The organism is Methylosinus sporium (assembly GCF_003113265.1).
Taxonomy (GTDB): Bacteria; Pseudomonadota; Alphaproteobacteria; order Rhizobiales; family Beijerinckiaceae; genus Methylosinus; species Methylosinus sporium.
Genome location: NZ_PUIV01000033.1, coordinates 1 through 42,428 on the forward strand (window position 1 = coordinate 1; position 42,428 = coordinate 42,428).

Genomic DNA, 42,428 nt, shown 5'->3' on the forward strand with positions numbered 1-42,428 from the left:
GACCCAGGTGCGCGGCCTCACCGCCACGCAGATCGGCGGTCTCTCCGCCGCCTATCTCGACGCCATCGACGCCGGAGACTTCTCCACCTCGCAGATCGCAGGCCTCGACTCGACGGCGGTCGGCAATCTCACCTCGACCCAGATCGGGGCGCTGACTGCGGCCCAGATCGGCGCGGTGTCGGCGAGCGCGATCAATTCGCTGACCACCACCGAGATCGACGCTCTGAGCAGCGCTCAGGCCGCCGGCCTCACCAGGACGCAGCTCGCCGCGCTCAGCACGACGAATTTCACTGCGCTGAACGCGACGACCGGCATTCCGTCGCTGACGACGTCGGCCATCGCCGGCCTGACGACGACGGATATCTCCGCTCTCACCACGACCCAGGGCAACGCCTTCACGACAACCCAGATTCAGGCAATGTCCGTGGCTCAAGCTATCGCGCTCGTGTCTCTCGTCGGCTGACGTCGGGGGGCGCGAGACGCGGTGACCTTCGTCACGCGTCCGCAACGGCGTTTCGGGCGAAATCGCTCGGGCGCCGCCCTCTCGAATGGACGTCGACATGCCTGCCCAGCCGAACGAATCGGAGTCCGCCCTCGCACTGTTCAAAAATGCGGTCGAAAAATCCCTCTCGCGCAAACTGAGCATCGCCGATCTATTCACCGCCGCCGCGCAGCTCAAAGCGGCGGGGCTCGATCGGCGGGCGGTCGAGCTCTACAAGCATTGGATCGCCTTCAACGTCGACGATCCCGTCATCTATGCCGCCTATTTCAACTATGCGACCGCGCTGGCCGACGCGGGCGACCGCTCCGGCGCGATCAATGCGCTGCGTGAAGCGATTCGCATCCAGCCGGATTTCCAGCCGCCTTATATCAATCTCGGCCGGCTGCTCGAAGATTCGGGCCAGGTGGGCGCGGCGGTCGCGCAATGGATGGCGCTGGTCGAGCGCGCCGCGGCCGTCAATGGCGAGTCGGTCGCGCATAAGCTGAGCGCGCTGCAGCAGACGGCGCGCGTGCTTGAGAGCCTCAATAAGGACGAGGCTGCGGAAGATGCGCTGCGGCAGATTCTCGAGATCGATCCCGAGCGGGAGGAAGTGGTCCAGCATTGGATCGCGCTGCGCCAACGCCAGTGCAAATGGCCGGTCGTGCAGCCCTCCGAGCGCGTGACCCGCGCAGATCTCGCCAATGGCATATCGTCGCTGTCCCTCGCCAATCATTGCGACGATCCGATGTTCCAGCTCGCCAAGGCGCATCATTACGAGAAGCGCGCCATCGGCCGGCCGAAGCGCCGGCTGCTCCCGGCCGAGAAAAGACGCGGCAAGGACCGGCTGCGCATCGGCTATGTCTCATCCGATCTGCGCGAGCACGCCGTCGGCTTCGCGATGACGGATGTGCTCGAATCCCATGATCGCGCGCATTTCGAGATCTACGCTTATTATTGCGGCATTGCGCGCAATGATCCGACACGCGAGCGCATCGTCGCCGCCGTCGATCGCTGGACCGACATCAATGGAATGGACGACGAAACCGCCGCGGCGAAGATCGCCGAGGACGAGATCGATGTTCTCGTCGATCTCAACGGCTACACCAAGGATGCGCGCACCAAGGTGTTCTCATTGCGCCCGGCGCCGATCATCGTCAACTGGTTCGGCTTCCCCGGCACGATGGGCAGTCCCTATCATCACTACATCATCGCCGATCCGGTGATCATCCCGGACGAATCGGAAATCTATTATTCCGAGAAGGTGGTGCGGCTGCCCTGCTATCAGCCCAATGACCGCAAGCGCGTCGTCGCGCCGAACCGGCCAACGCGCGCCGAGGCGGGATTGCCGGAGAACGCCTTCGTCTATTGCTCGCTCAATGGAATGCAGAAACTCACCGCGCTCACCTTCGATCGCTGGGCGCGCATATTGACGGCGGTTCCGGGTAGCGTGCTGTGGCTGCTCACCGGCGCGGAGCAGACCAACGCGCGCGTGCGCGAGGAGGCGAAAGCGCGCGGCGTCGCGCCGGAGCGGGTCATTTTCGCCGATAAAATGGCCAATCCGCACCATTTGGCGCGCTATCCGCTCGCCGATCTCTTCCTCGACAATTTCCCCTATGGCGCCCATACGACGGCGGCGGATGCGTTGTGGATGGGCGTGCCGATCGTCACCTTCGCCGGCCGCAGCTTCGCCTCGCGCGTCTGCGCCAGCCTAGTGCGCGCGGCGGGCGTCGGCGAGCTCGCCTGCGCCTCGGCGGAGGATTATGTCGCGCTCGCCATCGAGCTCGGCAAGGACGGGCGCAAGCTCGCCGGGGTCCGAGATCGTCTGGCGAAGGTCCGCGAAACGTCGCTGCTGTTCGACACGCCGCGCCTCGTCGGCGAGCTGGAGACTCTCTATCGCAATATGTGGAGCGATTACGAGCGCGGTGAGCTGCCGCGTCCGGATCTGCGCAATCTCGATATTTATCACGAGATCGGGCTCGATCTCGATCTCGAGAAAATAGAGCTGCTCGGCGACGCCGATTATGCGGCGCTCTATGAGCGCAAGCTCGCGGATTGGGACGCCGCCTATCCGATCGCGCCCGATGCGCGCATGTGGCGGCCGCGCTGAACGCGCGGCCATGCCCATGTCATTCGGTCATTCGGTCATAAGTCATTCGGCGAGCATTCGCTTCAAGAGCTCGATGACCTCGGACAGGCTCTTGTCCTTGGAGGCGAGATCCTCGACCTTGCGCACCGCGTGCAGCACGGTCGTATGGTCGCGTCCGCCGAAGCGCCGGCCGATCTCGGGCAGCGAGCGCAGCGTCAGCACCTTGGACAGATACATGGCGATCTGCCGCGGGCGCACGACATTGGCGGTGCGGCGCGAGGAGAGAATATCGGCGCGCGAAATATTGTAGTGGCTGGCGACGAGTTTTTGAATGTCGTCGATCTTGACGCGCTTGGGCTCGGCGCTGCGCACGAGATCGCGAATGGCGTTCTCCGCCGTTTCGACGCAGAGCGGCGCGCCGTTCAGCGTCGAATGGGCGAGCAGGCGATTGACCGCGCCTTCGAGATCGCGGCCATTGGTGACGATCGTCTTGGCGATATAGGTGACGACCGCCGGCGGCACATGGAAGCTCGGCTGCGCCTCCTGCGCGGCGGCGATGCGCGCCTCCAAAATCTTCATGCGCAATTCTTCGTCGAGCGGGCCGATGTCGACGCAAAGGCCGCCCTTGAAGCGAGACAGCACGCGCTCGTCGAGAGTCTCGAGATCGGAGGGCGGACGATCGGCGGCGACGACGACCTGCTTGCCGGCGTCGATGAGCGAGTTCAGCGTGTGGCAGAACTCCTGCTGAATCGATTTGCCTTGCAGGAATTGCACATCGTCGATGATCAGCACGTCGATGTTGCGCAGCTTCTCCTTGAAGGCGATCGACGAATGCTGCGTCAGCGCGGAGACGAAGCCGCTCATGAACTTCTCGGCGGTGAGATAGAGCACGCGGCGCTTATTGTCATTGGCCGAGCGCGCCACCGCCTGCAGCAGATGCGTCTTGCCGAGTCCGACGGCGGCATGAGTGTAGAGCGGGTTGAACAGCGGATGCTCGCCGGGACGGGCGTCGGCGACGCGACAGGCGGCGGCGTAAGCGAGTTGGTTCGAAGGGCCGACCAGAAAGGTCGAGAACGACAGACGGCGATCGAGCGGGGAGCCGCCGAAGGACTCGCCGTCGGCGCGCGCGACGGCGCGCATCGGCGCTTTGGCGGCCTGAGGCTCGAGGCGTTCGACAATGGCCGCAGCCGGCGCCGGCGACGTCTTCTCGACGGCTGCGCCGGAGGCGATTTCCGCATCACGCGGGCGAGCGCGGCGCGTCGGCGAGCGCACGTCGATGACCACATGGTCGAGCGACGAAAACTCCGCGCACAGCCGCGTGCGGATGCGATCCGCATAATGAGACTGAATCCAGCTCTTCAAGAATTTCGTCGGCACGGTCAGCAGCGCGGCGCCGTCCTTCAAGCTTTCGAGCTCCAGCCGCGCGAACCACGAATTATAGACCGCCTCGCCGAGCTCGGCGCGCAACCGCCCGCGCACGCGCTCCCATTTTTGCCGGTTCTCGATCGATAGCTCGCTGGAATTCGACTGGTCATCATTATTATCGGACATGGCTTTCTTTCGCGCAGAAGACGAGTCGAGGCGCGCCGCCTCGACAGCGTCGTCAGAGTGAAACGGATAGAGCGGTCGGTATTGATCGATATGCGCGATCGACGCTTAGGGGACGCTTACAGCCTGATCGGAGGACCCGCGGAACATTCGCCGAGGTCGAGTGGATTGCATCCATCCTTTCGACCGCGGCCTCGCGCATCATGCCGCTGCGCCGAGTCGTCGCTCGTTCTCGTGTCGGCTCGCCGCCCAAAAGCCATCACATCACCCCTACATCCGCGACGAGCGAAAGCTCGTCGCGGTCCTGATAATCGGATCTGAAGATACGCGGACAGAAACGCACCCAGCGGGAATTTTAGCCGATGCATTCATGGTGTGGTCGACGCATTCCCCAAAATGCGTCGGGCAGTCTATCGCAGAGAAGGTGTCGCTTACGGGCCTACATTCGTTCACTCACCCCTCCGAGCGACGCCGGTCCTCAGCGCCACGCCACGTTTTGAACCTACACGCCCGCTTTTGCGCACGCAACGATGGTCGAGCCGCAGAAGGCGCGGATCGACGCCGCATCGCCGCCGCAGTCACGCGTTTCGCCTGGATAAAGTCATGATTCGCCGCTCAGAAAAATTAATGGCCCGTCGAGGCGCCGACGAGCGTTCCGCGCATGAGCGCGGCGCGCGCTGCGGCAAAGAAGCCGTGTCAACCCCGGCAAGCGCTGACGGCGCAACGAGCCTTTAACGCAATTAACTGTTTTTAAACCATATACGCTGCGCACAAGAAAAGCGTGTGAAAAAAAATCTCACACTACGCAGACTAGCGGAATCGGTTTCTCCGTTCGTCGAACAATTACGCAGAACGCAAAAAAGCCCGGCGGAGCCGGGCTTTCGAAACGTGCTGTCTGGTTAAGAAAAGATCAGGCCGAAAGCGCTTTCACGCGCGCCGTCAGGCGGGACACTTTCCGCGATGCGGTATTCTTGTGAATGACGCCATGCTGCGCGGCGCGCATCACGACCGGCGCGACGCTCTTGAGCACGGCGGCCGCCGTCGCGGCGTCGCCGCTCGCGATCGCCTCCTCGACCTTGCGCACCTGCGTGCGCAGCTGGCTGCGACGCGCGCGGTTGACGGCCGTGCGCCGGGCGATCTTGCGGACGGCCTTCTTGGCCGAGCTTGTGTTGGCCATCTGTGTTCCTTCGACGGTCGAGGCGAAGGGCGGGGTCGCCGCCCAAAAAAGCAAAGCGGCCGCGAAATCGCGGCCAGTTCGCGCGCCTTATACGCGGGCCGGCCGCGCTTCGTCAATGGCCGGTCGGAACGAGCGTTCAGCGATGCTCGAATTTGGGCGAGCGCTTCTCGATGAAGGCCGTCATGCCCTCTTTCTGATCATGGGTCGCGAACAGGGAATAGAACATTCTCCGCTCGAAACGCACGCCCTCCGACAAGGGCGTCTCATAGGCGCGCTCGACCGCCTCCTTGGCCATCAGCACCGCCGGCAGCGACAGAGCGGCGATCGTCTGCGCGCTCTTCAGCGCCTCTTCCAGAAGCTTGTCCGCAGGCGCGATTCGGGCGACGAGGCCGCAGCGTTCGGCCTCCTCCGCGCCCATCAGCCGGCCGGTGAGAACGAGCTCCATCGCCTTGGATTTGCCGATGGAGCGCACCAGCCGCTGGGTGCCGCCGGAGCCGGGAATGACGCCGAGCTTGATCTCGGGCTGGCCGAATTTCGCCGTATCGGCGGCCAGGATGAAGTCGCACATCATGGCGAGCTCGCAGCCGCCGCCGAGCGCATAGCCGGCGACGGCGGCGATGACGGGCTTGCGGGCGCGCGCCACGCCGTCCCAGCGCGCCAGGAAATCGTCGAGATAGGCTTCGGCGACAGTCTTGTCGCGCAGCTCCTTTATGTCGGCGCCGGCGGCGAAGGCCTCGGCCGAGCCGGTCAGCACGACGCAGCCGATCTCGGCGTCCGCCTCGAAATGCGTCAGAGCGTCGGCGATCTCGCCGATCAGCTTCGCATTCAGCGCGTTGAGCGCGCGCGGCCGGTTCAGCCGCAGCAGAGCGACGCGTCCATGGCGCTCGATCTCGATCGTCTCGTAATCCAAGGCCGGCCTCCTGCTTTTCTCGAGCGCAGCGCAGTTCCTATTATGCGCTCGTCAAATTTCGAAGTCGCCTTCATTCGCCTCGATTTCGCCGAGACCCGCGGCGACCGCCTGCCCGTGCAGCTCGTCCAGAGTGATCGTGTCCAGCTTGGCCAGCGCCTGCCGTTCCGCCTCCGCAAAGACGGGATCGACCGCGAGCGTCAGCAGACGCGGCTCCTCGCCGTCCTGCGCCCCCTCCTCCGCGCGCAGAGCCACGCGCACGATCTCGCCGATATAGAGGCGGCGGCGCTCGCGCGCGAGCTCATAGCCGCCGGCCGGGCCGCGTACGCTCTTCAGAATGCCGGCGCGCACCATGGCTTGCAACATGCTCTCGAGATGGCGCGGCGGCAGATCGTGACGCGCCGCCAGCGCCCGCGACGACACCGGCCGCGACCGCGAATGCAGAGCAATGTCGAGCGCCGCCAGCACGGCGAGACGCGCGGGACGCGGCAGCAGGCTCATTCGGCCCCACCCCCGACCGCGTCCGTTCCGGTCGAGCCGAAGCCGCCCTCCCCGCGCGCGGTCTCCGCCAGCGCCTCGGCGCTCTCGACCAGCTCGACGCGCTCATAGCGCGCGACCACGAGCTGAGCGATGCGCATTCCGCGCGAAATCTCGAACGGATGCGCGCCGAAATTCACCAGCAGAACCTTCACCTCGCCGCGATAATCGCAATCGATGGTGCCGGGCGCATTGAGCACGCCGACGCCGAATTCCAGCGCCAGGCCGGAGCGCGGCCGCACTTGCGCCTCGAAACCGGGCGGCAGAGCGATGGTGAGGCCCGTCGGCACCAGATCGCGCGCGCCCGGCTCGAGCACGAGCTTGCCACCCGGCGCGAGCGCGGCGCAGAGATCGAGTCCGGCCGCGCCTTCGCTGGCATGAGCCGGGAGGGGAAGGCCTTCGCCATGCGGAAGGCGGCGGACGGCGATCTTGGTCTTCGCGATCTCGGTCTTGGCGCTCTTGTTCATGGCGTTCCCCCGGCCGCGAGGCTTTCGCAAATATACGCGACGAGCCGCGCCGCGACCTCGTCCTTGCCGAGCCGCGGCCAAGATTGCACGCCCGTGCGCGTGACGAGATGAACCTCATTGCTGTCCGCGCCGAAAACCCCGGCGCCGACGTCATTGGCGACGATGAGATCGCAACCTTTGCGCGCTAGCTTTTCTTGCGCATGGGCGAGCACGTCGCGCGTCTCCGCCGCAAAGCCGACGACCAGCGCCGGCCGCCCCGCGCCCCTTTGCGCGACGCGCGCGAGAATGTCAGGATTCTCGCGCAGCGCGAGCGTCGGCGGCGCGCCCGAGGCGCTTTTCTTGATTTTGTCGGCGGAGGGTTCGACGCGCCAATCGGCGACCGCGGCGGCGCCGATGAAAATATCGGCCGGCAACGCCGCCTCCACCGCCGCGAGCATTTGCTGCGCCGTCTCGACATGGCGCGTGGCGACGCCCTGCGGATCGGCGATCTCGACCGGACCGCTCACCAGAGTGACGCGCGCGCCGCCGCGCGCCGCCGCCGCGGCGATGGCGTGGCCCTGCTTGCCGGAGGAGCGGTTGGAGAGAAAACGCGCCGGATCGATCGGCTCGCGCGTCGGCCCGGAGGTGACGAGCACATGACGTCCGGCGAGCGGCCCCGGCGCAGCGCCGGGAAGCGGCAAGCGCGTGTCCACCCGCAGCGCCGCCTCTATCGCGGCGACAATGGCGAGCGGCTCCGCCATGCGGCCGGGGCCATATTCGCCGCAGGCCATCTCGCCCTCGTCGGGACCGACGAACAGCGCGCCGTCGCCGCGCAAGATCGCGACATTGCGCTGCGTCGCCGGATGCAACCACATGCGCAGATTCATCGCCGGCGCGACCAGCGTCCGCTTATCCGTGGCGAGCAGGAGCGTCGTCGCCAGATCATCGGCGAGCCCCTGCGCCATGCGCGCCAGAAGATGCGCCGTCGCCGGCGCGACGACGACGAGATCGACCTCGCGCGAGAGCCTTATATGGCCCATCTCCTGTTCATCGGTGAGCGAGAAGAGGTCCTCATAGACACGCTCGCCGGTGAGGCTGGCGAAGGAGAGCGGCGTGACGAAGCGCGCCGCCGCCGCGGTGAGGACCGCGCGCACCGCGGCGCCGCGCTCGCGCAGTCGGCGCACCAGATCGAGCGCCTTATAGGCGGCGACGCCGCCGCCGACGACGAGCAGAATGCGCTTGCCCGAAAGGCTCTGTGGATCGGAAAAGACCACGCGACGGCTCCGCTGGCGATGGAAGGGCGGCAGAATACTCTTTTTCGCGCCGGCCCGGAAAGGGCGCGGGCCATCGAAGCCGTATCCGGTCGCGACGCCTTGGTCTATATTCGCGAGCGCCCGCGCGAGGGAAGGGATGTCGGACTATTTGGACAAGGTGAATCGCATTTTGATCTCGGCCGATCTCCTCGGCGAGGTCGTCGACATGCTGCGCGCGCCGCCGGCGGAGGAGGGCTCAGCCTCGGGCTCGCGCTCCGCCCGCCTGTTCGAGCTGCTCGAGCGCCGCGGCCTGTCCGACACGGCCGATGTCGTCGCCGTCGCCATAGATTTGCGCGTCACCGCTCTGCTGCGGCTGCAGAGCCTCGGCGCGCTTCGCGGCTGGACCAGCCCCGGCGACCTCGGCGTCGATCTCGCCCACCCCGATCTGCTTCGGGCCGCCGCCGCGGAGCCGCTGATCGAGACGGCCGACGGCGAGGCGGGGTTCGATGCGGCGAGCTTCCGCCTGCGGCTGCTCGCCGGGGCGGCGGTCTCTGGACGGGCGTGAGCGTTCGCGTTTCCCGCTCATCGCCCATGCCGGACGCGCGGATCGAGGCGCTTCTTCTCCCCGCGAAGACGAAAAGCGATGAAAGCGTCGTCGCCGCCGATGGAAAGATTTTCTCTGACGTCTTCTATCGCATGACCTTCGCGCGCAGCGGCTCAGCCGAAGATTGATGAGCCATGCTCATAACCCCATGCCGATTTTTGTCATAACCAACAGAAAACAAAGCCGTTACCTTGTGCGCGTTCGGTTCGGTCCGGCCGACGCCCTCGGGGCCGACGCCTCACATTGAAGAAGCGCCTATGCGAATGAAGCTTTTTCTCGGACGGCCTCGATTGGCCGTGACAATTCTCGGCGCGACGGCTCTCGCGCTCTACGCATTCGGTCTCGGCGGCGCGAGACCCACACAGACGACAGAAGCGCCCAAGCCGCGCGTGACGGCGTCCAAGCCGACCGTCAAGACGATCGTCGAATGGGACCGATACACCGGGAGATTCAGCGCAGTGGAGAGCGTGCAGCTGCGCGCGCGCGTGAGCGGCTATCTGACCGATATTCATTTCACCGACGGCCAGCTGGTGAAAGAAGGAGACCTGCTGTTCACGATCGATCGCCGTCCCTTCGAATTGGCCGTGTCCGCCGCGGAGGCGGAACGCAGAGTCGCGGAATCGGCGGTCGCGCTCGCGCGTCAGGAGCTCTCGCGCGCGCAATCCTTGCGAAAAATCGGGGTCGCCGAAGAAGTCTACGAGCAGCGGCTGGCCGCTCTTCGACAGGCCGAGGCGCGTCTCGCGGCCGCAGGAGCCGCTCTGGATCGCGCCAAGCTCGATCTCGAATTCACCAATGTCCGGGCGCCCGTCGCCGGTCGCATCGACGCTCATGCCGTCAGTGTCGGAAACCTCGTCAATGGCGGCGATTCGAATGCGACGCTTCTCACCGATATCGTCTCTCTCGATCCGATCCGCATCACATTCGACGTCGATCAGGAGGCCTATCTGCGATACATGCATGGAGGATCGGACGGCGGACGGCCGAGCCTGCGCGACGCTCGAAATTCGGTGCGCATCGCGCTGTCGGGAGATGCGGACTTCACCCGTTCGGGAGAGCTGGATTTCGTCGCCAACCAGATCGATCGCGACAGCGCCACGATCCGGCTGCGCGCCATCGTCGATAATAAGGATCTCTCTCTCGTTCCGGGCCTTTTCGCCAGAATCGAGATCGCAGGAACCGGCGCGCATCGCGCGGTGATGATCCCGGACGAGGCGATCTCCGTCGATCAAGCGTCGCATGTCGTATTCGTCGTGGACCGCGGAAATGCGGAGCGGAGGACGGTCACGCTCGGACCGATCGTCGATGGTCTGCGCGTCGTGCGAAGCGGAGTCGGCCCAGACGATCTCGTCGTGACCTCGGGCTCGCAGAACATACGGGCGGGGCAAGCCGTCGCAATTCTCGAAGCAGCGCCATCGGCCGTCTCGAAACGAGCCGACGCAGGCGGGAGGACCCTCTCACAATGAATCTCGGGCGCTTTTTCATCGATCGTCCCGTCTTCGCGATCGCCTTGTCGATCGCTCTGCTGATCATCGGCGGCGTTTCGGCGAGCCGATTGCCGATCTCGCAATATCCCGAGGTGATTCCGCCGACCGTGACGGTGACGGCGCAATATCCGGGCGCCAGCGCGCAAACCATCGCCGAGACCGTCGCGACGCCGATCGAGCAAGAGGTGAATGGCGTCGACGACATGATCTACATGCAGTCGCAATCGACCAGGGACGGCCGTTTCAGCCTCACCGTCACCTTTCGAACCGGCGCGAATCTCGACAAGGCGCAAGTGCTGGTTCAAAATCGCGTCGCGCTCGCCGAGCCGCGCTTGCCGGACGTCGTGCGCCGGATCGGCGTGAGCGTGAACAAGAATGCGCCCGACTTCCTGCTCGTCGTGCAGATGATCTCGCCGGATCGCAGCCGCGACGCCCTCTATCTGTCGAATTATGCGGCGCAGCAGGTCGTCCCCGTGCTTCGCCGGCTTCCGGGCGTCGGCAGCGCCGAAATCCTCGCCGAGCGCGAATATGCGATGCGCATCTGGCTCGACCCCGACAAAATCGCCGAGCTCGGACTGTCGGTCGGCGATGTCGTCGAAGCGTTGCGGTCTCAGAACGCCCAGGTGGCGAGCGGCGCTCTGGCGCAGCCCCCCATTCCGGGCGACCGGGCCTTTCAGCCTTCGATCTCCGTGCAGGGACGCTTCAAGGAGCCGACGGCCTTCGAGCAGATGATCGTCAAGCGCGGCGTCGACGGGCGCATCGTGCGCGTGAAGGACATAGGGCGAGCCGAGCTCGGCGCCCGCGAATATGGAACCAACGCCTATATCAACGACACGGCGGCGACGGCGATGCTCGTCTACCAGCGGCCGGGAACCAATGCGCTCGAAGCCTCGCAGGATGTGCAGAGCACGATGCGGCGGCTCGGCGCCACGATGCCGTCCGGCGTCGATTATATGATGACCTATAATCCGACCGAATTCTTCGTCCGAACGTCGATCGAAGCGCTCCAGCATACGATCTTCGAGGCCATCGTCCTCGTCGTCCTCGTCGTGCTGCTGTTCCTTCAGAGCGCCCGCTCCACGATCATTCCGCTGCTGGCGATACCGGTGTCGCTGATCGGAACTTTCGCGGTCATGGCGGCCCTCGGCTACACGATAAACACATTGACGCTGTTCGCGCTCGTGCTCGCCGTCGGCATAGTGGTCGACGACGCCATCGTCGTCGTCGAAAATGTCGAGCGCTATCTGCGCGAAGGGCTCTCGGCGAGAGAAGCGGCGCGCAAGACGATGGACGAGGTCGGCGGCGCGCTGATCTCGATCGCGCTCGTGCTCGTCTCGGTCTTCGTTCCGACCATGTTCCTCGACGGAATAACCGGGCAGTTCTTTCGCCAATTCGCTGTCGTCATCGCCGTCGCGACCGTCATTTCGGCCTTCAACTCCCTCACGCTCAGCCCTGCGCTCTCCGGTCTTTTCCTCCGGCGTCACGACGCCGTCCATCGGCCGGAAACGCTTCTCGCGAGAGTGACGACGCCGATCGTCGACGGATTCAATCGCTTCTTCGACGCGCTCTCCGAAAGCTATTCGGCGATCATTCGGCGCGTCGTCGAACGCATGACGATGATGCTGATTCTCTATGGCGCTCTGGTCGTGGCGGCGGTCTTCATATTTTCGATCGTCCCCCGCGGCTTCGTGCCCGTCGCCGACCAGGGCTATCTGATCGCCATAGCCGAGCTTCCCGCCGGCTCCTCCCTGCAGCGCACCGATGCGATCGTGCGCGAGATGGGCGCGCGCGCGCGCGGCATTCCGGGAGTCGGATGGGCGCATATGTTCCCCGGCCGTTCCGTCGCGACGGGAACCCAGAGCTCGAGCGCCGGCGTCGTATTCGTTCAGCTCGAGGCGTTCGACAAGCGCTATGACGGATCGAAATCCGCGGCGGCCGTCAGGGCGGAGCTCGAGAAGCGTTACGCCGACATCACCGGAGCGCAAATCACGATCATCTCGCCTGCGACGATCCGAGGCATCGGATCGTCGGGCGGCTTCTCGCTGCGCGTTCAAGACATGGACAGTCGCGGCTCGGCGCGTCTCGCCGCCGTCACGCTCGATCTGGTGGCGGCGCTCAAAGCCGATGCACGCATTCAATTCGCTTTTTCGCCGTTCCGAGCGTCCGCGCCGGAGTTCTATCTCGATATCGACAGAACCAAGGCGGAGATGCTCGGCGTCCCGACATCGCGCGTCCACGACACTCTGGAGGCCTATCTCGGCAGCGCCTATGTCAATGACTTCAATTTGTCGGGGCGCACCTATCAGGTGATCGCCCAGGCGGAAGGCGCGAGCCGGCTCGACCCGGAGCAGATCGGGTCGCTGAAAGTGAGAAGCGACGCCGGCGCGATGGTCCCGCTGGGCTCGATCGCGAGCTTTCGCGCCAGAAGCGTTCCCGATCGCGTTCCGCGCTACAATCTCTATCCGACCGCCGAAGTGATCGGAGCGGCGCTGCCGACGATAAGCTCGGGAAGCGCCTTGTCGATCGTCGAAGACATCGCGGAGCGAACGCTGCCGAGCGGCTACACGATCGCCTGGACGGAGCTGTCCTATCAGGAGCGACTGGCCGCCGGCGGCGGCGGCCTCTTCGTCCTCAGCGTCATATTCGTCTTCCTCGTGCTCGCCGCTCAATATGAGAGCTGGCTCTTGCCGCTTTCCGTTATTCTGATCGTGCCTATGTGCCTGCTGTCCGCGATCATCGGCGTGATGTCGATGGGGCAGGACAATAATGTCTTCACGCAAGTGGGATTGATCGTGCTCGTCGGTCTCGCCGCCAAGAACGCCATTCTCATCGTGGAGTTCGCGCGGGACCTCGAGGCGCAAGGCCTATCGTCGACCGAGGCGGTGGTTCGCGCGTGCCGCCTGCGGCTGCGACCGATATTGATGACGTCTCTCGCCTTCATCCTCGGCGTCGCGCCGCTCATGATGGCCAAGGGCGCCGGCGCAGAATTGCGCCACGCGATCGGAACCGCCGTCTTTTTCGGGATGTTGGGCGTGACGCTCTTCGGATTGCTGTTCACTCCGGTGTTCTATGTCGCGATCCGCGCGGCGGCGCGCCGTCTCCCGCGGCCGCGCTCGTCTAGCGAAGCAACGACCGTCGCGTGAAGAAGACGGCGCTCTCGCGGCGCCGTCCTCGCCCGGCGACAGATCGCCGGGCGAAACAGCTCGACTGATGGACGACCTCATTGCAATCGCGCAACGCCTCGAAGCGCGCCGAGACCTTCGCTCCGCCGATATTGCAACAGTTCCAACGACCGCGCGATTCTATTGACTTGAAACGCCGGCTCCATGAGCTTGGCGAACGGAACGGGTGATCGCTCTGCGATCTCGCGAAAGCTCCAGAAGCGCGCGCTTGCGAGGCAAACATGATTTGGGCGGAATTTCTCGGCGTCGCGGCCCTGCTCATCGGCTGCGCCGCGCCTCTGCGCGCGCAGGCGAGCTGCTTCGACGATCTCACGGCGCGGCAGGTCTGTCTGGACCGTCCGGCCGAACGCGTCGTCACCATTCCAATGCCTTCCGCCTCCACATTCATCGCCGTGGACGGCGCGGCGCAGCGGCTCGTCGGAATGCATCCCGCCTCGAAGCGCGCGATCGACGAAGGGCTGCTCGGACGCATATTCCCGCAGGCGCGCGCGATCGACGCATCGATCGCGGGAGCGGGTTCCGACGGATTCATGCCCAATGTCGAGACGCTCGCTCGGCTCGACCCGGACATCGTGGTGCAATGGGGCGATCGCGGCGACGACATCGTCGGTCCCTTGCGCAACGCCGGCCTCACGGCGGCGCTGCTGCGCTATGGGACAGAGCCGTTCGCGCGCGGCAATCTCACGCTGATGGGCGACATCGCCGGCAAGCCGGAGCGCGCGAAGGAGCTCATCGCCTGGCGAGACGCGACGATCGCCGATATAGAGAAGGCGGCGCGCGACATCCGCGACGGAAGACGCCTGAAGGTCGTCTTTCTGCAGCGCGCCGCGAGCGGTCTCGCGGCCGCCGGCGCGAACAGCTACAACGACTTCTGCATCCGCTTGGTCGGCGGCGTGAACGCCGCGGCCGAGCTCGTGGGCGCGGGCGCGGTCAATGCGGAGCAGATCGCGCAATGGGATCCGGATGTGATCCTGCTCAATAGCTTCGAGGAGCAGCTCGCGCCCGCGCGCATCTATGACGACGCGATCTTGTCGGCGACGCGCGCCGCGCGCGAGCGGCGTGTCTACAAAATGCCGATCGGCGGCTATCGCTGGGATCCGCCGAGCCAGGAGAGCCCGTTGACCTGGATGTGGCTCGCGGATATCCTTTATCCAGGGGCGTTCCACTTTGATTTGCGCGCCGAGATCGCGCGCGCCTATCGCCTGCTCTACGGATTCTCGCCGTCCGACTCGGACATGGACGAGATATTGCGCATTCGCACGAATGGCGACGCGCGCCATTACGAGCGCTTCGCCACGAGCGCGACGCGATGAGCCTCGCGACCACGACCGACGAGACGCCACAGAGACGCGCGATTCCGCGCTGGGCCGGCGCGCTCGCCATCCTCACGCTGCTTCTCGCGGCTGCGCTGACCGCGCTCTGCGTCGGACGCTTCCAGATCGCGCCGCTGAAGGCCATCGCCATATTGCTGTCTCGCGTCGCGCCCCTATCCGCGGATTGGAGCGTGATGGACGAGCGCATCATTCTTCTCGTGCGCGCGCCGCGCGTGCTGCTCGCCGCGCTCTGCGGAGCGGGGCTAGCGGCCGGCGGCGCCGCGCTTCAGGGCGTATTCCGCAATCCGCTCGTCGCGCCGCAAATTCTCGGCGTGTCGCCGGGCGCGGCCTTCGGCGGCGCGCTCGCCATCTCGCTCGGCCTCGACGGATTCGCGCTCATCGGCGCCGCGTTCGGCTTCGGCGCCTTCGCGCTATTGCTGGTCGGATGCCTCGCGCGCGTCGAGGGACGCAGCGACACTGTGATGCTGGTGCTGACCGGCGTCGTCATCGGCGCCCTATTCGCCGCATTGGTCTCTCTGCTGCAATTCGTCGCCGACCCCAACAGCTCGTTGCCGGCGATCATTTTCTGGCTGATGGGCAGCTTCTCGGCCGCGACCTGGGCGCGCGTCGGCGTCGCAGCGCCCGGCGTGCTCATCGGCATGGCGACTCTGTGGCTGCTGCGCTTTCGCATCGATGTTCTCTCGCTCGGCGAGGAGGAGGCGCGCGCGCTCGGCCTGCCGGTCGAGCGTGACCGCTGGCTCGTCTTCGCCGCGGTCGCGCTGATCGAGGGCGCCGCCGTCGCCGTCGCCGGCGTGGTCGGTTGGGTCGGACTCGTCGTGCCGCACGCCGCACGTCTGCTGGTCGGCGCGGATCAGCGCGCCCTGCTGCCGGTTTCGGCCGCGCTCGGCGCCGCCTATCTGCTCCTCGTCGATAGTCTGGCGCGCAGCGTCACCGCCGCGGAAATTCCGCTCGGCGTCATCACCGCGCTGATGGGCGCCCCAGCCTTCGCCGCCCTGCTCCGCCAAACGCGCCGCAAGGAGCTCGGCGCATGATCGGCCTCGACAAGGCCGGCGTGCGGCGGGGCCCCCGCTGGATATTCAGCGACGTCTCCTTCCGGCTCGAGACGGGCCGCATTCTCGCCGTGCTCGGCCCGAACGGACGCGGCAAGACCACGCTCATCAAGGCGCTCGCAGGCCTCGTTCCGCTTTCTGCGGGACGCCGCATCGCGCCGCCCGTCATCGGCTATGTGTCGCAGTCGATCGGCGCCGACATTCCCTATCGCGCGCTCGATGTCGTGGTGATGGGTCGAGCGCTCGGCCTCGGCCTGTTCGGCGCGCCTGGAGCCACCGATTATCGCGCCGCACACGCGGCGTTGGAGCTCGTCGGCGCCCGCGATTTCGCCGAACGGCCATTCGATCGTCTCTCCGGCGGCGAGCGGCAAATCGTGCTGCTCGCCCGCGCGCTCGCCACCGGCTCGCCCGCACTCGTCCTCGACGAGCCCGCCTCGGCGCTCGATCTCGCCAATCAGGATCGCCTGCTCCGTGTGCTGAAAGACGTGAAGCGCCAGGGACGCCACGCCATATTGTTCTCGACGCATCTGCCGCAACATGCGCTGAGCGTGTCCGACGAGGCGCTGCTCATGCTGAGCGCGTCGGAACATGCGATCGGGCCGACGACGACCGCGCTGAACGAAGGCGATCTGACTCGACTCTATGGCCTGGCGGTGCGGCGCGTCACGCTCGACCTCGACGGGAGCGCGCCCATCGACACCGTCGTGCCGCTCTTCGCTGGAGCCGCGCCATGACCAACGCCGGAGGCGAAATTCTGCTCGTGCTGAGCGGCGACGGGCCGGCGCCCAAATCTTTCGACGCGCCGCTCGCTTCGAGCGCGCTCGCCTGCGTGCGGCAGACGGAGCTCGCCGACGCCCGCCTATCGGCGGCGCGCGGCGTCGTCACGACGATGCATCTCGACCAGATCGAGTTCGCGCGCCGCGCCGAGGCGCTCGAGACTTTCTTCGATCGGGGCGGACGAATGGCCTTCATGGGCCATCTCGCGCGGCCCTTCCTGCCGGAGCTCTCGCCTTTCGTTCCGCTCGGCGCCGGGCGCCGCGACGATTTCGCACTGGTCGCGCTCGGCGATCATTTCGTCTTCGACGGCCTCGACCGCGCGCGGTTGGAGACTCGGCGCGGCGTCGCCGGCTTCTACGGCCGCGGACACGCGCCGATCCCGTCCGGCGGCCGCGCGCTCACCGGGGTCGGCCCGCAGGCGGCGCCGATCAATTGGATCTGGGAGCGGCCCGCGGGCGGCGCGATTCTGATGCACGCGGGCAATGATCTCTGGACCGTCTGCGATGAGCCGAGCGTCAATGCCGCGCTGGCCGAGCGCATCGTCGCCTGGTGCGTGGGAGCGACGGCATGAATCGCATTCTCGCCATTCATCCAGGCGCCGCCTATCACTGCGAAACTCTGGAGGCGCCGCGCTATGCGCATCTCTTCGACGCACTCGCCCGGCCGGAGGAACTCGGCGTCGTCGATCTGACGCGCTTCGACATCGTTCTCGCGCCATGCCGAACGCCCGCGAGCCGGCTCGCGCCGCATCGCGCGCGTCTCAACGCCTATCTGGACGCCGGCGGCGCGATCGTGGCTATGGGCGAGACCGATCAGCATTTGTGGCTGCCATCGATCCGCTTCACCAGCGTTCCGACCAATTATTGGTGGTGGCTCGAGCCCGGCGCGAGCCTCGGCCTGTCGATCGCCGATCCTGCCCATCCGCTGTTCGCGCGCATCGGCGCGAGCGATATCGCCTGGCATTTGCACGGCGTCTTCGCGCCGCCAGAAGGCGCGCGCTCGCTCATCGACGACGCCGAGGGACGCTCTGTTCTCTACGTCGATGCGGCGACGACGAAGGGGCGCATTCTGGCGACGAGCCTCGATCCTTTCTATCACCACGGATCGCATTTCATGCCGGCGGCGACGCGCTTTCTCGATGGCTTCCTGCCCTGGCTGAAAGAGGAGTTCTGAATCGATGACCGATGATACGCTGACGGTGCTCGATCACGGCGAACCGATCGCGATCTCCTTTGCGGATATTCTCAAATATCATGGGCGCAGCTTCATCGGCGGCGCGGCGCATGGCTTCAAGGCGATGCAGCGCGCCTTTCCGCTGCTCTGCGCCGACGGTCGGCCAGAGCGCTACGAGCTGACGATCGCCACCGCCTTTCCGGGCCCCGGCGGCCGCGACGCGATCGAGATGACGACCCGCGCCTTCACCGGCGGACGCTACACGGTGGATCTCGACCTCGGCGGCCCAGACGTCATCGAGAGTCCGCGCGGCCGCTACTTCTTCCGCTTCTCCTATCGCGACGCGAGCGTCGACGTGACATTGCGCGAGGGCGTGGTGCGCGCGGAATTCATCGAGCTCTCCCGCCGCGGCGCCGTGACGCCGCAGGAAAGAGAGCGGCTCGAATGGCTGAAGCAGGACATGGCCGAACGCCTGATGAGCCTGCCTCCGGAAGAGGCCTATGACACGGTGGCGCCCGCAATTTTGTGATCGACTCGGACAAAGCGAGGTCAAAAAAGAAGGCGGGCCCGACGACCCGCCTTCTTTCGTTCGGTCGGTCTCTCTTTTTTAGAATTCATGCGTGAGCTTGATCACGAAATTGCGTCCGGGCTCGAGCAAAGGATTCGTGACGCTGCGGCCATAGGAGACATTGGCGAAAGTCGCAGCATCCACATAAGCCGTGTCGAACACATTCTCGAGGCCGATACTGAGCCGCGTGTCGCCGAGCCGCGGCGAGACCAGCACGCCGAGATCGACGCTCGAATAAAGATTCAGCGTCACATAGCCGGACGTCCTATATTCCTGCGTCGTGTCGATGCGCGTCTTGGCGGCGGCGGCGTTGAGGACCGCCTGCAGCGAATAGCCGGCTCCGGGCGGCGCGATCTGAGCGCCGAAGCGCGCGCGGAACGGCGCGATATAAGGCAGGGGCCGCCCGGTCGTCGTATTCGTGCCTTCGAGCACGGTGAAATTACCGAAAAAGCCGAGCTCCGGCGTCGCCTGCCAGCGTCCTTCGAGCTCCACGCCGTCGATCTCGGCGCGGCCCACATTCTGGCTCTGCGTGTAGGTGGACGCGCCCATATATGTCACCGACTGCGTTTGCAGGAGGTTTTGATAGACGCTGTGGAATCCCGTGATGCTCGCCGTCGCCTCCGCGACATGGAGCCGAAGGCCGCCTTCATAGGTCACGCCGGTCTCCGGCTGCAGATTGGGATTCGGCAATGAGGTGGCCGTCGAATTGAACAGCTCGGCGTTGGTGGGGTGGCGGAAGGCCGTGGAGACATTGCCGACGACGTCGAGAGCGGGCGTGACGCGCAGCACGGCGCCGATGCTGCCCGTCGGCGCCAGCCGATCGGTGTCGCTATTGGCGATATAGGCGGGCAGCAGCGCGGAGGAGGCCAGCGGCGACAGACGCGTGCGTGTGTTGAAGTAATCGAGCCGCCCCCCAGCGGAAATGGTGATCGCTTCGATGGGCGTCCATTCGTGCAGCATGAAAATGCCGCCATTCGTCTGGAACGACTCCGGTACGGATTGCGTGAGCGGCGAATATTTCAGCGCCGTCACCACGCCGTTGGACAGCGTCGCGGTGACAGAAGTTCCGAGACTGCCGGGACGCCGCTCGTAGAAGGCGTCGCCGCCGAATTTCGAGACCACCGAGCCCAGGCGGTCGATCGACCAGGGCGCGACGGCGAGCACGCGTCCGCCGAAAACGATCGGCCCGATCACATGGCTGTCCGAAAATACCGTCTGCCGCGCGCTGGTCGTGTTGATCGTCGCGAGATGCGTGTCGAAATAGTTCACATAGGCGGACGCTTCGACATGGGAAATGAGGCCGCCGGCGAAATCGCCGGAATAAGAGAGACGGCCCATCAGCAGCTCATTGGGGCTCTGCCGCACATTGAGGAACGGATATCCCGGCGCGCCGCCGACGCCGCCGGCGCGCCCGTCGGTCTCGACATAGCCGCGGAAGCTCGCCTCAAAATGCTGATCCGCAGTCGGCGAATAGCCGAGCGTGAAATTGCCGCCGATGCTCCGATAATCGCCGTTGCGCGCTTCCCCCATCGGCGTCTGGTAAGAGAGCCCCTTGCGCCCCGCCAATCCGCCCCGCACGGAGAATCCGTCGCCGGCGCCCTCGACCCATCCATAGCTATTGAGGGAGGTCGCCGCGCTTCCATAGCCGAAGGAGGCGCCGCCGCGTCGGAATTGGAACGGCCCTTCGACATTGCTCGACGTCTGTCTGGTGACGACATTCACGAGGCCGGTGAGCGCGTCGCTGCCATAGAGCACGGAAGCCGGCCCGCGGATCACCTCGACCTGCTCTATCTCCTCCGGCGCGAAATAATTCAGCTGCAGCGTGTTGCGTCCATGCAGGCGATCGCCGTCGACATAGAGCGGCGAGCGCATGGTGTTGGAGCTGAACCCGCGCAGATAGATTTGTCCGCCGATTCCACCGGCGCGGGCGATGGCGACGCCCGGCGCCTGCGCGAGTATCTCCATCAGACCCGTCGGGTTGGTGAGCTCGATCTGCTGCCGATCGACGACGGAGATCGTCTGCGTGATCTGCTTCAGGCTCTGCGCCTCTGCGGGCGCTGGCCCCATAGGACCGACGATCGCCTTTCGCGATTTTCCATCGCCGTCTTTCGCCGGCTGCGCCGAAATATCGATCACGGGCAAAGCCTCCTGCGCCAGAGCCGAGGCGGAGGCAAGCGACAGCAGAGCCGCCGTCACGGCTGTCGAGGACACTCGAATAGAGCGCGACATGAGATCTCCTTGCTCAACTGAATCTGATAGCGACGATTACGTGCCGCAGAGGAGTCGAACAAGTTCAGTGGCGTGTAATCATTCCAGCAAAGGCCCATATCTCCCGTCGATTGGAAATGTTCGCGCATATTTGCGCTTCAGGCGTGTGATCCGAGCGCGCCGCGCGCGACTTCGAGACTCTATGCCGTCAATGCGGCGCCGCCGTCGACGACGATGTCCTGCATGACGATGTGGCTCGCGAGATCCGACGCCAGAAAGGCGATGACATTGGCGATCTCCTGCGGCGTCGCGATCTTGCCGAGCGGAACGCCGAGCTTGAAAGTCTCGGGATTGCCGGCAATGACGCGCTGCTCGGCGTCCGGCGCGCGCCACATGGAGCGCTGCATGGGCGTATCGGTCGAGCCGGGAGAGACGAGATTGCAGCGCACCCCGAAGGGCGCGAGCTCCAGCGCGACGCAATGCGTCAGGCTGGCGAGCGCGGCTTTCGACGCGCAATAGGCCGCCATCGACAGGCGCGGAACATGCGCCGCATTGGAGCCGACCGTCACCACGGCGCCGGAGCGCTGGCGCTTGAATTGAGCGATCGTGTGGCGGAGCAGATGAAAGGCGCCCGAGACATTGACGTCGAAAGAGGCGCGCCAATCCTCGAGGCTCACCTCCTCCGTCGCGCCGAGCCGCAGAATTCCCGCCGCGTTGACGAGCACATCCAGCCGTCCCGATTCGTCCAGCAGATGCGCGCAGGCGCGCTCCGCCTGCGCGTGATCGGCGATATCGACGATGAGCGTGCGAAAGGGATAGCGCGCTTCGGCGAACGCTTTGTCCAGCCCGACGACATTCGCGCCGAGCGCGACGAATGTCGTCGCAGCGCAAAGGCCGATCCCCTGCCCCGCGCCCGTCACCCAGACGCGCTTGCCCGTGAAATCCATCTGCAGACCCAGCGCCGAATTCATCTCGCGCCTCCTTTCCCGACGATGATCGTCACGCCGCGGAGAGCTTGCGCTCGATCAGCGCCCACCAGCCTTCGAGCGTCGGATTGTCGGCGAGGTCGACGAAGCCGACATCGACGCCGAGCTTGCGCCATTCCGTCACCAGCGTCATGACGCGTACCGAATCGAGACCGTAATTGATTAGATTTTCATTGGGATCGAAAATCTCCCCATCGAGGGAAATGAGCGTTCGCACGCGCGCCTCCACCGCTGCGCGCGTCAGCGGCGACGCGGGCGCGCGGATCAACGCATCCGTTCCGACGACGCCGCCGCAGCGGCCGGCGACATATCGCAAGGTCATGTCGTGGTCCTCCGGCGAAAAATCGGCGATGGCGTCGCCGACGACGAAGGTCTCGAAATCGCGCATGAAGGCGTCGAGCGCCGTCGCGAGGCATCCGATATGCCCATAGACGCCGCAGATCACCAGCTGATCGCGGCCCCACTCTCTGATCATCGTTTCGAGCGGCGAACGCTGGAAGGCGCTGTAGCGCCATTTCACGAGCACCGTATCGTCGCTGTCAGGCGACAGCGCCGCGGCTATGTCCTTCAGCTGCGGATGCGCGTTCAGCCCCGGCCCCCACATATCGTTCAGCAGGCCGCGATCCTTCGGGCTCTGGTCGATCGGCTGGGCCGTGTAGACGACCGGAACGCCGCGCGATTTGCAGAAGGCGCGCAGCGCCGCGATATTGGCGACGAGCTGCGCGACGAGCGGACTCTCCTCGCCGAAGAAATGCAGGAAATAATCCTGCATGTCGTGAATGAGCAGCACCGCGCGGTTCGGCGCGAAGGTCCAGCCGACCTTGTTCTTCGGGAAATCCTCGGGCCGCGGCAGGGGATAGGTCGGAAGCCGGGGAATGGCCATTGTCGTTTCCTCTTCGAGTGTCAATGCGCCGGTCTGCTCGCGACGAGATCGCGCAGCGCGCGCTTGTCGATCTTGCCGGCGGCGGTGACCGGCAGCCGCTCGAGAAATTCGAATCGATCCGGCAGCTTGAATTCCGCGACGCCGAGCGCGCGCAAATGCTTGCGCAACGCGAGCGGCCGCACATCGCCGCGCGCCACGACACAGGCGCAGCTCTTCTCGCCCATCAGCGCGTCGGGTGTCGCGACCAGCGCGGCGTCGGCGATTTGGGCGTGGGTCAGCAGCAGATTCTCGAGCTCCTCGGCCGCAAATTTCTCGCCGCCGCGATTGATCTGATCCTTCTTGCGCCCGACGACTTGAATATGTCCCGTCTCGGTCATGCGCACGAGATCGCCGGAGCGATAGAAGCCCTCGGCGTCGAAGGCGCGCGCGTTCTCCTCGGCGGCGCGGTGATAGCCGCGGAACGTATAGGGTCCGCGCGTCAGCAATTCGCCGATCTCGCCGGAGCCGACGGGCGCGCCCTGCGGATCAACGATCTTCACCTCGTCATCCTCGCACATGGGCCGTCCCTGCGTCGTGAAGATCGTCTCCTCGTCATCGTCGAGGCGCGTATAGTTCACCAGCCCTTCGGCCATGCCGAACACTTGCTGCAAGCGGCAGCCGAGCGTCGCGGGAATGCGCCGCGCGACCGTTTCGCCGAGCCGTGCGCCGCCGACCTGCAGCAGGCGCAGGCTCGAAAGCGGCGCCTCGTCGGCCGCGGCCTCCAGCCAGAGCATGGCGATCGGCGGCGCGACGGCGGCGATGTCGACGCCATGGCGGCGGATGAGATCGAAGCAGACGGATGGGCTCGGGTCCGGCGCCAGCACGACCGTTCCGCCCATGTGAAACACGCCGAGCGCGCCCGGCGAGCTGAGCGGAAAATTATGCGGCGCCGGCAACGCGCAGAGATAGCGGCTCTTCTCTGTCAGCCCGCAAATCTCCGCGCTGCGGCGCAGGCTGTAGTAATAATCGTCATGCGTGCGCGGGATGAGCTTTGGCGCTCCCGTGCTGCCGCCCGACAATTGCAGAAAGGCGACCTCTCCCGGCGCGGAGCCGCGCAACTCGCTGGCCGAGACGTCGTAGCGACGCTCAGCGAAAGGCGCGAGGCTTTCCGCATAAGACGTCTCGCCGAGAATCTGCACGACGCGCAGCGCCGGAATGGCGATCTGCAAGGCTTCGACATAAGCGCCATTCGCGAACAGCGGATGGCGCGCGCAAGCGATGAGCAGGGCGGGCCGTATCTGCTCCGCATAGGCCGACAGCTCGAGGCGATTATGGCTGAACAGCGCATTGACTGGCACGACGCCGATTTTCAGCAGAGCGAAGAACACCGCGTAGAATTCGGCGACATTCGGGAGTTGCACGAGCGCCGTGTCGCCGGCGCGCAGGCCCTGGCGCGAGAAGCCTATGGCGAGGCTCGTCGACCATGCGTCGAGCTCTGCGTAGCTGAAGCGGCGCTCGCCGCAGATGATCGCCGTGGCGTCGGGGGCGATCTCCAGCCGCTTCGTGAGGAGAACGGTCAGAGGCTCGCCGCGCCAATAGCCTTTCTCGCGATAGCGGCGCACGAGATCTTCGGGCCAGGGAGTGAAATCGACGCTCATTGCACGATCCCCCGCTCGACGCCGAAAGCGCGCAGCATGGTGGCGAGCTTGGCTTCGGTCTCCGCCCATTCGGCGCGCGGATCGGAGGCCTCGACGATCCCCGCTCCGGCGAACAGGCGCACGACCATCTCGTTCACCGTGCCGCAACGAATGGCGATCGCCCATTCGCCGTCGCCGCTCTCATCGCACCAGCCGACGATTCCGGCGAAGAATCCGCGATCGAAAGGCTCCAGCCGCTCGATCAACATGCGCGCCTGCGCGGTCGGCGACCCGCATATGGCCGGCGTCGGATGCAGCAGGCTCGCGAGCTGCAGAGCGGAGAGACGCCCGTCGGCGAGCTCGCCGGAGATAGCGGTGGAAAGATGCCACATGGTCGGCGTGTTCATCAGCGCCGGCTCGTCCGGAATGCGCAGCTCGGCGCAGAGCGGCTCGAGCAGACGGCGGATTTCGTCGATCACCAGCCTATGCTCGAAATTGTCCTTGCTCGATTGCAGGAGACAACGCCCGACGTGCGCGTCCTCTTCCGGTTCTGCGACGCGCTTCGCCGAGCCCGCCAATGGATTGGAGCGGATGGAGCCGCCGATCTTGCGGATCAGCAACTCGGGGCTCGCGCCGAGCAGAACGCCGCCGTCGGGCAGCGGCGCGTGGAAATGATAGCCGGCGGGATTCTGCCGCCGCAGAATTTCGAGAATCGCGACGGCGTCGACGCGCTCGGCGAATTCGATCTCGAGAATGCGCGACAGCACCGCCTTGCGCGCATGGCCGTCACGAAAATTGGCGACGGCCTGGGCGACGGCCTCCTCGAAACCGCTCTGTCCCGGCACGCTGCGATACCAGAGCGCGGGAACACTGGCCTTCGCCTCTGGCGCGCTCGTCGCCATGCGCGGCGCGCTGATGCGATGCGTCTTCGGCGCGAAAAGGAAGGAGGGCTGACGCGAGTCGAAGGGGATCGCGCCGACGACGATCGGGTTGTCCTGTCCCGCGCGACGCGCTCTCGCCAGCGCAGCGTCGACCGCCGCCTGCAGAACGCTGTCTGCGCCCCCGCCGCCGACGGCGGGCGTGCGTATTCGCTCGAAAACGCCATAGGCCTCTATGGCGAAATGGGGCGAGCTGAACAGAAACGACGGCTTTTCGGCCTGCGTCGAAATCTCTCTAGAAGGTCTCTCTGCGACAATCGCGTCCATCGGAGCGCTCCTTTGTGGACGAATGAAAATCGGTCGAGCGGGACGCGCGCTCCCGGCCGCAGCGGCGGACGCCGTCGCGTTTGGAAAGAAAAGCGGTCCCTCGTTTGGTTCTGGGCGTCGCGCCTCAGCCGGAGGGCGCGAGGCTCTGCTTTTCCTTTTCGATCGCCACGCCTTCGGCGGCGGGTTCCGCCGGCGATCGGCGCAACGCGCCGAAGGCCGCCGCCATCGGTAAGAAGGAGAGAAGAGCGGCGAGGCCGAAGACGCCCACCGCCGGCGTGGGCGGGAGAATCCCGCCGAGCAGGCCGAGCAGGAGGGCGCCGAGCGCGTCGCCGACGATGAATTGCGCGGTCCAGAGTCCGTTGACGCGCCCGCGCAGGCGGTCCGGCGTGTTCTTCTGCACCAGCGTGAATTGCAGCAGCGAGACGATGGAGCCGAGATAGCCGTAGACGACGAGGACGAGCAGCGCCGGAACCAGTCCGCCGACGGCGCCGAGCGCGGCCAGCGCCGCGAAAGCGGCCGCGGCGCAGGCGAGCAGAGCGAGGCCCGGACGCGCGAGGCGCGCGACGAAGCCGCTCGTCGTCGCGCCGAGAGTGGCGCCGAGCGGAACGGCGGAATACATGAGCCCCGCATCGGCCGGGCCGTCCCCATAGGCGCTCGCGAGCGCCGGAAACAACACGCGCGCGCCGCCGGCGAGGCTCGCCAGCGTCCCCACTGCGACCACGGCGCCGACGATGCGATTTTCGAAGAGATAGCGCACGCCCGACAGAAGCGCGCGCGCCGGCGTCTCGGGGCTCGCGCCTTTGGGCGGCAGCGGCGGCAGGCGCATCAGCGGCGCCAGCGTCGCCAGCACGCCGGCAGCGGCGCAGGCGTAGGTCCAGCCGACGCCCGCCAACATGATGAGCAGGCCGCCGAGCGCCGGCGAGGCGACGCCGCCGAGCCGCATGGCGATCATGTTGAGCGCGCCGGCGGCGGCGAGATTTTCGCGCCCGACGATGGCCGGCGTCGCGGCGAGCAGCGCCGTCACGCCCAATGCGCTGAAGAAGCCGTCCCAGGCCGCTAGCGCATAGACGACGGCGAGCGAGGGCGCGGCCGAGAAGCCGTTGAGGGCGAGCGCGACGAAGCCGAGGCCGCAGGTTCCGCGCGCGAACAGGATGAGCTTGCGGCGATCGTGACGATCCGCCAGCACGCCGCCTGCGAGCAGGCCGACGAAAGCCGCGCCGCCGCCGAAAGCGACGACGAATCCGGCAGCCGCGGGTGAGCCTGTCAGCTGCAGCGCCTGCACGGGTACCGCGACGGTGAGCAGGCCGAGCGCGAACAGCGACAGCGTCCGCGCCACGAACACCGCGCGGAAATCGCGATTGTTCCGCAACAGGCTGAAGTCGGTCAGAATGCGAGGTCTGGTCATGTGCGTCCCATCACCGGAGATCGTGGAGAAGAAAGCGCGCGAGAGGTCATCGCGCGCCCCGCGTCGCGTCGATCGCGACGAGAATTTCGTTCAGCGCCGGGCCGAGCTCCCGCAACATGCGTGGCGAAATGATCTCGGTGTGCGGACAATCGAAGGCGACGACATTCAGCGCGCCGACATAGGGCCGCCATGTCTCCGCGACGTCCATGCCCTGCGGCAGCGTACGCCGGGCGACGAAGAGCGTCGCCGCGCCCGCGTAGCGCGGCGTTTTCGCGGAGGCGAGAAGGCGGACGGAGTCCTCGTAATTGGCCATGATATGGCCGAACATCTCCGCCTTCTCACGCGCGAGCGTCGAATCGAGCGCCTCTTGCGAAGCGTCCATGAACAGCGCCTTCTCGCGCTCGATCTCCTCTTCGCCGGCCGCGTCGAGCGGCTTGCTCCAATCCTGAATTTCCGAAGGGTACGTGTCGAGCAGGCCGAGAAAGGCGATCTCCTCGCCCTCTGCCGACAGACGCGCCGCAATGGCCTGCGCCACGACGCCGCCGAGCGAATAGCCGAGCAGCCGATAGGGACCGTGCGGCTGGATTTCACGCAGCGTCGCGAGATGCCGGTCGCAGACCTCCTCCATATTGCGGCAGGAGGCGATAGGTCCCGAAGGCCGCGGCGATTGCAGCGCGATCACCGGCCAATCGCTGCGCAGATAGCGCGTCAGCACGCCGAATTGCCAGGAGAAGCCCGAGGCCGGATGGATGCAGACGAGCGGCGGCCCCTCGCCCGCGCGCAGGCGCAGCGTCTCGGCGAAGCCGGCGCGGCGATCCTCCTCGCGCCGCTCCGCGAATAATTCGCGCGCCAGGCTCTCGACGCTCGGCGCGGCCATCAGCTGGCCGACCGAGACGGAAACCTTCATCTCACGCTGAATATCCGCGGCGAGGCGCATCGCCAGCAGCGAATGGCCGCCGAGCGCGAAGAAATCATCGTCCGCGTCGAGCTGGTCGACGCCGAGCGCGCGGGCGAAGAGGTCGGCGAGCGCGATCTCGACGCCGGGCGTCGGCTTGCGTCCGTGGCGGCGCGGCGCAGCCTCCGGCTCCGGCAGCGCCTTGCGATCGAGCTTGCCGCTGGCGGAGAGCGGAAATTCCGGCAAGCGCACAATAGCCGTCGGCGTCATATGCGCCGGAAGCCTCTGCGCCACAGCACGGCGCAGCGCCTCGACGTCGATCTCGACGCCCGCGACCACATATCCAATGAGCCGCCGTTCATCCGCGCCGACGAGGCCGCCCGCCGCGGAGACTCGCGCGACGACCGCCGCCTGTTCCACGCCGGGCTGCTCGGCGAGGACGCTCTCGATCTCGCCAAGCTCGATGCGCTGGCCACGAATCTTGATCTGATCGTCGCTGCGCCCGAGATAGTCGAGCGCGCCGTCCGGCCGCCGGCGGACGATATCCCCGGTGCGATACATTCGCTCGCCCACGGCCTGCGGATCGGCGACGAAGCGGCTCGCCGTCAGCGACGGCCGCCGCAGATAGCCCTCGGCGAGCTGGACGCCGGTCAGATAGAGATCGCCGGCGACGCCGATCGGCGCCTCCCGCAGCCAGGCGTCGAGCACGCGCACGCCCGTGTTCCAAACGGGCCTGCCGATCGGAACGCCCGTCGTCTCGAGGCCCGCGAGGGCCGCGCCGAAGGCCGGCTGATAGGTCACATCCACGGCGGCCTCGGTCGGCCCATAGAGATTGTGCAGCGGCGCGCCGAACAGCGCCTCGAAATCCTCGGCCAGCTCCCGCGACAGCGCCTCGCCGCTGCAGAAGACGCGGCGCAGGCTCTCCGCCTCGGCGGCGCGCGCGGCGTCGGTCGCCGACACGAAGGCCGCCAGCATGGAGGGAACGAAATGCAGCGTGGTGACGCGATGCGCGCGGATGAGCCGCAGAATCTCCGCCGGATCGCGATGCGCCTCCGGCGGCGCCATGACCAGAGCGGCGCCGGCCATCAGCGGCCAGAAGAATTCCCAGACCGAGACGTCGAAGCTCGACGGCGTCTTCTGCAACACGACATCATCGGCGCCGAGGCCATATTCGTGCTGCATCCACAGCAGCCGGTTGACGATGGCGCGATGCGAGACGACGACGCCCTTCGGCCGGCCCGTCGAGCCGGACGTGTAGATCACATAGGCCGGATCATCGGGCATGGCGGGAGAGACGAAGCCCGCCTCCTCCGCTTCGTCGATTTGCGGCAAGCGGTCGAAGGCGAGCAGCGGCGCCAGCCCCTCGAACCGGCTTGCCGACGCCTCGTCCGTGACGATGAGGCGCGGCGCTCCGTCCTCGACCATGAAGTGGAGACGCTCGTCGGGATAGCTCGTATCGAGCGGCAAATAGGCGGCGCCGGCCTGCTGCGCCGCCATCAGCGCGATGGCGAGCCGCGCCGAGCGCGGCAATGCCACCGCGACGAGATCGCCGCACCCGACCCCGGCCTCGGCGAGCGCGCGCGCCAATCGCGCGACCCGCCGACGGAGCTGCGCATAGCTCAGTTCATGATCGGCGTCGATCAGCGCGGGCGCGTGGGGCGTGCGACGCGCTTGCTGCTCGAGCAAGCCGCAGAGCGTCGTCGCCATCGTCTCGACGCCCGTGTCATTGACAGCGACGATCGTCGCGCGCTCGTCCGGCGTGAGCAGGTCTAGCGACGCGAGAGGCGTTTCCGGCGCGTCGACGAGCTGCTCGAGCAGTCGGACGATGCGGCGGCCGAGACGCTCCGGCGCTGCGACGCCCTCGCGATATTCGAGCCGCAGCTCCAATTCACGACCGGGCAGCGCCATCAGCGTCAGCGGATAATGCGAATAGCTGCGATTGCGCGCGCCGACGAGGCGCAGGCCAGCGAAATCCTGCGCATAGAGACCCGCGTCCTCGGGAAAATTTTCGACGACGAGCAGCGTGTCGAACAGCGTCGAGACGCCGGCGAGGCGCTGGATCTCGCCGAGGCCGAGCCCGTCATGCTCCATGAGGGCGATCTGTCGGCTCTGAAGCTCGGCGAGCTGCGCAGCGAGCGGCAGATCGGGCCGCAGGCGCACACGCACGGGCAGCGTGTTGGTGAAGAGCCCGACATGCGCGTCGAGCCCGGCCTCCGCCTCCGAGCGGCCGGAAACCGGCGCGCCGAAAACGACGTCGCTGCGCCCCGTCATCGCGCCGAGAAAGGCCGCGAATACGCCCTGCAGCAGAGTGGCGAGAGTCGATCCGCGCCGGCGTCCGAACGCCTCCAGCTCCTTCGCCAGACCGGGCCGCAGCACGAGCGGCAATTCGCGCGTCTCGCCGAATGCGGCGGCGGGATCGAACAGCAAGGTCGGCGCGACGCCGGCGAGCGCCTCCCGCCATGCGGCGCGGGCGGGCTCGGGGTCGCGCGCGGCGAGGCGGCGGACGACGCTCGGATAATCGGGAATGATCGGCGCGAGCGTGGCGCCGGCGTAGGCGGCGAGAAGATCGCGCAGCATCACGCCGGAGGACCAGCCGTCGCCGATGAGATGATGGCAGACGAGGAGAAGCGCATGGCGCTCCTCCGCCAGCCGAACCAGCACGGCGCGCGCCAGCATGCGACGGCCGCCACTCTCGGCGAGGAGATCGCGAGCCAGCTCCTCCCGCTCGATTTTCTCGAGCGCGGCGGCTTGCTCCTGCGGACCGACGTCCGCCAGCCGCCACTCGCTCCAGGGCCAGCGGCGCAGCGCCTGTGGCCCCTCGACGAGCGGCAGAATCTGGAACGCCTTGCCCTGCTCGACGTCGAAAATCGCCGCGAGCTGGGGATGGCGACGCAACAGCGCCTCGAGCGCGTCGCGCAGCCGACCGACGTCGAGCGGGCCGCCGAGAGCAAAGCGCGAGACGGCGTTGTAGCGGCTCGCGCTGTCCTCGAGCCGGGCGTGGAACAATAGCCCCTCCTGCAGCGGCAGCGCCGGCAGGACGGCCGCTATCGCCCCATGGCGCGCCCGCAGCGCCTCGACCGTCGCGGCGTCGACGCCGTCGTCGAGGCGCATCGATACGCCTTCCTCGACTCGGCGCAGCACGGCCGCCATTCCGGCGACGCTGCGCCGCTCGAAGACGTCGCGCGGCCGCAGCCTATATCCGCGCTTGCGCAGCGCAGCGCAGAGGCCGATGGCGGAAATGCTGTCGCCGCCGAGAAAGAAGAAATCATCCTGCGCGCCGACCGTCTCGAGGCGCAGGACCTCGACGAATATTTCCGCGAGCAGCGTCTCCAGTCCGGGCGCCGGCGGACGGGCCGTCGGCGCGTCCACGGACGGATCGGGCAGCGCCTTGCGATCGAGCTTCCCGCTCGCGCCGAACGGGAAGGCCTCGAGCACGACGATGGCGACCGGCGTCATATAGGCCGGCAGGCGACACGCCAGAGCGGCGCGCAGCGCCTCAGGATCGAGCACGCCCTCCGGCGAATCCGGCGTCACATAGGCGACGATCTGGCGCGCGTCGACATCCCCGGCCGCGGAGCCGAAGAGGCGAGCGACCGCCGCCGCGCCGCCGACGCCGGGCTGCTCGAGCAGCGCGCTCTCGATCTCGCCCAATTCGATGCGCTGGCCGCGGATTTTGAGCTGATCGTCATTGCGGCCGAGAAAATCGAGAACGCCGCTCGGCAGCCAACGGGCGATGTCGCCGGTGCGATACATTCGTTCGCTGTCGCCTTCCGGATCGGCGACGAAACGGCTCGCCGTGAGCGACGGCCGCCGCCAATAATATTGGGCGAGCTGCGCGCCGGTCAGATAGAGGTCGCCGGCGACGCCGATCGGGACCGGACGCAGCCGCGCGTCCAGCACGCGCAAGCCGCAATTCCAGAGCGGGCGTCCGACCGGCACGCCGACGCCTTCCGCCGCCGCGAGCGCCGCGCCGAAAGCCGGCTGATAAGTGACCTCCACCGTCGCCTCGGTCGGGCCGTAGACATTGTGCAGCGGCGCATGAAACGTGCGCTCGAAAGCTTCGGCGAGCTCGCGCGACAGCGGCTCGCCGATGCAGAAGACGCGCCGCAGCGCGGTCTTTTCCGGCGCCGCGCCCGGCGTCATCCGCACGGCAGATAGGAAAGCCGAGAGCAGCGAGGGCACAAAATTCAGCGTGGTGACGCCATGCTCGCGAATGACGCGCAGCAATTCCGCCGGATCACGATCCACTTCCGGCGGCGCCATCACGAGGCGCGCGCCCGCCGTCAGCGGCCAGAAGAATTCGCCGACCGACACGTCGAAGCTGCACGGCGTCTTATGCAGCACGACATCATCCTCGGTCAGGCGATACTCATGTTGCAGCCAGAGCAGAAAATTGACGACGGCCCCATGCGGCACGACGACGCCCTTGGGCCGTCCCGTCGAGCCGGACGTATAGATGACATAGGCCGCATCCTCCGGCGACGGCGAGGCGACGCGCGCGGGCTGCGGATCCGCTTCCACGCCCGCGAGCGCGTCGAAGATCAGCACGGGGGCCATGGACTCGAAGCGCTCGCGCAGCGCGCTGTTGGTGACGATGAGCCGCGGCTCTGCGTCCTCGACCATGAACGCCAAGCGCTCGTCGGGATAGCTGGCGTCGAGCGGCAGATAGGCGGCGCCCGCTTCGAGCGCCGCCATCAGCGCCAGGCTCAGATGGACGGAGCGCGGAAGCGCCACTGCGACGCGATCGCCGCAGATCACGCCGGCGGCGGCGAGGTCCCGCGCCAGCCGCGCGACTTCACGGCGCATGTCGCGATAGGACAGCGTGTGTCGGCCATCGATCAGGGCGGGCGCTTTCGGCGTGCGTTCGGCTTGCGCGTTCAAGAGGTCGCACAGCGAGACCCGCGGAATGGCGCGCCGCGTGTCATTGGCCGCCGCGATCAGCGCCGCTTCGCTCTTCGTCATGAGGGCGATCTCGCCGATCGGCGCGTCGGGGCTCTCGGCGAGCCGACGCGCGAAGCGCGCTAGCCGCTCCGCGTGCAGCTCCAGCTCTTGCTCCTTGTAGCGCTCGCCATTGGCGACGAGATCGACGATCAGCTCGCGCTCGGCGAGATAGAGGTCGAACTCGATATCCTCGACGGGACCCGACGCGAGCTGATGCGTGATCCCTTCGACCCCCGCGAAATCGAGTCGGTAGTCGAACATTTTGAAATTCAAAAGCGGTCCATAGAGCGGACGTCCCGAGCCGAGGAAGCCGAGATCGCGCCGCAGCTGCTCGGCCTCGTATCGCTGACGCCGACGCACCACATCCAATTCGCGCCCGAGCGCCGCCGCGACATCGAGAAACGACATATTCGCATCGATCGCGATCTGCAGCGGCAGCACATTCACCACCGGCCCCACCGCATGCAACGCCACTGAGCCCATGCGGCGCATGAAATGCGCGCCGACCGCGAGGCGCGCCGCGCCCGTCATGCGGCGCAGATAGACGACGACCGCCGCCATCGCCATCACGCCGACGGAGACGCGCCCGGCTTTCGCCTGCTCGGACAGCAGCGTCGTCGTATGCGCATCCAGCACGATCCGCTCGCGCCGCGGGAGTGTAAAGCTTTTCTCCGCCGATGGGCGGCGCAGCGACAGGGTGACCGAAGGCGGCGGATCGCGCATGTGCTCCGCCCAAAATCGCCGATCGGCGGATTGCGCAGGCGAGCCGTCATAGGCCGCATATTCCTTCACCACCTCGGCGAAGGAGACGAAAGGCGATGGAGACGGCCCGAGCCCACGGCGCAGCGCCGTGTAGATTTCGCTGATGCGTCGCGCGATCGCCGTGAACCCGAAGCCGTCGACCGAGAGATGATGATAGCGCTGAAACCAGAACCAGCGCTCGGCGTCGCCGAGGCGAAACAGAATATGGCGGTAGAGCCGCGCGCCCTCCGCAATCGACGAGGGCGCCTCGAGATCGGCGCGCATCGTTCGCAGCGCGGCTCCGACGGGATCGTTCTCGCCACGAAGATCGACGAGTTCCGGCTCCGGCAGATCGACCGCCTGCACGTCGCCCGGCACGATCTGCGCGGGGCCATCCTCGGTCTCCACGAAGCGCGCATGGACAAGATCGGCCTCCGCGAGGCCGAGACGAACCGCGGCGCTGAAGCAGGCGACATCCAGCCTGCCGTTCAGCTCGACATATTGCGCGACGACATAGGCGTTGGATCCGGCGGAGAGCTGATCCCCCATCCAAATGCCGGGCTGCGCCGCGACGAGCGGAAGCCTCTGCGCAGCCGCGCGCGGCCGCTCTGGAGCGATATCTATGAGCACGATTTCTCGTCCTTTGAAAAAATCGAATGGTCCACACAACAGAAAAGATCGTGCGAAAAGCCGCTACGCCCCGGCCTCCGCGTGCGGGCGCATATCGATCCAATGGTCATCGACATATTGCGTGCATTGCTGGCGCGTCCCCGGACCGAAGACTCGGCGCCATCCTTTCGGATCGGCGGAAAAGTCGGGCCACAGGCTGTATTGCGCGCGGGAGTTGACGAGAACGACGAAGCTCAGCCGCTCATCATCGAAGGGGTTGATTTGCGCGTCATCCATGGACGTCTCCATCTCCTGCGCCGATCGCCGCGGCGCGTTCATTCGAAGAAAGTGGAATTCGAAGGCCTCGGCTCGCCTCTCGCGGTCTACGCGCCGACCAGACGCTGTCGGTCGGTCCGAGTTCCGCGCGGCGCGCAGTGGCGCGCCCCAGAGTCGCAAAGCAGAGCGCGGCGCCGAAAGCGACGATGTCGACGCCCGCGCTCTCGGGATCTACGGCCGCCCAGGGCCCGAGGCCGGGCGCCGCCCATGCGGCCACGCTGGTGACGGGAAGCGCGAGAGCGCCGAGCGCCGCGGCATAGGCCAACTCTGCTCCGGCGCGCGCCGCGCCGCGCAGAAGCGCGAAGGCGAGAGCGCCGAAGAAGACCGCGTGATAAATTCCGCGTCGCCATGCGTCGACATCCTCGACATGGCCGTAGAGCCATTTGGTGGAGACGATGGCGACGGAGAGCGCGCAGACGCATCCGAGGCATACGCCGATCGACGCCGCCGCCATGAGGCGCGAGGCCGTCGTCTGCACGACCTGCTCCCCATGGCGGCGCGCGGTCCGCCGACGCGATTCGATCCACAAGAGATTGCCCGAATAGAACAGGAAAGCGCCGGCCAGACCGAGAAAGAAATAGGCCCAGCGCACGGGCACGCCGCCATAGCTGCCGAAATGCAGCGCGAAGAAAGGCGACACGGCGGCCGTCCAGCCGCTCTGCTTCTCGGGAAGATAATCGACATTGACGATTTCCGCGGTCGCGCCGCGCAGGACGGCGAAGCCGCCGCCGCGCGAGAGAAAGCGCGGGTCCTCTCCGATGACGCGCACCAGCGCGCCGTGTGTGCCGGCGTCGCGATAGTGCAGGCTGGCGGGCGAAAAATTCGGCGATGCCGAAGCGACGGCCGCAACCAATTCCGCGACCTTCTTAATCGGCGCCTTCTGCTCGTCGCGCTTCACTCCGGCGAAGGGGCCGGTCGAGCGCATGATGGTCGGCAGCCTGCCGTCGTAGACGGCATGATCCAACGCGTCGTAGATCGGCTCGTGCAGGCCGAACACGACGGCGGTCAGCGCAATGACGAGATGGAAGGGGAAGCTCGCGACGCCGACGAGATTATGCGCGTCCAGCCACATTCGCTTCAGATTCCCGGTGAAACGCAACGCCAGAAAATCCTTGGCCAGCGAGGGCAGAACCAGAATGAGGCCGGAGACGAGCGCGACGGCGTAGACGGCGCTCACCACGCCCATCACCGTCGTTCCCGTCTCGCGATCGAGAGGAAGGCCGGCGGTGCGATGGATCGTATCCACAAAGGCGCCTAGGCCCGAGACATTGGCGCGCTCGATGCGCGCTTCGCCATCGGCGCCGAGCGTCGCCGACCAGACGACATCGTCGCTGCGGCTCTTGCGCCAGCTCAGACGAGCCGGCTCGTTCGCCGTCGCGAGCCGGAGCGTGAAATCCTTGGCCGCCTCGGGCCGCGCCGCCAATGTCTTCTCGATGAGGCGATCGGCGGCCTCGATCGAAATCGATCCGCCAGCAGGCGGCGACGCCCAATGAGCGAGCGGCTCCGCGAAGATGGTGAGCGCGCCCGCGTAGAAGCAGACGAACAGCAGCATTCCGGTCACGATGCCGGTCCAGGTATGAACGCTCTTGTAGAGCCGCAAAATCTCGCCGCGCATTGCCCGTCCTCAGTGCAGAAGCCGTCGACAGAGATAGAGCCCGCCGAAGGCGAGAAGATTGGCGCCGCCGAGCCATAGAAACGCTACGCGTCCGCTGCGAAACAGAAAGACGAAGCCCGCGACGCCGAGCCAGACCGGCGCGACGAGCCACATGACGAATTGATATTTGTTGCGCGCCTCGAGGCCGCCCGGCCCCGCGACGGCGAAGAGGCCGGCGAGAGCGACCGCCAATGTGAAGCCGAGGACCGAGCCGGCGACGCTCTTGCTCAGCCAATCGCGGCGAAACTCGGCCATGCTTATTTCCTCCCTTTCAGCGCGGCGAGGCTCGGCAATGCGATCAGCAGCGGCATCGACGCCGCGAGCGTCGCGAAGAAGGCGGTCGAGGACTCGAGACGAATCCGCCAGACCATCCAAGCGGCGAAGAGAAAGGCCGCGGCAAAGAAGCCTGCCTTCCGCCGCTGAACGCGCAAAAGCGATTGTCGCGGCGAGGCGAGATAGAGACAGGCCGAGCCGGCGAGGATGAGCGCGAAAGCCGTTGAATGGATGGACGCCGCCGACATTTCGCTCTCCTCAAAAGTCGACAGTCGCGGATAGGAGAACCGTTCGCGGCGAGCTCAAAATGACGATGCCGTCCGCGAAATAGGATCCCGCCCAATAATTGTGATCGAGCAGATTATTCGCATTGGCGCGGAAGGTGACTTTTTTGTCGAGCAGCTGTGTCGAATAGCGCAGGCCCGCGTCGAGACGCGCCCATTCGGGAATTTTCTGCGTGTTGGCGGAGTTGACGAATTGCGCGCTCGTGTAGACGACGCGCCCTTCGAGCGTCAGACCCGGAACGAAAGGCGTATCCCATTCGCCGCCGAGATTGACCTGCCATTTCGGCGTGCCATAGGCGGTCTTGCCGTCGAGCTGGCCATTCGCCGTCTTGGTGAGCACGCCGATCGTATAGGAAGCGCCGCCGAGAATGCGCACACCTTCGACGATCTCGCCGAACACGTTCCACTCTATGCCTTGGTTTCTCTGGCGTCCGTCGGAATTGTAGACATTGCCGCTCTTGATGAGGCTCGGTTTCTCGATCTCATAGAAGCTCAGCGTGTTGGCGATCGTCCCGGCGTCCCATTTGACGCCCGTCTCGATCTGCCGCGATTTGTAGGGCGGAAAAATCTGATTATAGTTCGCCGCCGCCGTGTCGGTGACGCGGTCGCCCTGGGTCAGGCCCTCGATGTAATTGGCGTAGAGCGACATGGGTATCGGCAGAGGTTTGACGATGAGGCCGAAAGCGGGAGTCACCGCGCTTTCGTCGTAATAATTCGTCTCGGCGCCGGTCGTCGTATTGTAACTCTTCGTCTGAACACGCTGCGCGCGCAGGCCGAGAATGAGCTGCGCGCGATCGTCGAAGGCCGAGAGCGTATCGGCGAGGGCGATGCTCGACAGCGTCGTATCTGTCGACTTCGGCGCTTCTCCCGGATCGCGCGCGATGAGCGGCGTGACGGGAAAATAGATGCTCGACACGAAGGCCGAGCTGCGCTGAAAGGCCGAGCCGATCTTCGATTCGAGATTGGCCGCGCTCAAAGACAATCGATGGCCGATGTCGAAAGTTCTGAAATCGGCGCGCAGTCCGCCTTGAAACGAAATCGTGTCGGTATAGCCGCGCAGATTAATGGCGGTTCCGCTGTAGCGTCCGAGCACATTGACATTGGTCGCGACGGTCGAATTCGTCAGCCCGTTGAAGCGCGCGTCGATCGCGCCGGCGCTCGCGAACAGGGTGACATTGTCGGCGAGATCATATTCCACGCGCCCCATGGCGCCGGAATTGTTCATTCGGCCAGAGAGTCCGCGGAAGATATTATTGCTGGAATCCGGCGCGGCGGCGACGCCTGTTCCGGTGAAGCTCGCCATCATCGGCACGCCGCCGCGAGCGATCTCCTGGTTGAAATAGGCGTCGAGAGCAATGCGCAGCTTCTCGCCGCGATAGTCGAGCGCCAGCGCCTCTAGCCCACGTTCGCGCGATTGATAATCGAGCGTCGTGTCGCCGCCGCGATAGGCGCCGTTGAAGCGAATGCCGAAGGCGTTGTCCTGGCCGAAACGCCTGCCGACATCGATATGCGTTCCGAATTGCGAATTCGACGTATAATCCGCGGTGACGCTCGTCACGGGCGTGTCGCCGGCCTGCTTGGTGACGAGATTGATCGATCCGCCGACGGCGCCATAAGGAGCCATGCCGCTCAACAGCGCAGCCGGTCCCTTCAACACTTCGACGCGCTCCAGAAACTCCGTCGGCACGCGTCCGTCCGGCGCGACGCCATAGAGTCCGTTGAGCGCCGTCTCGCTGACCAGAACCGAAAAGCCACGAATGCGGAAATTCTCGCGGACCTGACCGGAGGAAACGGTGAAACGCACGGAAGGATCATTCTCGAGCACATCGGAGAGCGTGCGCGCCTGCTGATTCTCGATGAGCTTCGACGTGTAGCTCGTCACATTGAAGGGCGTGTCGAGAAAATCGCGATTGCCGAGCATGCCGAGACGCGCGCCGCGCGCCGCCTGGCCGCCGGCGTATTCCTTCGGCAGATTGCCGAGCTCGGCTCGCGCAGGCGCTGCAAAAAGCACGGGTGCGGTCGATGGCGCCGCAGCGGCGGCAGGCGAAGGCGCATGTCTCTGCGCGGCCGACGCCGCGGCGCGTGTTCGGGGCCGCGCAACGCGCGCCGCAGCTGCGTTCTGCCGAACGATCGGCCGCGGCTTCTCTTTGGGCGCGTCGACAGCCACGGCCGGCAAGGAAGTCACGCCGGGCTCCGCCTGCGCGGCCGCGTCGGCGCCGAAGAGCAAAAGCGCCGCGGCGCTCAGCAATCTGCCCGCATCGATACGACTTTCCGATCGTGTTTCTACTGGAGAACGACTTGGTGTCGTGGAGCGGGATGGGCTGCGCTTTTGCATGTTTTCCTTCATTCTACACATATAACTACTTTTGTTATCGTATAAACTGCACCACACGAGGTCAATCGCAGCAGCGCCTATGTTGAAATGTTTTCAAATAGCATTTTTGGTAATTTCGGCAATGACTTATATCGGTCTTTCCGGGAATTGTGGAATTGTTTTACTTTCAAACAAGGCCAGCGCTCTCGAGGCAATGACGGAAAGCGGCTCGAAGCCGCGTCTTTTGCGGGAGCCGCGTGGGGCGGCGGCGCGCGGGATGCGGCGCGGGCTTTTCTGGCGTGATCGGGCAGCCGGACATCGCATCATGCCCAAGCCACGCCCGTGTTCGAGGCTCCGGCTCTGGAAGGAAACGAAAGGGCCGAGGTGGCGGTGATCGGCGCCGGTATTACCAGCCTCCCGACCTTTTCGCTGGTCCGAGAGACAAATCTGCCTCTCCCACGCGCGAGCGGCGCGACTTCGATCGAGACAAATGTCCTTTATGCCGTCGCCGCAAAAAAGAGCGCCCCTGAAAGAACCGCCATAGTCGGCCAAGTCGGCTGACGCCGGCGAGCCGCCGTGAAAAATCGGCGGAAGCGGCTGGCCCCGACAATATTACGATATGTCAATTAGTTTCGACATTTCGAACTTTTTTATGTCTGCCGACGCCGATCCGCGTCGACATTCCGGCCGCCGAAAAATTGCATTTGGCCTTCGGGTTGAGGGGCGCTCGATCGTCTATTGAATGAGGACTTCGCGCTCGGCCTCGACGAAGCGAACAGGCCGAGACGATCGCCCTCGATGCACTTTTTCGGAAGGGACGAAATCATGGATATCGATGTCGTCAAAGACTATTACGGCAAGACCTTGCGCAGCTCCGATGATCTGAAGACCATGGCCTGCTGCACGCCCGGCGACATGCCCGCGCGCGTCAAGGCGCTCCTCGCCAATATCCACGACGAGGTCCTCACCAAATATTACGGCTGCGGACTCGTCGTTCCGGATCTGCTCGAAGGCCGGCGCGTTCTCGACCTCGGCTGCGGCGCCGGCCGCGACGTCTATGCGCTTTCGCAGCTCGTCGGCCCCAATGGGGAAGTCGTCGGCGTCGATATGACGCCGGAGCAATTGGAGACGGCGCGCGCGCATGTCGACTGGCATATGGACAAATTCGGCTATGATCGCCCGAACGTCAGCTTTCTCGACGGCCTCATCGAGAAGCTCGACGCGCTCGGCCTCGAGCCGGAGAGCTTCGACGTCATCGTCTCCAATTGCGTCATCAATCTGTCGATCGACAAGCCGGCGGTGCTGAAGGGCGTGTTCGATCTATTGAAGAGCGGCGGAGAATTCTATTTCGCCGATGTCTATGCCGACAGGCGCTTGGACGAGGCCGCCCGCATGGATCCCGTCGTCTATGGCGAATGCCTCGGCGGAGCGCTCTACTGGGGCGATTTCCTCGAGCTTGCGAAGGCCGCCGGATTCGGCGACCCTCGCCTCGTCACGAGCCGTCCGCTCGAGATCACCGATCCCGATGTCGAGGAGAAAATCGGCGCGGCGCGCTTCTACTCCGCCACCTATCGCCTATTCAAAATCGACGATCTCGAACCGGCCTGCGAGGATTATGGGCAGATCGTCGTCTACATGGGCGGGGCCGCGGACGCGCCGCACAGCTTCACGCTCGACAGCCACCACGTAATCGAGAAGGGACGCGCATTCCCGGTCTGCGGGAACACATGGCGAATGTTGAAAGAGAGCCGGCTCGCCCCTCATTTCAAGTTCCTCGGCGATTTCTCCACGCATTTCGGCGTCTTTCCGGGCTGCGGAACGAATTTTCCGTTCGCGAGCGATCGAGACGGGGCGACGAAGGAATGTTGCTGAAGCCGAAGGCCGCAACAGCATCACGGCGAACGGCAGGTCGACGCGTGGCGCCAGTGTGAGAAACAACGGGGCGCAGCGATCGGAATCAGGCGAAAGCGCGGGCGCAAGTCGGTTCGGCGCGGAATGAGCCGGGACGATCTCGCCCCGGCTCACCAATCGAGAGGGACGAAGTCATGGATATCGACGCCGTCAAAACCTACTACGGCAAGACCTTGAGTGGTTCCGGCGATCTCAAGACCACGGCCTGCGCGGCGAATGACATGCCCGCGCGCATCAAGGCGCTGCTCGCGAACATCCACGAGGAGGTTCTGGCCAAATATTACGGCTGCGGACTGGTCGTTCCCGAATTGCTGGAAGGCCGACGCGTTCTCGATCTCGGCTGCGGCTCGGGTCGCGACGTCTATGCGCTGTCGCAGCTCGTCGGCCCCGCCGGCGAGGTCGTCGGCGTCGACATGACGCCCGAGCAGCTGCAAACGGCGCGCGCGCATGCCGACTGGCATATGCACAGGTTCGGCTATGATCGCCCCAATGTCGGCTTCCTCGAAGGATTCATCGAAAAGCTGGACTCGCTCGGCCTCGAGCCGCAGAGCTTCGACGTCATCGTCTCCAATTGCGTCGTCAACCTATCGGTGGACAAGCCGGCGGTGTTGAAAGGGGTGTTCGACCTGTTGAAGCCCGGCGGCGAATTTTATTTCGCGGACATGTATGCCGACAGGCGCATGAGCGAGGCCCTCCGCAAAGATCCGGTCGTCTATGGGGAAGGCCTCGGAGGCGCGCTCTATTGGAGCGACTTTCTCACGCTGGCGAAGGCCGCCGGCTTCGGCGATCCCCGCCTCGTCACGAGCCGGCCGCTCGCGATCACCGATCCCGAGGTGGAGAAGAAAATCGGCGCGGCGCGCTTCTATTCCGCGGCCTATCGGCTGTTCAAGATCGAAGGTCTCGAACCCACCTGCGAGGACTATGGTCAGAGGGTCGTCTATAAGGGCGGCGAGGCGGACGGGCTGCGCAGCTTTATGCTCGATAGCCGCCATCTCTTCGAGCAGGGTCGAGCATACCCCGTCTGCGGCAATACATGGCGCATCTTGAAGCAGAGCCGGCTCGCTGCCTGTTTCGATTTTCTCGGAGACTTCGCGACTCATCTCGGCTCCTTCCAGGGCTGCGGAACCAATATTCCCGTCACGGACGTCGGCGAGCAAAACGTCTCGTGACACCTGCGCTGCGCCGAACTGATACGAGGATATTCGCAAAGCGTTCGCGCCCGAGAAGGCCGAGGCGGCGATCGTGATCGTCGGTCAACGACCAGCAAAGGTGGCGCCGACCGAGGGACTATCCGATTGACGGCCCGAGCAAGAGCCAAGAGCGCGCGGGCGGCGAGGAGACGAAGGTCGCCCGCTGGCGTCTCTATCTCGCGAGGATATCGTCTTGACGCCGCTCGAAGCGAATCCTCGTTCGCGAGCGTGAGTAGTGGAAGCATTGAGGACCAGCACATTGTCCAGACAGAGCTAGGCTCAGGACCTGTTAATTTCGAGTGAGGCGTGATTCAAGGTCTCCGATATGGAGGCTTTGATGGGTGATTTGTTTTTGCTCAGCGAAACGCAGA

The 42,428-nt window shown here is 65.8% G+C and carries 31 protein-coding genes; 13 read left to right on the forward strand and 18 right to left on the reverse strand.

Annotated elements, in window-relative coordinates; translation table 11 throughout:
* On the forward strand, nt 1-463 hold a 463-nt coding region (locus C5689_RS18430), incomplete at its 5' end, for a hypothetical protein (protein WP_158271820.1).
* Nucleotides 464-560: 97 nt separating this feature from the next.
* Nucleotides 561-2,588 carry an O-linked N-acetylglucosamine transferase, SPINDLY family protein gene (locus C5689_RS15755; protein ID WP_174800281.1) on the forward strand — a complete coding sequence of 676 codons (2,028 nt, stop codon included), beginning with the start codon at nt 561-563 and terminating at the stop codon, nt 2,586-2,588.
* A gap of 42 nt (nt 2,589-2,630) precedes the next feature.
* On the opposite strand, the gene dnaA is transcribed toward C5689_RS15755, so the two are convergent.
* From dnaA to coaBC, 6 genes are all read right to left on the reverse strand, one after another.
* Nucleotides 2,631-4,118, reverse strand: a complete 1,488-nt coding sequence (gene dnaA / locus C5689_RS15760) for a chromosomal replication initiator protein DnaA (protein WP_108918211.1) — start codon at nt 4,116-4,118, stop codon at nt 2,631-2,633.
* A gap of 907 nt (nt 4,119-5,025) precedes the next feature.
* Nucleotides 5,026-5,292 (reverse strand): 30S ribosomal protein S20, encoded by a 267-nt coding sequence (gene rpsT, locus C5689_RS15765; protein ID WP_108918235.1) that lies wholly within the window; start codon nt 5,290-5,292, stop codon nt 5,026-5,028.
* Between the two features lie 136 nt (nt 5,293-5,428).
* The gene (locus C5689_RS15770; protein ID WP_108918212.1) at nt 5,429-6,202 is read right to left on the reverse strand and encodes an enoyl-CoA hydratase; all 774 of its coding nucleotides are present in this window, start codon (nt 6,200-6,202) and stop codon (nt 5,429-5,431) included.
* A gap of 51 nt (nt 6,203-6,253) precedes the next feature.
* Complete coding sequence (locus C5689_RS15775; protein ID WP_108918213.1) at nt 6,254-6,700, reverse strand: RrF2 family transcriptional regulator; 447 nt, start codon at nt 6,698-6,700, stop codon at nt 6,254-6,256.
* Complete coding sequence (gene dut, locus C5689_RS15780; protein WP_108918214.1) at nt 6,697-7,203, reverse strand: dUTP diphosphatase; 507 nt, start codon at nt 7,201-7,203, stop codon at nt 6,697-6,699. Before dut ends, C5689_RS15775 begins: the two co-directional genes overlap by 4 nt.
* Nucleotides 7,200-8,456, reverse strand: a complete 1,257-nt coding sequence (gene coaBC / locus C5689_RS15785) for a bifunctional phosphopantothenoylcysteine decarboxylase/phosphopantothenate--cysteine ligase CoaBC (protein WP_108918215.1) — start codon at nt 8,454-8,456, stop codon at nt 7,200-7,202. Before coaBC ends, dut begins: the two co-directional genes overlap by 4 nt.
* Nucleotides 8,457-8,592: 136 nt before the next feature.
* On the opposite strand from coaBC, the gene C5689_RS15790 reads away from it, so the two are divergent.
* The 9 genes from C5689_RS15790 to C5689_RS15830 all read left to right on the forward strand — a co-directional run bounded on the left by C5689_RS15790 (nt 8,593) and on the right by C5689_RS15830 (nt 18,567).
* Nucleotides 8,593-9,000 (forward strand): hypothetical protein, encoded by a 408-nt coding sequence (locus tag C5689_RS15790; protein ID WP_108918216.1) that lies wholly within the window; start codon nt 8,593-8,595, stop codon nt 8,998-9,000.
* Nucleotides 9,001-9,335: 335 nt separating this feature from the next.
* Nucleotides 9,336-10,502, forward strand: coding sequence for an efflux RND transporter periplasmic adaptor subunit (locus C5689_RS15795; RefSeq protein WP_244594750.1), 1,167 nt, complete (start codon nt 9,336-9,338; stop codon nt 10,500-10,502).
* Nucleotides 10,499-13,666, forward strand: coding sequence for an efflux RND transporter permease subunit (locus C5689_RS15800; RefSeq protein WP_108918218.1), 3,168 nt, complete (start codon nt 10,499-10,501; stop codon nt 13,664-13,666). The genes C5689_RS15795 and C5689_RS15800 overlap by 4 nt, the downstream gene beginning before the upstream one ends.
* Before the next feature lie 260 nt (nt 13,667-13,926).
* A complete protein-coding gene (locus tag C5689_RS15805) occupies nt 13,927-15,018 on the forward strand; it encodes an ABC transporter substrate-binding protein (protein WP_108918219.1) in 1,092 nt (363 codons plus the stop codon).
* Nucleotides 15,015-16,070 carry a FecCD family ABC transporter permease gene (locus C5689_RS15810; protein WP_108918220.1) on the forward strand — a complete coding sequence of 352 codons (1,056 nt, stop codon included), beginning with the start codon at nt 15,015-15,017 and terminating at the stop codon, nt 16,068-16,070. Before C5689_RS15805 ends, C5689_RS15810 begins: the two co-directional genes overlap by 4 nt.
* Entirely contained in the window at nt 16,067-16,822 is a 756-nt protein-coding gene (locus C5689_RS15815) for an ABC transporter ATP-binding protein (RefSeq protein ID WP_108918221.1), read from the forward strand. The genes C5689_RS15810 and C5689_RS15815 overlap by 4 nt, the downstream gene beginning before the upstream one ends.
* Nucleotides 16,819-17,436, forward strand: coding sequence for a hypothetical protein (locus C5689_RS15820; RefSeq protein ID WP_108918222.1), 618 nt, complete (start codon nt 16,819-16,821; stop codon nt 17,434-17,436). The genes C5689_RS15815 and C5689_RS15820 overlap by 4 nt, the downstream gene beginning before the upstream one ends.
* The gene (locus tag C5689_RS15825; RefSeq protein ID WP_108918223.1) at nt 17,433-18,038 is read left to right on the forward strand and encodes a hypothetical protein; all 606 of its coding nucleotides are present in this window, start codon (nt 17,433-17,435) and stop codon (nt 18,036-18,038) included. Before C5689_RS15820 ends, C5689_RS15825 begins: the two co-directional genes overlap by 4 nt.
* A 4-nt stretch (nt 18,039-18,042) precedes the next feature.
* Nucleotides 18,043-18,567 carry a hypothetical protein gene (locus C5689_RS15830; protein WP_108918224.1) on the forward strand — a complete coding sequence of 175 codons (525 nt, stop codon included), beginning with the start codon at nt 18,043-18,045 and terminating at the stop codon, nt 18,565-18,567.
* Between the two features lie 78 nt (nt 18,568-18,645).
* Here the strand turns inward: C5689_RS15830 and C5689_RS15835 are convergent, their stop codons facing one another.
* The 12 genes from C5689_RS15835 to C5689_RS15890 form a co-directional block, all read right to left on the reverse strand.
* Nucleotides 18,646-20,835 carry a TonB-dependent receptor gene (locus C5689_RS15835; RefSeq protein WP_108918225.1) on the reverse strand — a complete coding sequence of 730 codons (2,190 nt, stop codon included), beginning with the start codon at nt 20,833-20,835 and terminating at the stop codon, nt 18,646-18,648.
* Nucleotides 20,836-21,014: 179 nt separating this feature from the next.
* Nucleotides 21,015-21,785 carry a 2,3-dihydro-2,3-dihydroxybenzoate dehydrogenase gene (dhbA, locus tag C5689_RS15840; protein WP_244594747.1) on the reverse strand — a complete coding sequence of 257 codons (771 nt, stop codon included), beginning with the start codon at nt 21,783-21,785 and terminating at the stop codon, nt 21,015-21,017.
* Nucleotides 21,786-21,813: 28 nt separating this feature from the next.
* Nucleotides 21,814-22,683: an isochorismatase family protein gene (locus tag C5689_RS15845; protein WP_108918226.1), complete on the reverse strand. Its 870-nt coding sequence runs from the start codon at nt 22,681-22,683 to the stop codon at nt 21,814-21,816.
* A gap of 20 nt (nt 22,684-22,703) precedes the next feature.
* A complete protein-coding gene (locus C5689_RS15850; protein ID WP_108918227.1) occupies nt 22,704-24,320 on the reverse strand; it encodes a (2,3-dihydroxybenzoyl)adenylate synthase in 1,617 nt (538 codons plus the stop codon).
* Entirely contained in the window at nt 24,317-25,504 is a 1,188-nt protein-coding gene (locus tag C5689_RS15855) for an isochorismate synthase (RefSeq protein WP_108918228.1), read from the reverse strand. Before C5689_RS15855 ends, C5689_RS15850 begins: the two co-directional genes overlap by 4 nt.
* 124 nt (nt 25,505-25,628) lie before the next feature.
* On the reverse strand, nt 25,629-26,909 hold the full coding sequence (entS, locus tag C5689_RS15860) for an enterobactin transporter EntS (protein WP_108918229.1): 1,281 nt from the start codon (nt 26,907-26,909) through the stop codon (nt 25,629-25,631).
* A gap of 46 nt (nt 26,910-26,955) precedes the next feature.
* Nucleotides 26,956-34,116, reverse strand: a complete 7,161-nt coding sequence (locus C5689_RS15865) for a non-ribosomal peptide synthetase (RefSeq protein WP_244594748.1) — start codon at nt 34,114-34,116, stop codon at nt 26,956-26,958.
* 63 nt (nt 34,117-34,179) lie between these two features.
* Nucleotides 34,180-34,392, reverse strand: coding sequence for an MbtH family protein (locus tag C5689_RS15870; RefSeq protein WP_108918238.1), 213 nt, complete (start codon nt 34,390-34,392; stop codon nt 34,180-34,182).
* Entirely contained in the window at nt 34,385-36,046 is a 1,662-nt protein-coding gene (locus C5689_RS15875) for a PepSY-associated TM helix domain-containing protein (RefSeq protein ID WP_108918230.1), read from the reverse strand. Before C5689_RS15875 ends, C5689_RS15870 begins: the two co-directional genes overlap by 8 nt.
* Nucleotides 36,047-36,055: 9 nt before the next feature.
* Nucleotides 36,056-36,340 carry a hypothetical protein gene (locus tag C5689_RS15880; RefSeq protein WP_108918231.1) on the reverse strand — a complete coding sequence of 95 codons (285 nt, stop codon included), beginning with the start codon at nt 36,338-36,340 and terminating at the stop codon, nt 36,056-36,058.
* A gap of 2 nt (nt 36,341-36,342) precedes the next feature.
* The gene (locus C5689_RS15885) at nt 36,343-36,606 is read right to left on the reverse strand and encodes a hypothetical protein (RefSeq protein WP_108918232.1); all 264 of its coding nucleotides are present in this window, start codon (nt 36,604-36,606) and stop codon (nt 36,343-36,345) included.
* A gap of 10 nt (nt 36,607-36,616) precedes the next feature.
* Complete coding sequence (locus C5689_RS15890; RefSeq protein ID WP_244594749.1) at nt 36,617-38,653, reverse strand: TonB-dependent receptor; 2,037 nt, start codon at nt 38,651-38,653, stop codon at nt 36,617-36,619.
* Nucleotides 38,654-39,781: 1,128 nt separating this feature from the next.
* On the opposite strand from C5689_RS15890, the gene C5689_RS15900 reads away from it, so the two are divergent.
* A complete protein-coding gene (locus C5689_RS15900; protein WP_108918240.1) occupies nt 39,782-40,828 on the forward strand; it encodes a methyltransferase domain-containing protein in 1,047 nt (348 codons plus the stop codon).
* A 173-nt stretch (nt 40,829-41,001) separates the two neighbouring features.
* A complete protein-coding gene (locus tag C5689_RS15905) occupies nt 41,002-42,036 on the forward strand; it encodes a methyltransferase domain-containing protein (RefSeq protein WP_108918234.1) in 1,035 nt (344 codons plus the stop codon).
* Nucleotides 42,037-42,428 lie beyond the last annotated feature (392 nt).

Coding starts and splice junctions, on each gene's coding strand:
- C5689_RS15755 (WP_174800281.1), top strand. CDS start 561: ATGCCTGCCCAGCCGAACGAATCGGAGTCCGCCCTCGCACTGTTCAAA.
- dnaA (WP_108918211.1), bottom strand. CDS start 4,118: ATGTCCGATAATAATGATGACCAGTCGAATTCCAGCGAGCTATCGATC.
- rpsT (WP_108918235.1), bottom strand. CDS start 5,292: ATGGCCAACACAAGCTCGGCCAAGAAGGCCGTCCGCAAGATCGCCCGG.
- C5689_RS15775 (WP_108918213.1), bottom strand. CDS start 6,700: ATGAGCCTGCTGCCGCGTCCCGCGCGTCTCGCCGTGCTGGCGGCGCTC.
- dut (WP_108918214.1), bottom strand. CDS start 7,203: ATGAACAAGAGCGCCAAGACCGAGATCGCGAAGACCAAGATCGCCGTC.
- C5689_RS15790 (WP_108918216.1), top strand. CDS start 8,593: ATGTCGGACTATTTGGACAAGGTGAATCGCATTTTGATCTCGGCCGAT.
- C5689_RS15800 (WP_108918218.1), top strand. CDS start 10,499: ATGAATCTCGGGCGCTTTTTCATCGATCGTCCCGTCTTCGCGATCGCC.
- C5689_RS15805 (WP_108918219.1), top strand. CDS start 13,927: ATGATTTGGGCGGAATTTCTCGGCGTCGCGGCCCTGCTCATCGGCTGC.
- C5689_RS15810 (WP_108918220.1), top strand. CDS start 15,015: ATGAGCCTCGCGACCACGACCGACGAGACGCCACAGAGACGCGCGATT.
- C5689_RS15815 (WP_108918221.1), top strand. CDS start 16,067: ATGATCGGCCTCGACAAGGCCGGCGTGCGGCGGGGCCCCCGCTGGATA.
- C5689_RS15820 (WP_108918222.1), top strand. CDS start 16,819: ATGACCAACGCCGGAGGCGAAATTCTGCTCGTGCTGAGCGGCGACGGG.
- C5689_RS15825 (WP_108918223.1), top strand. CDS start 17,433: ATGAATCGCATTCTCGCCATTCATCCAGGCGCCGCCTATCACTGCGAA.
- C5689_RS15830 (WP_108918224.1), top strand. CDS start 18,043: ATGACCGATGATACGCTGACGGTGCTCGATCACGGCGAACCGATCGCG.
- C5689_RS15835 (WP_108918225.1), bottom strand. CDS start 20,835: ATGTCGCGCTCTATTCGAGTGTCCTCGACAGCCGTGACGGCGGCTCTG.
- dhbA (WP_244594747.1), bottom strand. CDS start 21,785: ATGAATTCGGCGCTGGGTCTGCAGATGGATTTCACGGGCAAGCGCGTC.
- C5689_RS15845 (WP_108918226.1), bottom strand. CDS start 22,683: ATGGCCATTCCCCGGCTTCCGACCTATCCCCTGCCGCGGCCCGAGGAT.
- C5689_RS15850 (WP_108918227.1), bottom strand. CDS start 24,320: ATGAGCGTCGATTTCACTCCCTGGCCCGAAGATCTCGTGCGCCGCTAT.
- C5689_RS15855 (WP_108918228.1), bottom strand. CDS start 25,504: ATGGACGCGATTGTCGCAGAGAGACCTTCTAGAGAGATTTCGACGCAG.
- entS (WP_108918229.1), bottom strand. CDS start 26,909: ATGACCAGACCTCGCATTCTGACCGACTTCAGCCTGTTGCGGAACAAT.
- C5689_RS15870 (WP_108918238.1), bottom strand. CDS start 34,392: ATGGATGACGCGCAAATCAACCCCTTCGATGATGAGCGGCTGAGCTTC.
- C5689_RS15875 (WP_108918230.1), bottom strand. CDS start 36,046: ATGCGCGGCGAGATTTTGCGGCTCTACAAGAGCGTTCATACCTGGACC.
- C5689_RS15880 (WP_108918231.1), bottom strand. CDS start 36,340: ATGGCCGAGTTTCGCCGCGATTGGCTGAGCAAGAGCGTCGCCGGCTCG.
- C5689_RS15885 (WP_108918232.1), bottom strand. CDS start 36,606: ATGTCGGCGGCGTCCATCCATTCAACGGCTTTCGCGCTCATCCTCGCC.
- C5689_RS15900 (WP_108918240.1), top strand. CDS start 39,782: ATGGATATCGATGTCGTCAAAGACTATTACGGCAAGACCTTGCGCAGC.
- C5689_RS15905 (WP_108918234.1), top strand. CDS start 41,002: ATGGATATCGACGCCGTCAAAACCTACTACGGCAAGACCTTGAGTGGT.